We start from the raw sequence: 53,633 nt of genomic DNA on the forward strand, positions 1-53,633 counted from the left end.
CAATGTAATTCAGTATATTGCTCATGCTTCTGTGTAAAAATAACTCTTTAATCTTCTTTTATCACAGAATAATACTATTTTGGAGATGTCTTTTGAAAATTTGAATGGCAGATATACAATTTTTGACGAGTATCATGATTTTGAACATGCGAGAAGAGTTGCGGAATGGAAGAAGCAATGCGGCAATTTACTGGCTTTTATTGCTGACGGTGTAGCCCATAGAATAGGTGATGCTATCCCGGACTTAGGGGACAAGTTATGGGCTGCTTTAAAAACTTTTAGTGAAGCAGAAACTAATGAAGAATTTGCTCAAGTTACTGCCTCTTGTAGACGAATAGTAGAGCATGTTTCAGATGAATTATTTCCTCCTATAGAAGGAGAGGCTGAAGGACGTAAACTGGGAACGAAGCAATATCGAAATCGGCTCCTAGCCTTTGTTGATGAAACAAGGAAAAGTGATACTAGTATTGATCTTATTTGGGTTAGCACAAAGACTCTTAGTGAGCAGATGGAGAAGTTATCTGATCTAGCTAATAAAGGAGTTCATTCGGAGGTTTATAGAGTAGAAACCCGCAGATGTTTATTACGAACCATCATGCTATTAGATGACATTATTTCTCTAAAAGTTGGAGCGTTTGAGATTAAAACCAAGCTTAATTTTGATGATTTTTTTGAAAAAACCTTCGGGTTGTAGTGGCGTGGCAAATATAAAATAGTGCAAGAGTCGTAGCCACTGTTTTAAAAGCCAAGATATCGCTCTTGTATTTTGGCAACTCTTACAGCACTTACGGCAGCTATGAGGTACATCGTAAAAGCTGAAAGCGATGATAGGAAAGGGGCTAAGAGAAAAGTATATTGCATAATAGCCGGAAGCGCTGTATACCGTCAAAATTGAGTAATTCAAATGTACCGAACTTGATTTTCCATCTCATCTGCTGTCACTTGATTTAAAATCGCTAGTAATCGTTTTGCTAATTCTTGAGGTGGACGACGAACAGCATAAATCACTCCATAGTGCATTTGTTCGCTATCAAAATAAGCTCGTATGAGTTCTTCAAAATCGGTACGGTTGTGTGTAACTAGTGTTCTTCCTTGGGTGGCAGCATAAGCCATTTGTTCCTCATCGCTTCTATGGAGTTGTCCTGCATCTCTTACGGTTAAAGCATCAAAGCCTCTAGCTTTTAGCAAATCCGCTACCAAAACGTTGACATCCTCATCTAAGTACAAGCGAATGAACAAGTTACTCATAAATCTCGCACCAAGGGATCAATCAATTCATCAGGGATTCGGTTACGTTCAATGTAAGCATTAATTTCATCTTGATGATCGCTGTAATAACTCAATGCATCAAAGACTTGTGCCAAGGTTAAATGAGGTAAACCTTGGGGAATTTCTTCAGGAGATACACCCATACGCCAAGTTTCAACGATCGCCCTAACAGATGTACGAGTTCCCTTGATAATTGGCTCACCACCTAGAATATGCTCATCTTTGACGATATAAAGATGTTCTGTTGCTTGAACCATAGCTGTAAATATCTTAAGAATTTTCCCAGACATTAATTGTACCGATTCTGTTGAGAAGTAAAGCTGTGGATTTGTTGAAGTTTGCAGGAAAGTCGCAAGGCGATGATTGAGAAGAGTGCCTTTAATCCTTTCATCGCAATTTTTTAGCACAAAAGATGATTGCTGTGTAATTTAAAACTACGGTTAATTTACCAAATAAATGTATTTTATGCCCGAAATCAGGGTATTATAAGAATTTATAATAAATCAAATATTAATTTCTTTATCTTAAGTTGGAAAGATATTTAGTTCCAGTCAAAGAGACTTGATGAAATCAGCGTAACTATTGATTCTAGTTAAGACCGTCATGAACCCTAGCTTTTTAACTGCCCATACTCCAACCACGATCGCTATTGTTGGCGGAGGTTTTAGTGGTTCTCTAGTTGCTACCCACCTATTGAAAACTGCCAGTCAACCTCTCACCATTAAGCTGATTGAGCGCAGCGATCAAATTGGCAAGGGAATCGCCTACAGCACAGATACCAACTGTCATTTGCTGAATGTATCGGCAGGCAACATGAGTGCATTTGCCCACGATCCAGGGCATTTGTTACGTTGGCTTCAGTACAACCGCGATGAGTTAACAGTATTTTTTTCAGAAGAAGTCAATGCCAGTACCTTCATACCTCGTAAGGTCTATGGTTTATACATTCAATCGGTTTTAGCAGAAGCAGAAGCCACAGCACCCAGTGATGTGCGACTAGAACGCTTGACCGATGAAGTGGTAGGGATACAGCCTGAAGAAAAAGGCGCAATGATTTCTCTGCGTAGTGGTCGCTGTTTTGCCGCAGACAGAGTTGTGTTGGCATTGGGGAACTCACCTTCTGCACCCCCCGCCATTCAAAACCCAAATAGTAATGATGATTATCTGCGGAATGCTTGGTCAGCCGATGCTCTAGCAGACCTTGATGCTGATGCGCCTGTGTTGCTAATTGGTACGGGACTGACGATGGTGGATATGGTTTTATCTCTGAGCGATCGCCAGCATCGGGGTAAAATTTATGCTGTGTCCCGACGAGGATTATTTCCTCTCAAACATCAAGCGGCTCAACCTTATCCCTGCTTTTTGACGCTAGAAAATTCACCAAAAAGTGTGCGCGACTGGTTACGTCGGCTGCGTGCTGAGGTGGAAATTGCGGCTACCCAAGGTTACGACTGGCGAGCAGTAATTGATTCTCTGCGTCCCATGATTCAGAAAATCTGGCAAAAACTACCGACGGAGGAACAGCAACGTTTTTTGCGTCATCTGACACCCTATTGGGATGTGCATCGTCACCGCATTGCCCCAAAAGTGGCGGATGTTGTCACTGAAATGCTGGATTCTGGTCAACTCACCATTGCTGCCGGGCGGATTCGGGAATATCAAGCTTTGCCGGACGGTGTAGCTGTTACCGTCTGCCAGCGCAAAACCCAAACTAATAATATCTTGCACGTTCGCCGGGTGGTGAATTGTACAGGAGTGGCAGCAGATTATCGCCGATCGCCTCATCCTTTGATTACTGATTTGCGATCGCAGAAATTAATTCGCCCCAATGCCATCGGTTTAGGATTAGACACAGATACCCACGGTGCTTTATATGCAGCAGACGGTAACGTTTCGACGCTGTTTTATACCTTGGGAACTCCCCGCAAGGGTGACTTGTGGGAAACTATCGCTGTACCAGAATTACGGGGACAGGCGCAGGAATTATCAAAGGCGTTGTTGCAGTCACTACCAGTGCGTGTGCGAAGTATTCCGACGATGCCTTTGTTAAGCGAGCGCAGTGCAGAGATACCGCAGTCAACTTTCCTATTCCGGCAATTTTTTGACCCTGCAACTAGTAGTTATACTTACTTAATTGGCGATCGGCAGACAGGAGATGCTGTTTTAGTCGATCCTGTATTAGAGCAAGTTGACCGCGATTTGGAATCATTGGATGAACTGGGATTAAAGCTACGCTACTGTCTAGAAACTCACCTTCATGCCGATCACATTACAGGGGCAGGCAAACTCAGGCAAAAAACAGGTTGTGAGGTAATTGTTCCCCAGAATACGGCTGTGACAAAAGCCGATCGCTCCCTTGTCGGTGGCGAAATTCTAGAGGTGGGATCGGTAATCATCGAAACAATTTTCACGCCAGGACATAGCGCTAGTCACATAGCATATTTGGCGAACAAAACCCATCTGTTAACTGGTGATGCCTTATTTATTCGTGGTTGTGGACGCACAGATTTTCAGGGAGGCGATCCTGGAACTTTATACGATGTGGTGACACAACGCTTATTCACTTTGCCAGATGATACTTTGGTATATCCTGCCCATGACTATAAAGGGCGTACTGTTTCCACTATTGGCGAAGAAAAGCGGCTTAATCCCAGATTTAGCGTTCGCGGAGCGACTCGGAACGAGTATCGCAGCCGCAGTCAATTCATTACCATCATGAATAATCTCAATTTAAGTTATCCCCAAAAGATGAATGCATCTGTACCTGCGAATGAATACTGTGGTGATTTTATTCCTCAAGAAAGCTTAGACCCGGCTACGAGTTCGGCAACAGATGAAGAACAGAAACAAATAGAACTTACAGTCATGACTAATACAGAAATTTACAATGATTACTTTGCTATGTATATCTAGAGGAGGATGAAAATCAAAATTTTTCTACCCAAGGACGCAATTCAACTTCCCATGTCCAAGGATTGCGAGGTTAGCGAAGAATGTTCAGGTAAGTTTGAGCGATGTCTACGACGGGCTACGCCTACGCATCTGGATCGAGTAAACTATCTGGCCGAGCGTCTGGTTCTATCCGGGTAGCAGAACGAATTCCTCCATCAATCACAAAATGCGCCACATGGATATTCTGAGGAGCCAATTCACGGGCAATGCTTTGAGCCAATTCTACCTGTTTTATCTCTACACCTATTCCTTGGTCTAATTCTATGAACTTTGGCCCAGCGATCAGAACTACGATCATCATTAAAATACTTGTCACCATGATGATGCTCACGACGCTGGGATCTTCAAAATTACTTGTAGCTACTAATAATGCTGCGGCAAAATTACGTTGAGCTGTTCCGACTCCTAGCACTCGTTGGGTATCGATACCAGGGCCGCCCAAAAGATAACCGATGCTAAAGGAGAAGACTATGAAAACGGCACAAACTAAAATTGCACCTGTTTGTAATAAGCCAATGATATCGCCAGTGTGAACTATCAGCCTGACAATCAGACCTAAAAGCAATCCAGCATTAGATAATTTGAACAAAATCGGCTGGATAATGGGAGCGATCGCACTCAATTTTGCTTTGATGAATAACCCAACGATCAATGGGCTAACCATCATTAACAATAAGGGTTTGGCAATGTCCCAAGAGTTAATTTGCACACCTTCCACCACTAAGGGCAATACAATCGGCATATAAAAAATTGTGCCCAGCATTAGCAACATCATTAATCCCACCGAGAAAGCTATATTACCTTTGACTATGTGGGCAAGTTTAGGTAATGCTGGAGGCCCTGATGCTACTGCCATGATCAGTAAGCCATCTCTTAGTGGTTCACTTAAATGTACTACTTGTAGTAACAAATATACAAAAAGTGGCACTAGCACAAAATTTGTCAGCAGCGATGAGATGACTAAGCGGAGGTTGCGGAGTGGTTCCCAAATCTGTTGTACGGTGAGACTTAACCCTGCACCCAGCATGGTGAACACGATAAATGTGAAAAGTGCGAGTTTGTCGATTAGTGACAAGATTTCGTTCATGATTTTTTTTCACGCAGAGTTGCGGAGGGGCAGCACTTCGGCTACGCTCAGTGACCAAGGAGCAGGGGAGCAGCACTTCTCTACGAGAGGCTGCGCCAACGGCTACGCTCAGTGACCAAGGGACAGAGGAGCAGAGGAGCAGGGGGGAATGAGGAATAAATTCCCCTTTAACCCTTCCCCTTTCCCCAATCCTCAGTCCCTATTACTTCAATTCCAGGGTGACTTGCTGTAAGTTGCCAGTGAATGCAAAGGGTGTTTGATAAGTATCTACGGCAGGTGTCCCAGTATCTTGACCAACATCAAAGGTTTCATCTAAACCAAATCGGTAGCCTATGGTTTTATCAATGCGGCCTTCGGCAACCTGTCGATCGTCGATTGAGAGCTTACCAGTACCGCCTGCTCCCGGAGCGCCACCATCATAAGTAAAGTCAAATTTAATTTGGGATTTACCGATCGCAATTGGTTGAGAAGATTGAATGATTGTGCGATCGCTATTTAACAAGTTGTAAGCAAAGGTAGGTTTACCTTCTTGCAAAAAGAAACTCCAACCCGCAAAACGTCCGCCTTGAGTTACTAAAACGCCTTCAGTACCAGATGAAGCAGCATCTATATCGGCAGTGATGCTAAAGGAGCGATTCTTAATATTGGGAGCGCTACCTTCGGGAATCCCTGCAACAGATGTGTAATAAGTAAAGCTATTGCGTCCTGTGATTAGGTTGGAACGGATTTTGACATCAAATCGTTGAAGTAAGCGATCGTCCAAAGGTAGAACTTTATATTTCTTTGCTTCCTTGAGAAATAGATTTTGTAGTTGCGCTAACTTGTCAGGGTTCTGCTTGGCTAAATCGTTGGCTTCACTAAAGTCTTTGGTAATATCGTATAGTTCCCAATTATCTTCATCGAAGGAGGTTTTGGAGACACGCTCCCAAGGTAAGCGTCCATGACGGGCGGCTGCTACCCAACCTTGATCGTAAATGCCACGATTGCCAAGCATCTCAAAATACTGGGTTTTGTGATGGGATGGTACAGCAGGATTATCAAAGCTATAAACAAGGCTAGTACCTTCGATGGGTTGCTGTTTTACACCGTTGACTACCTCTGGTTCTTCAATTCCCACAGCTTCCAGAATTGTCGGCGCAATATCAATTACATGATGGAATTGGCTTCGCAGTCCACCACGATTTTTGATGCGATCGCCCCAAGCCACAACTAAACCATTGCGGGTTCCGCCGAAATGAGAAGCAATTTGTTTTGTCCATTGGAAGGGGCTATCTACTGCCCAAGCCCAAGCTGCATGAAAATGATTGAAGGTTTTTGGCCCACCTAAATCATCAAAAGCCGCGAGAACTTCTTGAGGACTTTCTGCTACGCCATTAAAGACTTTTAATTCATTAACACTACCTGTTAAGCCGCCTTCAGCACTCGCACCATTATCACCGGCGATGAAAAAGACTAAGGTGTTATCCAATTCACCCAGTTGGTCTATGGCATCAATAACTCTACCAATTTGTGCATCGGTATGGCTGAGGAAACCTGCAAATACTTCTGCTTGACGCGCATAAACTTTCTGCTCGGTGGGAGTGAGAGAATCCCAAGCCGGGAGTTCCGCCGGGCGAGGAGTCAGCTTAGTATCGGCGGGAATTACACCCAAGGCTAGCTGACGAGCAAAGATGTCTTCGCGTAATTTATCCCAACCTCGATCGAATTTACCCTTGTACTTGTCGATCCATTCCTTGGGCGCATGGTGTGGGGCATGGGTTGCGCCAGTGGCAAAGTAAGTAAAGAAGGGTTTATCAGGAGCGATCGCTTGTTGGGTACGAATCCACTTAATTGCATGATCTGCTAGATCGGGGGTGAGGTGATAATCAGGGCGATTTGGTTTCTGAATATGTTGGGTATTCTCTACCAATGCCGGACTCCATTGATTGGTATCACCGCCCAGAAATCCATAGAAGTACTCAAAACCTAAACCTGTCGGCCAGCGATCGAATGGGCCTGCTGCACTGGTTTCATAGTCTGGGGTATTGTGCCATTTGCCAAAGGCCGCAGTGTTATATCCATAGTTTCGCAATACTTCAGCGATCGTTGCCGCACTTCTAGGTAAAATCGCTGTATAACCTGGATAGCCTGTAGCTAACTCCTCAACTACACCTGTATTCACAGAATGGTGATTGCGTCCCGTGAGCAATGCGGCTCTGGTAGGAGAGCAGAGTGCTGTAGTGTGGAATTGGTTATAACGCAATCCCCTTGCTGCTAGACGGTCTAAATTAGGCGTATCGATTAGACCGCCAAAAGTGCTGGTTTGTCCAAAACCGACATCATCAAGCAACACCAGCAAAATGTTTGGTGCATTTTCTGGAGCCTTAATTGGTTTGGGGAAGTCTGGTTCGGATTCTTTGTAAGTCAGGCCAATTTTGCCTTGAAAAGATGGTTGGGGTAATGGCAATTTTTCGCCGTAGTCCGCCCAAGCAGGTAGAGGTAAGAGACTAGAAAATATTAGCGTTAGGGCTGTCAAAAAGGCGATCGCTTGAGAACTTAACTTCAGAGATGCATACAAAGAATCGCTCTTGTGAGGATCAGTCATACAATTTTGGATTTATAGGTAGTGTGCTGGAAGCCAAATTTTTAACTAGCCGAAACCCGATATGAGTAGTTCCCGTATCGGGTGATTCTGACTCTCGCGCTGCCGGACGGAAGCGGCTACAGTAATTGGGAGCGCAGAGATACGATCCCCCTTTGATTACGTGTAAGTTTGATTCATCTGGCTTTTTGGGATCAAAGCTTTGATTTAAAGCAATAGGATTAATTCGATCGGATTTGCGTAAGCGTAGCCCGCCGTAGGCATCGCGTCCAACTTGAAAGAAATCACTAGTCCATTCCCACACATTGCCGGTCATGTCATAGAGTCCATAACCATTGGGTGTAAAAGAACCGACAGGAGCAATGCCCAAGTAACCATCGGCTTTGGTGTTGAAAAAGGGAAAAATTCCTTGCCAAGTGTTGGCTCTATGTTCAGAATATTCATTGCCCCAAGTGTATGTTGCACCATCTAAGCCACCACGGGCGGCATATTCCCATTGGGCTTCGGTGGGTAGGGATTTTCCTGACCATTTGGCGTAGGCTAGAGCATCTTCGTAAGCTATGTGAACAACTGGATAGTTGGATTTGCTAGCGATAGCACTGTCTGGGCCAAAGGGATGTTGCCAATTCGCGCCAGTAGTCCAATGCCACCAACTCAGCAAGGAAACTTGCTTGACACCTGGTTTTGCCATCTCAAACACTAAAGAACCCGGTAATCGCTGCTCATCGGGTAAATCGGGAAACTGTTCTTGAGATAAGGGACGCTCTGCAACTGTTACATATCCTGTGGCTTTGACAAATTCATCAAATTGTGCATTTGTTACCTCATATTTATCAATACAGAAGTTAGTCACCGTTACATCTCCAGGCGATCGCTCTTCCACAAAACTGGAATTATCAGACCCCATTTTGAACGTTCCTCCTGAAATCATCGCCATCCCTTGGGGACAGGGATTGACTGTGGCTGCCAATGCAGTTGTATTGATGAATAAGAGTGCGATCGCTATTCCCGAAATGAATATTAGTGTGAGAAAGTAATGTTTTTTTCCATCCCTAATATTCTCAATTTTGCTACTTCTAATTGAATGCCTGTAGTTCATCAATAAGATTCAACTTTGCTTCAAACTTATATCATTTTGGTTTTAGATGAAAAATTCCCTTTTCGTCGTATTTATCGGTAATCTATTTTTTGTATTACATTATTTATTGTGGAAAAATCCATATTTTAATCAATAAATTTTAAGAAGTTTTCTATGTTTTATACTATGCAGAAACTGTTAACTCTAAACTTAGGCTAATTTACAATAAAGATATTCATTTTTATTAAAGTACTAAAAACCGATTAAGTTACCGATGTTTTATCTAATATTGATAAATTACATCTTGTGAAAACATAAGTCAAGCACTATATATATTTAGCTACGAAAAAGCTTAACAACACCTCAGTGAGATATTGGTGTAGTCACAAAACTAGTTTTGATACCCTTCTTCACCCAGTTTTTTCGTAAAACTGGATTACTTCCTTGGTTTGATATCATGTCCGGTTAATTAGTTATGATTCCCACAGTCATTGCACCCCACCCTTTGCCAAAGGAAGGGGAGACGAAGCGTAGCTTCGGTGGGGTGGGGTTCTTGGGGTTTAGTAAGTAATCAAGCGGACATGATATGACTTCCACTTAGGAGCATTACCTTGTAACAATTATGACTCCATGCAGATTGTACGCATCATGTATCAAGCGCTTTCCTGTACCTTGACAAAGATAATTGAGATTGATATCATGTGCGCCTAATTAGTTATAATTCCAGCATCTGTGCAAAAACCAGGAAACCCTCTTTTCCCCTGCTCCCCTGCCGTCTTAATGATAAGTTTTTAACCGGACACGATAGACTCCTTACCGATACAGCCAAACCCGGAGTAGTGAAAGCAGTTGCTCGGTATCTACAGGTTTGGTGATATAGTCAGAGGCTCCAGCTTCGATGCACTTTTCTTTGTCACCTGGCATGGCTTTGGCAGTTAAAGCAATGATTGGTAGTGAGCGAAACTGTTGTTGTTGGCGGATGGCGCGGGTGGTTTCGTAACCATCCATTTCCGGCATCATGATATCCATCAAGACTATATTAATCTCAGGATTAGCTTGCAGTCTTTCTATGCCATCTCTGCCATTTTCGGCAAACAACACTTGCATTTGATAGCTTTCTAAAAAGCTGGTTAGGGCAAAAATATTTCTAAGGTCATCATCTACAATCAAAATTTTTCGATTAGCCAGCACTGGGTCAGTTTGATGTAGTTGCTCTAACATTTGTCGCTTCGGTGTGGGCAAATTTGCTTGCACTCGATGCAAAAATAGGGCAGTTTCGTCTAACAACCGCTCTGGCGATCGCACATTTTTAATAATAATTGTTTCTGCTAGTCCCCGCAGCTGGGTTTCTTCTTGTCGGCTGAGTTCTTTACCGGTGTAAACAATTATCGGCAGTTTCAAAAGCTTGGGTTCAAGTTTTATCTGCTCAATTAGGGCAAACCCGCTCATATCGGGCAAACCAAGATCGAGTACCATACAATCAAAGTGATGCGATCGCAAAATTGAGAGAGCTTCTGCTCCTGTACCTACTGCTGTACTCTGGACATCGCCGTTACCAATCAGTTCGATGATACTTTGGGCTTGTACGGGGTCATCTTCTACAATTAGGAGATTTTTTACCTGACGCTCAATAAAGCCTTTAATCTCAGTCAATACCTGAGTTAGCGCTTCTGGAGACACGGGTTTTTGTAAATAAGTAATTGCTCCTAGCTGTAATCCCCGTTGTTGTCTTTCATCAACAGAAAGTATGTGTACTGGTATATGTCTAGTATCTGGTTTATGCTTCAGACGATCCAGCACCGTCCAACCATCCATCTCTGGCATGTGGATATCTAGCATAATCGCATTGGGTTTAAACTGTTCCGCCAGTGCTAGACCTTGTTTGCTTTGTAAAGCAACAATAGTTTTAAAACCCTGCTGACGTGCCATATCTAGTAAGATGCGGGCGAATTTATCGTCATCTTCGATAATTAGCAAAATGCGATCGCCTGGTTGAATTATTTCCCGGTCATCTGGAATATCGTGGGGTAAGCTGGGAACCACTTTCACTGATGGAGAGATGTCCACAGTTTTGGGTCTGTGTTCCACCATTGGCAGTTCTTTTTTGGTCGATGCTGGGCGAATCGGGGTGGTTGGCTCAAGGGTTGGTGTGGTGTTTTGACCATGCTTTTCCTGTTGTCTGGGCAAGTAAAGGGTGAAGGTGCTTCCCTGTCCTGGCTGGCTGAGTAGTTCAATTCTCCCTCCCAACAGTTGAGCTAATTCACGGCTAATGGACAAGCCCAAGCCAGTCCCGCCATACTTGCGGCTAGTTGTGCCATCTGCTTGCTGAAATGCCTCGAAAATAATCTTCTGCTTTTCGGCTGGAATGCCTATGCCCGTGTCGCTGACGGCAAAAGCGATCGTGAAATTATCAACTTGGGATATTTGCAACTTCACGCCTCCCTGTTCTGTAAATTTAAAGGCGTTAGCGAGGAGATTTTTCAGCACTTGTTGCAAACGTTTGGAGTCGTTATAAATTGTTGGGGGTAACTTCTCGTCCCGTTCAATAGTAAAACTGATTTCTTTATTGTGGGCAACTTGCCGGAAAGTCTGCTCTAGAGATGTCTCCAAATCTGCAAGAGCAATTTGCTCAATATCGAGCGACATAGTACCCGACTCAATTTTTGCCAAATCGAGAATGTCATTGATCAATTCCAGTAAGTCGGTTCCTGCCGAGTAAATAGTCCGGCTGTACTCTACTTGTTTATCGGTCAAGTTGTTAAGAGAGTTATCTGCTAACAGCCTTGCTAAAATTAATAGGCTATTTAACGGTGTCCGCAACTCGTGGGACATATTCGCCAGAAATTCTGACTTATATTTGGAAGACAAAGCCAGTTGTTCAGCTTTTTCTTCCAAAGACTTCCGCGCTCGCTCGACTTCCTGGTTCTTGCGAGCCACTTCCCGATTTTGAACTTCTAACAATTCTGCTTTTTCTTCTAGCTCCTTATTTAGTTGTTGCAATTCTTCGTTAGATTGCTTGACAAGAAATTGTGATTCTTCTAACTCGTGCGCTTGTTCTTCTAGGCGTTGATTGCTTTGCTGTAGTTCTTCTTGCTGGGTTTGCAGTTCTTCTGTTAAAGCAACAGACTCTTCAAGTAGTTGCTGTGTTTGCAATTGTGAGGCGATGTTATTTAAAAATACACCCAGATTTTCACTCAACTGCTCTAAAAATGTTAGGTGTAACTGGTTAAAAGACCCAAAAGAGGCAAGTTCAATTACAGCATTTACCTGCCCTTCAAATAGTATGGGCAAGACAATAATATTTAGTGGTGGTGCTTCTCCCAAGCCGGAAGCGATGCGGATATAGTCACTAGGAACTTCTGTGAGGAGGATTCTTTGTTTTTCTAGGGCGCATTGTCCCACTAATCCCTCACCCAAACGAAACTGATTTGCTAGGTTTTTTCGCTCTTTATAAGCATAACCACTCAGCAACTTCAGCACAGGCTGGTCGTCTATGGAGTCCATCACATAAAAAACGCCCTGTGATGCCCCAACTAGTGGTGCTAAATTCGACAATATCAGATTAGACACGCTTTCCAGATTTCGCTGCCCTTGGAGCATCTGAGTAAATTCAGCTAAGTTAGATTTGAGCCAGTTTTGCTCCTCATTTTTTTGAGTTGTGTTTCGCAGATTAACGATCATCTGGTTAAAGGTGCGCGTCAACACGCCAATTTCATCTTGGCGATCGCTATCTGGTAAACTTACCGATAAATCCCCATCCGCCATTTTTTCTGCTAAATCAGAAACTTGCTTCAGGGGTACTGAAATATGTCTGGTCAGGGTGAATCCAATCAAAGCTAAGAGCAAAGAAAAGAAGGGAATACTATAGACAATGCTGGCGAGCGTTTGCCGACCAGCTGCTTGTGCTTTCTCTGAGCGCTGTTTTAGCAGTGTATTCTCTTCATTTTTCATCGCCTGGATAATTTTCTGGATATTATCCATCAGCCGCTTACCCTGGTCTGTCAGAACTGCTTTCTGAGAAGCTTCTAAACCCTGGCTTTGCCGTAGCTCTATGACTTCTTTCATTACAGCCATTCTCTCGGTTAGTAATGGCTGCAAAATATCAAGCCGATTTTGTTGGTTGGGGTTATCTGCCGTTAACCTTTGAATTTCCCTAACTTTTTGATTCAGTACTTGAATGGCAGCGTTATAAGGTTCTAAATAGCGCTGTTCTCCAGTAATAATGTAACCGCGTTGCCCTGTCTCAGCATTTGTCAGTTGCAAGTTGAGGTCTTCAAGCTGACTTAACACTTGGTAAGTATGGCTTTCTTTGCGCGAAGTTTCAATTAGCTCATTAGTGCTTTGGTAGGAGATTAAACCAATGGTGGTCAGAGTTGCCAAACTCAAGGCAAAACTTACTCCAATCTTAGGCCCAATCTTCAAACGGTTTAACATTACTCCACGCAGGTATTCAAATTATTTTTCTTTTTAAGACTATTTTAATTATGTTTTAGCTATGCAAAATCAATGGGGCATATTTAGTTTATCTAGGATATACCTAATTTTTTGCACGCCAACTATTATCATTTGTATCCTAACTTTTTACAAATGTAACGATATTTAAATTAAGTATATATCTAAATACTAATATTTTTATCTAAGATTTAGACAAAAAGTCATTCAATCGCAGAACTTCTTTCAAAATAAGCAACTACTTGATTATATTTTTAATTTAATATTGACCGTGGATAGGGAAAACTTTTGCTTAGATTCTAAAGTTAACATTAGCTAAAAAAAAATGGTATTTTAACGTTATATTGTGATGTTCAATAACTTTGATATTAACAAAAAGACTGGATTTTAAAATTAAACAGCCGAACCGGGAAATTCAATTAATTAAAACATAATTTATCTAGACACTAAATAATAGTGTATTTCGCAATGTGATATAACGTCTATACCATTGTACATCAATCTACACAATCGTAACCTTAGCGATCGCCAGCAGCATTCATTCCACAGGAAAGTCAAGGTTTCAAAAGACAACCTCTACCCATAGAAGTAGATAATTTATAGTACAAAAGTATTGTTTGGACTATATATTGTTAGGAATATGCACAATCATGGCGTGTCAAAAAAATGTGTTGATATTAACTTGACATTTAACTAGAAGTTGTTAATCACCTGGCGATCGCTTCTAGCTGCATCAAGCTCGGATTGACTATAAATACTAAAATGTTGAACCTTGTTACTCTCTAAAATAGCTCTTGCACCTGCTACATAGATATCAGTGCCTTTTAGTACTAATAAGTAATGGCCAAGAGTCAGATGATGCTCATAATATCTAGCTAGCTCATCAGAAATTCCTAAAGTAGTATATTTATCTTTGGAACTGCTGATATTCACTCCAGAAATATCACCCAGATTGCTTGTATTTTTAACAACTATTGATATTTGACTCATTGGAAAGTCAGCGGTTCTAAGTTCAGTAACAGCTGCTTGTGCGTCTTGATATCGATAAAAAATACCGAGTGCATATTTGTAGCGATTATTTGGAGTCGAGTATGGCTCAAAGACTCCCCACTGTTGAATATCGCGGCGATTAAAAATCCTCTTGGCAAGACGAATTTCTATGTCTATACCGGTTACTATCACCAAATAGTAACCTTTACAGACAAGATCGCTATAATCTTGTGCTTGCTTTTCAGAAACTCCTAAACTTAGAAACAAACTAGATAAACCACCTGCTAAAGTGGTAGCGATCGCTGTTACTTCCGCTCCGGCTAAGATGACTGGGCCTATCCCAGGAATTACCAACAGGGCTAGATCGGCTGATGATAAACCAACAATATTTCCTAAAGAATTACTAGCAACGGCTCCAGCAGGATCTTCTAAGGATGTATTGCCGGTGTTTTCAATGATTTGAACACCAGCAATATCACTTTGTTCTTCTGTATTCCGTGCAATAACAGAAACTTTGTCCATTGGAAAATTAGCAGCTTTTAGTTCCTGAAGTACTAATTGTGCATCGGAATACCCAGCGAAAACTCCTATAGTTCTTCGCTCTTTCTCTAATGTCATTTTCTCGGTTTATTGCAGTTACAAGTGATTCCCAAGATTGTTACCTCAATTTGAGATAATTACACAGCGCGACGAGTCAGTAAACCCCAAAGGAAAATTAGTATCATTGCACCAATAACAGCAAATAAAATACTTCCCAGAGATAAAGCTCCTACAGATGCAGCTGCTGCCGAACTACTTCCTAGTAATACTTGACCCAGATAACCACCGAATACGGCTCCAAGGATTCCTAATATAATGGTAGAGATAATACCGCCACCTTGGGTTCCAGGATAAAATAACTTAGCTAACGCACCTGCGATTAAACCCAAAACCAACCAAGCAATAATGTTAGTCATCGAATTTCTCCTTCACTAAAAATCTGCTTTATTTGCATTTGACTATTTCATATTAAAGTTTGCCTCTAAAATTTTCGATCTATCTAAAGAACTAATATCAGGAATCTTTAGATACCATTTGAATATTCGCCAAGTCATCTTTGAGGATGAATATACAAATTAGTCACATTCTGTACATTCAAGTATTTGTATAAAAGTCCTATTTGACATCATACAAGATGTAGATAAGGAAGCTAACCGCATTCTATATGAGACACGACGTGTAGCTTGCTTCCCTGTATGGGTAAGCGTAGGACTTCTTGGCATTATGGGGAAAAGGGGAAGGGTTAAAGGGTAACGGTATGGAATTTTCCCTTCCCTTTTAAGATGCACCGCAACATAATGGGGAAAAGGGGAAGGGTTAAAGGTTAACGGTATGGAATTTTCCCTTCCCTTTTAAGATGCACCCTCACATATTGCAAAAGTAACTCTTGCAAGATATTTGTAGTATTTTGTAGATAAAGACAGAAAAGGAAGAAAAAATAAAGAAATCTAGACATTTCACATCTAGATTTTTCATTTTCAAAAAAGTGATATCAGCCGTTCAAGGCTCAGGACTGGAGACTATAGAAAGAGCTAGTTGATATAGTTGGCGACGGGGAAGGGAAGTAAATTTTGCTAACTGACGGCTAGCTTGCGATCGCGATATTCCTTGACTAATTAACTGTTTCAATTCGGCTTTCAACTCTTCTTCTGTCAGTTGGGGCTGACTGGCTGGAATTCCCGCTACTACTAATGTATATTCGCCTTGGGGTTCTCGTTGAGTGTAGTAAGCGATCGCTTCGGCAATTGTCCCCCGCCAAAATTCCTCATACAATTTAGTTAACTCCCGTCCTAGCACAATTTGGCGATCGTTTCCCCAAACAAGAGCTAAGTCTTGCAAAGTATCTCGCAAACGGTGCGGCGATTCATAGAAAATCAAGGTGCGAGATTCTGTTTGCAGAGATTCTAAATGTTCTTGTCTCTGTTGAGTTTTCGCTGGGAGAAAGCCTTCAAAGACAAATCGATCTGTTGGTAGTCCGGCTGCACTCAAAGCGGTAATTGCTGCACTAGCGCCAGGAATGGGAACTACAGGAATTCCCGCCTCAATGCAGGCTTTCACCAGTTCATATCCAGGATCGGAAATACCTGGCATACCTGCATCACTCACCAGAGCGATCGCTTTATTATTAACTAAATGCTCTAATAATTCTGGAATACGGCTGGTACGATTGTGTTCGTGGTAACTCATCTGGGGTGTTTTAACTTGAAAATGTTGTAGCAGTTTCCCGGTATGACGCGTGTCTTCCGCAGCAATGATATCCACAGTTTGCAAAATTCGCACCGCCCGAAAGGTGATATCTTCCAGGTTGCCAATTGGTGTGCCGACAACGTAAAGTGTTCCTGGTTTTGGATCGGTTTGCATGAGCAAGAGTTAGGAGTTAAGAGTTAGGAGTTATATCATGTCCGCTTGATTACTTACTAAACCCCAAGAACCCCACCTCGCCAAAGCTACGCTTCGTCTCCCCTCCCCGCCTGTGGGGAGGGGCTGGGGGTGGGGTGCAATGATTGTGGAAATCATAACTAATTACCCGGACTTGATATTAGGAGTTAAAAGTTAAGAAGTAAAAATAATAATTTACGTCTAATACGAATTGAGTATTGGCAACACTTTATACGTCAAATTTTGTTTTTTTTCACCCGACGAAAGTTTCTAATTCATCAATTTCAGTGATTTCAGGTATTTCTGGTCTTTTAAGACGCGATAAATCGCGTCTCTACATCTGGGTTTTGTTGCTCATCTAGCGTCCTATCTTATTTCAATAATCTTAGTCCACTGAGGGTTACTAATACTGTGGAACCTTCATGGCCAATGACGCCGATGGGTAGGTTAATATTTCCTAGAAAGTTGCCGACTAAAAGCAACATAATGAAACTCAACGCTACAACTATATTTTGTTTTACTATGGCTTGCGATCGCCTGCCCAAATGCATCGCCACAGCAATTTTTTCTAACCTGTCTGCCATCAGTATAATATCTGCGGTTTCCAATGCCACATCGCTACCAGATACTCCCATTGCTATACCTACAGATGCTTGCGCTAAAGCTGGTGCATCATTAATGCCATCGCCTACCATTGCCACAGTTTGATATTGTTGCTGTAAACGGCGAATAACATTCAGCTTATCTTCTGGTAGAAGTTGGGCATATACCCGATCGATTCCGACTGCTTTGGCGACACTGCGAGCAGTTTCTTCATTATCCCCGGTTAACATGACAATTTGTTCAACTCCCAGTTTCTTTAATCGGCTGATGGTTGCGGCTGCTTCGACTCTTACCTCATCTGCGATCGCAATTACACCCATCACCTCTGTTCCCCGTGCTACCCAAACCACAGTTTTACCTTCTTGCTCCAAAGATTGAGCCATTTTTCCCAGTTCTTCAGGTAAATTTGTGACATATTGCTGCACAAAAACGGCATTACCTACAATCACTTGTTGTTCTTGAGTAATTCCGACAATTCCTTGTCCCGGTATAGCTTGTACTTGGATTGCAGCAACCCAATCTAAATCACCAGCCGCTTGTACAATTGCCTTACCGATGGAATGTTCGGAATAGGATTCCACACTTGCAGCAGTTTTTAATACATCATATTGTGTGTATTCACTAGCTGAAACTACTTGGAATACCTGCAACTGTCCTGTTGTTAGAGTACCAGTTTTATCAAATGCGATCGCTCGGACTTTGCCAATCTTCTCCAACTGCGCCCCATTTTTAAACAAAATCCCCTGTCTTGCACCATTGGCGATTCCTGAAAGCAGGGTGGGCATAATTGCAGCCATTAGCGCACAAGGGGAAGCCACCACAAGGAAAGTAAGAGCGCGATAAATTGTTGTTTCCCAATCCCAACCCCAAAGAAATGGGGGTAAAGTTGCCAGTAATATCCCAGCTACTACAATGACTTTGGCATATCCTTTCTCAAAGCGATCGATAAACTCTTGGGAAGGTGGTGCTTCTGTCTGCGCTTGTTCTACCAAACGAATTACACGCTGAATCAAACTACTTTGGGCTGGTTTGTGTACCTTAATTTGCAATGCACCATAGCCGTTGAGCGTACCAGCAAATACCTCTTCGCCCACTGTTTTTTCTACAGGTAAAGACTCACCTGTAATTGCAGCTTGATTGAGGGTGCTGTAACCAGATAAAATTATCCCATCAGTAGGAATTAACTCTCCAGGTTTGACGACAATCTCATCACCCACTTTTAGCTGACTGATAGGAATTTCCTCTTCTCTTCCCTGAAGCAAAACTCTTGCTGTATCTGGTGTCAAACTCATCAAACTGCGGATACTCCGCTCAGTTCGCTGCATTGCGTAGCCTTCTAATGCGCCACTGATGGCAAAGATCAGAATTAAAATTGCCCCATCAATAATTAGATGATATTCTCTTCGCCATAAGCCGAGGCTAGCAGCACCAATCGCTGCCACAATCATCAGCAAATCTACATCGAGTTCTTTTTCTTTGAAAAGGGTAGTTAATCCTTCTCGCGCACTTTCGTAACCACCAATCACGTAAGCAGCAGGTAGTAGCAGGAACGCCAATCCCAAAGCGCCAAGATGTAACGCGAACCATCCGAGAAATAATAGTAACCCACACAAAAGGGCGGCTACGGTATCTGCGTGTTCTCTGGTAAATTGACCCAAACGTTGGGGATAGAGCATGAGAGGTGAATTAACAGGGACTCTCTCACGCTAAACCTTGACATTGATGTTAATGTCAAGGCTTATAATGATTTTGAAACGCAGAGGGGCGCTGAGGGAAGCGCGGAGGTACGCAAAGTTAAATCTTTATCTGTATTCTTTTTGGAGTAAATCATGAATGCTGGTTGCTTAACTATTAAAGAACTTACTGATGCAGTTGGTGGAGGTTTAACTCCGCGGATGGTGCGACATTACCATCAATTGGGACTGTTACCGCAACCAGTGCGATCGCGCAGCAATTACCGTCTCTACACCAAAAAAGATGTCCTTCGGTTGCAACGGATTGTCGCACTCAAACAGCAAGGGTTTCAGCTAAATCACATCCGCAATATTTTGGAGGTAGAACCAGAAGCCGACACAACTGTTAACCTCATGGGACAACTCCAGCAGCAATATCGCGCGGTAATGCAACAAATCTCTCAACTGCGGCAAACTGCATCAGCATTAGAAGGATTATTGGGGCGCGATCGCCATTGTCAAATTATCCAGGCGGAAGTTTTGGCGCAACTGAAGTTACTTGATGTTGAAACCCAAGCCGGATTGGGAGGATTGGAAAATCTCTGGAGTGGCTTGGATGCCGAAATTCATACCCACTCGGAAGCTTTTACTGAATCGCTACAACGCTTACTACCCGATTTGTCTCACCGTTCGGAAATTGAACAGCATTTAATTTCTCAGTTAGTTTTGGCTTGTGGCGATGTCAGTTTGGTGTCCTTTGTGAAATTGAGTCGAGATGCGATCGCAGCTAGTCGAGAAGCTTTATCTTCAAGTTGTCAAATTGTTGTCGATACTCAAACGGTTGCTGCTGCTTTGGATCAAACCCGATTACTTCACTTGGGATGCCGTACCGAAACTTTGATTGATAACCCCCATATTACCACCGCCACTGAAGCAGAACTCGCCTTTTGGCAACATCAAGAATGGCGAGAAAAATTACAGCAAGTAAGTAATAGTTGTGTACTGGTAGTTGGTTATGCTCCCTCAGTACTTCTGGAAGCTTGTGAAGCCATTGCTAACCAAAAAATTCAGCCTGCATTAGTTATTGGAATGCCCATTGGCTTTAGTCATGCTCCCGCAGCCAAGCGACAACTGATGCAACAAGGGATACCTTTTATTACAGTTGAAGGAACTTTGGGAGGTGGCGCTTTAGCTGCGACTGCCTTAAATGCTTTGGTTGAGTCACTGATTGATAAGCCAGATTGTCATTGTTATCTCAAATAATTGCCAAACAATAAGTATTCACTTAAGACAGTTTCATGGGATTTTGACTCAGCACTCAGCACGGGCTAAACCTTAGCTATCCGCTAACAGCACTCAGCACTCAGCATTACTGAAAATAATATTGTTAAATAATATTGAATTTGCTACACTTTACCAGTTTTAGTAATTCAATAATTCATAATCGCAGTCATAAACTACCAACTTGGTATAAGTTGCAATATAACTTAGAAGAATTTATAGTAAACAGACTTTGGCAATTAGAGTATAAATTATCATGCTATCCAAGCTAGAGCGAAGTATAAATCAGCATAAGTGCTTTGAAGTAATTAGAACTAAAGATAACTCAGATGTATAATTAGCCCGTCTCCTCCATTATCTTTATAAAGATCGCGATTTAGGACTGGCAGGCTTTCTATTTTTTACTTTAATTAAGGGGCTTATGTGGCAACAAGAAAAAAAAGATACTTCGATAGTCAGACTGGTATTATGGGTTGCCTTAGCTACAACCCCGATGGCAGCATCTCTGGTGGTATCAGCACCGATGCTGGCACAATCTACACCTGAAGCTACCTCTTCACCACTGCCACAAACAGTGCAGAATGAACCGATAGTGCGGATTGACGGTTCCAGTAGCTTGAGTGCAATCAACCAAAGCCTGAAAGAAAGTTTTGAAAAACAGTTTATCGGTAAAAAGGTTGAAGTTGCTGCTAACGGCACTGAGAAAGCGCTGAAAGATTTGCTAGATGGCAAAATCGATATAGTCGCAATGGGACGAGGGTTGACGCCAGCAGAAAAAGCTCAAGGACTAGAGCAAGTTCGTTTGCAGCGTGAGAAGATTGCGATCGTGGTTGGTGCAGACAATCCCTTCAAAGGAAGCTTGACTAGTAGGCAATTTGCCCGAATTTTCCGGGGGCAAATTACAAATTGGTCACAACTGGGAGGGCCTTCAGCCAAGATTCGATTCATCGATCGCCCGAATACGAGTGAAACTCGCAATACTTTTCGTACTTATCCAGCCTTCAAAACTGCTGAGTTTGCTACAGGGGCCAATGCTACCCAAGTAAGTGACGATAATACCGCAGAAATCATCAAACAACTGGGCAAAGACGGCATCAGCTATGTGTTAGCTAATCAGGTGTCGAAGTTGAAAGGTGTGCGAGTTCTGCAATTACATCAAGCCTTGCCAGCTGATGCGAGATATCCCTTCTCGCAACCTTTAGTTTACGTTTACAAAAAAGATCAGAGTTTAACCACAGTAGATTTTCTTGGTTTTACCCTAGCACCCTCAGGACAGCAAGCTATAGAAAAAGGTAGAGCTGCTGAAGCTGAGGCGATCGCAGCTAGCGTCTTACAACCTGCTGTTGCAGCTTCTCCAGGTGTCCAAGCGACACCAGCGCCTACACCTTCCCCTAATGCCACTAGTTCTGCATTTGCCGAACAACCCTTTGTGGCTGCACCTACACAAAGCGCTCCAATTGTAAATAAAGAAACACCATTGTGGTTGCTGCTACCTGTGTTTTTTATAACTGTGGGTGGCTCTGTACTATGGTGGATTCTGAAAAAACCCCCATTGCCTACCGAAGAAACAGACAATTTACCAGAATCAAATCCTCATCCACCCAATGGAGGAACGGCGGCGCTCGATGCCAGCACAGTTTCCTCCCTGAATGGAACGACGCTGGAGGAGCAGGCAGTACCGCATTTCCAAGAGCAAGAACCCGATCGCACTCCTTTCAACATCTACGCTCAAACACAATCCGATCTGAACCAAAATGCTACTCAGGGGACAGGAAATTTAGTACAAGAGACAAGTAATGGTACTTCTAACCTCTATGAAGGCGCGACATCAGGCGTAGCGAATGGCTCAGAAAATAACAATTTGGGAGCCGCAGCTTTAGGTGGTGCGGCTATAGCAACAGGCATTGGGGCGGCTACTTGGTCTACCTTTAACAACAAAGAAACAGAACCAAAGGCAATTGATGAGACAGCCGATCTAAATAATTATACGGAGACATACACTCCTGATGCTGATGAAGTTGCATGGGATATAGAAGCTCCGGCGGCTGTAGTCAATACTTCATATCCTTACCCAGGTAATATTCCAGAAGAAGTGTCTGATGTGGAACTGCCTTCATCTGAAGTGACAGCCCCACTCCCAGAATTACCAGATGTGCCACAAGCATCATCTGATTTTGGATATTGGGATACAGCAATTAGTGAAGATGAGGCAGACGAGGAACTTCAGGCAGAATTGAATTGGCTAGAGAGTATCACCTCAACTGAAGATACAGCCTCAGTCGATGAATTACCCTTAGCGGAGTCTAACGAAACGACAGCCGATGAAGAAGCATCAGAGACAGATACATCCTCACTGCTCGATTTACCGGAATTTCCAGAAGATGTATTGAGTAAAGATGCATTGAATGTGGTAGCGGACGCAGCCGAACCTACTTTAACTTTGCCAGAGTCAGAACTTCCCGCCGAGCCGACTGTTGGGGAAGCTAACTCTACAGATTTGGCCGCCGCCGCCGCTTTAGCAGCGGGTGCAGGAGTTGGCGCTTGGGCTAGCACTTTCGGATCGGATGCTCAAAATGATCCGCTCGCAGTCGAAACAGCTAGTGGTTTGGTTGATGCAGATGAAGAAAGCAGTATTGTGCTCACACCACATACTTATACATCGGCTCATGTCTCTTGGGAAATTCCCCCAGCCAAGAAAGCACAACTTTGGCAACAAGGCGGTACTCAATTAGTAGTGCGGCTGTATGATGTGACTGGCATTGATTTGAGTTATCAAAGTCCGCAGCTGGTACAGCAGTATGAATGTGCAGAGACAGCACACGATCGCTTTGTAGAAATTCCCCTTAACGATCGCGATTACATAGCTGAAATTGGCTATCTCGCTTATGGCGAACACTGGTTATTCATCGCTCGTTCTGCAATCGTTCGTATCTTCAGCCCTGTGAATCCAGATCCGATAGTTGATGATGTGGCAATCGCAGGCGAAACAGCTAATGGTTTGGTAGATGCAGATGAAGAAAGCAGTATTGTGCTCACACCCGATACTGATGGATCGGCTCATGTCTCTTGGGAGATTTCCGAAGCCAAGAAAGCAGCACTGCGGCAACAAGGCGGCTCTCAATTGATCGTGCGGCTGTATGATGTGACTGGCATTGACTTGAGTTATCAACCTCCGCAGCTTGTCAAGCTGTATGAATCTGAGGAAACGGAAAACGATGGATTAGTGGACATTCCCCAAGGCGATCGCGACTACATGGCTGAAATTGGCTATCTCGCTGATGGCGATCGCTGGTTATTCATCGCTCGTTCTGCGATCGTTCATGTGTTCAGTCCTGTGAATCCAGCTCCCGTAGTTGATGATGTCGCAATCGCGGATAAAACAGATGTTGATTTGGTAGATGTCCAACAAGAGAGCAGTATTGTCCTCACACCCCGCACTTTCCAATGGGCTGAAGTCTCTTGGGAGGTTTCCGAAGCTCAGAAAGCAGCACTACGACAACAGGGCGGCTCTCAATTGGTAGTGCGGCTGTATGATGTGACTGGAATAGATTTGAGTTATCAAAATCCTCAGTTTGTCCAGCAGTATGAATGTGAAGAGACAGCACACGATCGCTTTGTAGAAATTCCCATCAGCGATCGCGACTACATAGCTGAAATTGGCTATGTCGCTGATGGCGATCGCTGGTTATTCATAGCCCGTTCTGCGATCGTTCGTGTCTTTAGTCCAGTGCCTACAGAACCGACAACAAAAGATCCCGTCGTTGAAAATGTACCATTAGTCAGCGAAACAGCTGTTGGCTGGGCAAATGTAGAAGCAGAAACTACCCCAGAAGAGAGCAGTATTGTCCTCACACCCCGAACTCCCAAGTGGGCTTATGTCTCTTGGCACATTTCCAAAGCTCAGGCGGAAGCACTGCGACAACAGGGCGGTTCTCAATTAGTAGTGCGGCTCTATGATGTCACCGGCATTGACTTGAGTTATCAAAGTCCCCAGCTTGTCCAGCAGTATGAATCTGAAGAAGTAGCACGCGATCGCTTTGTGGCGATTCCCGTGAGCGATCGCGATTACATGGTTGAAATTGGCTATATTGCTGATGGCGATCTTTGGTTACTCATCGCTGGTTCTGCTAACGTCCGGGTATTCAGTCGTCCCCACGGAGATTTCTGGTTTGTGGCTGATGCTGAGTTAATTATTCATGGAGCAACCCAACCAAATACCAACGTAAACATTGGCGGTCATGCCATCAAAGTTAAACCCGATGGTACTTTCCACCTACGTCTTCCCTTTTCAGATGGTTTAATGGACTATCTGATCACGGTAGCTGCTGATGGGGAATCCACAAAAACTATTCATAAGAAGTTCTCTCAGGAAACTTCCGAAAGCTAACATTAGACTTCTTGGCATTGTGGGGAAAAGGGTAAGGGTTAAAGGGCAAAGGTATGGAACTTCCCTTGCCCTTTAACCTTTCCCCAGACTAAAAGAGAGATTGTTGGGTTTATCCCAAAAGTATTGTGAGTTATCCCCTCTAAACCAATTCTCCCTTTTAGGAAGTGTAGGAAGGGGGGATTTTATTATGCCAACTTTCGTTTTCGTCCCTGTTAGGGGAAGTGATTACAATACGATTCAATTAAAATTTTTTGATGAAAATTATAGATAGCAAAAAATGCGATCGATCATCACAAAAACACGATTCATCGCGTATTGTAGAGACGGCGATTCATCGCGTCTGTATTATAAAGACGGTGATTCATCGCGTTTCTTGTTCTAGAAAAATTTCTTGAGCTAGACATTTCTTAAATGCTAACGTCTACAAGGTGACACAGGATTTGGAGCGGTTTTTTTAACTATGAAGCATAGACACAAAGTAGCTTTTAGCTTAACATCGCTGATCGGTCTTAATTTAATCTCTAGCTTAGTCGCATTCGATCGGGCGCTCGCTGCGCCACCGAGAACCCCAGACAAAACTGTAAATTGCGAGATTTTAGTTGTGGGTGGTGGACTTTCTGGCGTAGCCACAGCTTACGAGGGGTTGCTAGCAGGGCGAACAGTTTGTCTCACAGAAATTACCGACTGGTTGGGAGGACAAATTTCTGCTCAAGGGACATCTGCGTTAGATGAACGCCCAACTCAGCGAGCTCTCAAATTCTATTCTCGCGGCTATCTGGAATTGCGAAACCGCATTGGGCGTAAATACGGTAAGCTTAACCCCGGCAACTGCTGGGTAAGTGAATCGTGTTTTCTTCCCCACGATGCTCACACAATTTTGACCCAGATGCTTAAAGATGCCGAAAAGCAGGGCAAAGGGAAGTTGCAATGGTTTCCCAACACAGTAATTAAGGATTTGGAAATCGCTGCTGATGGCAAAATAATTAATAGTGCGATCGCAATTCAACATCAACCACCAAAAGGCGCACCACCTCTCAATACTTTTACATTATCTCAAAGTATTGAAGATGCCTATCGCTACGAAAACTCGTCTCGGTTTACCAAAACTATTGTCCGTTTCATCCCCAAAGCAACGGAAGAGAATGCTCCTAAATGGTATGTTGTAGACGCTAGCGAAACTGGAGAAATTATCGCCCTTGCTGATGTCCCTTACCGATTAGGGATTGATGCCCGTTCTTACCTAGAACCTTCTGCTTCTAGCACCAACAATGACCCCTATTGCCCTCAAGGCTTTACCTACACCTTTGCAATGGAGGCCACTAAGGAACCGCAACCGCAGACAATGCCTGCATTTTATCCACAATATGCACCATATTTCAGCTATGAATTAACGCGACTGGCTAACTTTGATTTAGTTTTTAGCTATCGTCGCATTTGGAGTCCAAACAAAGGAAAACCAGCAAAATTTGGCGGTGTAAGTTTTACTGCGGCTGCACCAGGGGATATCTCCATGCAAAACTGGACTTGGGGTAACGACTACCGCCCCGGAACAGCGCAGGATAACCTAATTTATACCCGCCAACAGTTACAAGCGACTGGACAGTTAGAGCCAGGGGGTTGGATGGGAGGACTGCGGACAGAAACCCTCCGCAAGGCTGAGGAAAATGCCTTATCTTTCTATTACTGGTTAGTAGCTGGAACTACGGATTCTCAACTAGGGGATGGTGTCAAGCAGCCGCAAACTAATAACCGCTTTGTTTCCGGTTTAAATTCCCCAATGGGGACAATACATGGTTTATCGAAATACCCTTATATGCGAGAAGGACGGCGCATCATTGGCCGCCCCAGTTGGGGACAATCTGAAGGTTTTAGTATTGGGGAAATTGATATTTCCCGCCGAGATTATAATGACGAATATTACTCCAAGACTTTGCCAGCAGATATGTATCGTCGGCTACGAGCAGCAGTTGCAGGTTTAGAAGCAATATCAGTAATTGACGGTAGAGTTCCACCAGACAAAGCAATGCGACGGACTCGTTCTACCATTTTTCCCGATGCTGTGGGTATTGGTCACTACGCCATAGATTTCCATCCTTGCATGGTGAATAGTCCCCCAGAAGCACCTGGTAACACAGAACGTCCAGGCGAAAGACGCGGTGCGGGTCAAGCTTATCCCTTTCAAATTGCTTTGAGAGCAATGATTCCCCAGAAGATTGATAACTTGCTTGTAGGTGGCAAAAGTATTGCGACTAGTCATATTGCTGCTGCTGCCTATCGGGTACACTCATTTGAATGGTCGGCTGGCGCAGCTGCGGGAACTGTAGCTAGTTTTGCACTCAAAAATGCGATCGCACCTTACCAACTTGTTGATGATTTACCTAAACAAGAGCCACAACTAGAAGCACTCAAGCGGCTTTTGCAACAAAATGGCAACCCTACCGCCTTCCCAGATACATCTATTTTTAACGAAAACTGGGATAATTGGAAATAATTTGTCATTTGTCATTTGTCATTTGTCATTGGTCATTGGTCATATCAAGTCCGGTTAATCACTTATGATTACCGAATCTGTGCAAAAATCCCAAAAGCCTCTTCCCCCAGTAATAACTGCGGTATAAATGATGAGTCTTTAGCCGGACACAATATTATTGGTCATTGGTTAAGGACAACGGACAAATGACAACGGACAAATAACAACAGACTACTAAACAATGAACTAAACTAATTATTTGTAGTGTAGTTTTGTAAAATTATCTTGACCAATTGTTTTATGGTTATGACACTTTCAGCAGATGTTTACGGGATGTCCACAGCACCAACTATAGCTCCTGAACGGTCTAATCAAGTTATCCGTAAGACTTATCCGAATTACAAAGTGATTGTATTAAACGATGATTTTAATACATTCCAACACGTGTGTGAATGTTTGATGAAATATATTCCGGGAATGAGTGGCGATCGCGCGTGGGATCTGACTAATCAGGTACACTATGAAGGTCAAGCGATCGTCTGGGTCGGGCCCCAAGAACCTGCGGAACTCTATCACCAGCAGCTGCGCCGAGCAGGTTTGACAATGGCACCTCTAGAAGCAGCTTAACCTTAAATTATTATGGGCAAACCCTCCGTAGATCCCCTCCGCACGGCTTCTCTACGAGACGCTACGCGAACACAAAAAGCTGCCAGACTGGTTTGGAATCACTCAACACACCTTTCTGGTCTTATCCCGATTTTAGAACGTCTTTGTCAGCAAGATGGCATCCAAACTGTGACGCCGGGAGTGATTGGGCGATCGAAAGGTCACTGTCCAAAAATGCAACTACGTGTCTCAGTACCCATTCGCGGCGGCTATAAAGTCATTGCACGGCAGGGAAAAACGGTACAAGAGGTCTTTATTTTAACGACTTTACCCCAAGATCGACTAGAAGCTGCATTAGCGATCGCTATGAGATGTTAATCGTACCCGATAGCAGTGCTGTTAGCGGATAGCTAAGGTTTAGCCCGTGCTGAGTTGGGAATCTCACTTTTTTACCCAATGCTCAATGCCCACTTGCCCTGAGCGTGTCGCTAAAGCGAAAGCTCCGCTAACGCGTAGCGTCTTGTAGAGAAGCCGCCGTACCCTCCGGGGAAGCAAGCTACGCGTAGGTCTCGCAGAGAAGGTATGCCCAATAATTATTCCTCAACCCGATGTACTGCAAATTTGTGTAGCGGTAGACTAACAATACAAGAAAAAGTTAAGAAATATGACAGAGCCGTAGTTATTTTCAAAGTCATGACTACAGATTCCCAGCCAGGTAAAACTATTTTTTCGATGCCAAAAGCTACACAGTAAACTAGCCAGTAACTAAAGCTCATTCTAAACAGAATACGTTCTGTTTCTTCCATCTCATTTGTTTGCTGCTTACTATCCCACAGTAACAACAGTCCAATAATGCAAGCGACAAAGGAAACAGCAACTACAGATTCGTGACAAAATATATTTAACGAATGCATTTGTGTTTATTCCCACATTTTTTCAGTTGAAACTCAGTCTAAAGGAATATTCCTTGCAGAGATACAAATTATTTACAAACCTCAATAGATTAAAGAGTGCTGAGTGAAAAATCTCACTTGCAACTCAGCACTCATAACTCCATTAACCTGCAAGACTAGTTGCCAAAATTGAAGCGTTTGCAACAATCATTCCTTCATCTATAAGAAAGGTTTAAGTATTTCCAAAAAATGTATAAGCAATTGCTGGAAAAGCTTAATACTTTGCAACAATTGTTCCTTCATGTATAAGAAAGGTTTAAGTATTTCCAAAAAATGTATAAGCAATTGCTGGAAAGACTTAATACTTTGCAACAATCGTTCCTTCATGTATAAGAAACATTTAAATGATTGCAGCAATTGTTGCAATTAACTTATGAATTAATATTACTTAAAAAATAAATCAAAATGTTTTAAGTAATATTAACTGCCCTCATCCCACAACCCTTCTCTTATTTCCCCACTTAACTATTAGACTTCTTGCATAAGTGGGGAAAAGGTTCTGTATTGTCCCCTTCCCCTTTGCCCCTTACCCAGACCACACTCGATTATGAAAAATGCTTATCCGAACGTATTGAGAGACATACGGTTCCCCAATCTACTGGAGTTGATGGTGGGATTTCGTCATTTGTTTAATCGGAATTTCAATCCAAAATTCTGTACCTAACCCCGGTTGAGAATCACATTTAAAAACACCACCGTGTTTATCTACGACAATTTGGTAACTAATTGACAATCCCAAACCAGTGCCTTTTCCCACTGGCTTAGTTGTGAAAAAGGGATCGCAGATTCTTGCTCTGAGAGCTTCGGGTATTCCTGGCCCGTTGTCTGCAATCCGAACTACTACACTCTTGATATTGCCTTCAAGTTCTCCAAGAGCAGTACGGATAGTAATTTGACTGCTATGAGGTTTTGATTGAGATTCTGTGTAATCTTCTAAAGCATCGATCGCATTGCTTAAAACATTCATAAATACCTGATTTAGCGGCCCGGCATAGCACTCCACTAAAGGAAGGTTAGTATATTCTTTGACTAATTGAATCGCCGGACTTTCTGGTTTTGCTTTCAAGCGATGTTGCAAAATTAGCAAGGTGCTATCAATACCTTCATGAATATCAACTGGTTTTTTTTCTGCTTCGTCAAGGCGAGAAAAATTCCGTAAACCCAAGACAATCTGCCGAATGCGATCGACCCCAATTTTCATGGAAGCTAGAGTTTTGGGCAAATCCTCTATGATAAATTCTAAGTCGATCTCTAAGGCGCGATCGCTAATTTCAGGACTAGGGTTGGGAGTATTTTGCAAATAGAGGTCTAGGATACTAAGTAAATCTTGGGTGTAATCATTGACATGATTGATGTTGCCATAAATGAAGTTCACGGGGTTATTAATTTCGTGAGCCACACCAGCTACCAATTGACCTAATGAGGACATTTTCTCAGTTTGGATCAGTTGGGTTTGAGTTTGCTGTAAATCATGCAAAGCTTGAGCTAGCTTTTGCGTCTGCTCTTTGGTTTGATTATGTAATTGCGCTTGTTGGAGTGCAACCCCAAGTTGATTGGCAATTTGAGTAATAAATTTAATTTCCGAGGCTTCCCAATGGCGGGGTGCAGAATTTTGGTAAGCTGCTAGCAAGCCCCATAGCTGTTGCCCGATAAATATAGGTGCGATTGCATAAGCTCTTGCTTGAATTTGCTCTAGAACTGCAACGTGGCATTGAGAGTGACCGACTTCATAGATATCATCAACTGCAAAAGTTTCATTGTGACGATATCGCCCACCTTGGGTTTCTTGTAAATAGCTATCTTGCCAAACTGTCTTCGTATCTGAACTTACTAACTTTAACCAGTTATCGCCCACAAACTCGGCGATATATTCACCACTCCAATCAGCCTCGAAACGGTAGACTGCAACTCGATCTGCTTGTAGTGATTTACAAATTTCTTGGGTAGTTGTCTGAAAAATCGCATTTAGATCGAGAGATTCTCTAACTTTCGCCACAACTTCAAACAATACCCGTTGTTGTTCTGCTGCTTGTTGTAAATCTAATGTCTGTTGTCGTGTCTGAGTGAGTAAATCAGCTTGCTGAAGTGCTACGCCCATTTGGGCAGCAATCTGACTGAGGAAGTTAACTTCAGAAGTTTTCCATAGCCGAGGGCCAGTGTGTTGATAAGTTGCCAACAAACCCCAAAGTTGTTGTCCAACAAAAATCGGCGCAAGCACAAAAGCGTAAATTTGAAACTGCTCTAGATTGTCGATATGACACTGAGTAAACCCCATCTTGTAGATGTCATCGACTGCAAATGTTTCATTATGGCGGTAACGTCCTCCTTCTGTATCTTGTAAGTAGGTGTCATTCCAAATTGTATTAATACCTAGTTCCGACTCATTCGACCAGTATGGACTAGCAGCCTCGAAATCGCCGACAAATTCACCACCCCAATTAGCATCGAAGCGATAAACAGAAACGCGATCGGCTTTGATTAATTGACAAACTTCTTTAGTTGTGGTTTGAAAAATCGTATTTGTGTCCAAAGATTCTCGAATCTCGGCAATAACTTTAAACACAGCCTGTTCTTGTTCAGCTGTCCGTTGTAACTCAACAGTGCGTCTTCTAACCTGTTTTTCTAAATTTTCATTAAAAACTTGTACTTGTTGGTGTAGTTCATACTGCTGAACTGCGGAAGCAAAGTGTTTACCGAGGTTTCTAGCCAGTTCAATCTCTTCAATTGTCCATTTTTGAGCTTGTGCTGTTTTAGATTCGCGCCAAACCTCAAAGGATCGCCGGGGGTACTGTTGCCTTTGATCGCACTCATGCTGCCCCGCCCATAAAGTTTCTGTATCTACTTCGTTGCGGAAAATACTTAGGTAGCCCAGCAACTGCTGACGATACTGGAGTGGGATCATCAATATGCTGCGAATTTTAGTTGGTTGAAAAGCAACTTGCAAACTTCGCAAGCCAGGAGTGTTATATATATCTGAAATCGCCCAAACGTCGTAGTTAGTGAACTTGTAGTGTTCCTGCCAGATACTATATTGCTCGATTAGTGGATATATAGTTTGTTCTGGCATTACAGGTTGCTCTCCACAGATATAAAGCTTGATACAGCTATTTCCTGGTATTAAGCATTCTGTTAAGCTGGTGACGTTGCCATTGTGGAAATCAAGAGCTTCATTTCTAATACAAAGTCTGCCACCAACACCATCAAAGGCAGCAACAGCCGCTTCTAAGGCTGGCTGTAAGATAATCGTCGGCAGTGAATGTAATAGGGTAGCAATGCGATTAACGATCGCTTCTCGTTCGGCTGTTTTGCGAACTTGAGTGTGAAGGGTGCTTTGAGCGATCGCCATTGACAGCTGCTCGACTACCATTTGTATTGCTTCTAGCTCATATTCTGAAATCGAACGCGCTTGGGAATTATGAGACACCAACAGTCCCCAAAGTCGATCTTGATAGAGAATAGGCGCTACTACAGAGGATTTTACCCCCATTGCCGTTAAATATTCAATATGGCAGGGGTCTACAGGGCGGTAACGGATCTCCTCTGAGATATCTCCATTATCCAAGTCACGCAGGTGAATTTGACCAATCTCTTTAGTCTCAACATTCACAACAGAACGCACGCGTGATTTGATAAATAGTTCGCGGGCATAAGATGGGATGTCATCGGAGGGAAAATTTAGCCCTAGTAGCGACGGCAAACAATTTTTATTAATTGATTCAGCAATCACTTGACCACTACCATCGGGATGAAATTTGTAAATCATCACTCGATCGGTTTTTAATAGCGATCGCACTTCTGCCGTTGTCACTGTGATAATTTCTTCTAACTCTAAGCTTCGTCGAATACGGTTTGTAATGCGGCGTAGTAAACTTTCTTCATCGCGACATAAGGGCAAATCTTGTTCGGGATTGGAGGTCATTGTTATAGCAAAATAAATTAATAATTTGAAAACTGGCATAATTAAATCTAAAGACATTGTGAAATTTATTCGATCATTTTGTCTTCAGTAAAACTACGGTCAAATCATTAATAAAAATATTTTTTTGGCTTTGATTAAAATTCACCAAAAAATCATAAAAACAGACGCTAAAAAGATTGCGTCTGTACTAGCTACAAGAGAAATTTCTTGCATTTTAGTTTTAACTTTTTGTTGGCAGAGTAACGTTCAACAAAATTAAACTTTTGTGTTGTCAGCAAAGCGGATTTTTAGATAGTCGTTTTCCATCTTTGCTCCGCCTGGTTGTAGTGCTGCTAAGGCTTGTGGCAAAACTAAGTTACGACGATGGTTGCCAATAGTGATGTTTAATTCGTCTCCAGTTTTACTGAGTTGAACTTGGTCTTTAGGAATACCAGGTAAGTAAAGTTCTAAGCTGTATTGGTTTTCCTCTTGCACTACTCTAAGAGTTGTTTCTTTGTAATAAACCTGAGTTGGATCTTCATCTTTATAAAGAGTTTCTTTCAGTCGTTCTAATGAAGCCAATCCACACATTTCCTCAGAAAATAGGGGAACTTCTTTCACAGGCAGAGGGTGAAAATCATCATGAATTTCTCGGCGATATTGCTCCTGACTTTCCTTCCAACGTTGAAAAAATGGGTCTTGGACTTCGCTTGGGATAATGCGATTAGCCACGACTAAATCTGTTGCAACGTTATATAAACTCAGATAAGCATGGGCACGGAGAGACTCTTTAATCACCATTTTTTCGGGATTGGTGACAAGACGCACTGAGGTTTGAGTATTATCTGTTAATACTTTTTCCAGAGCTTCAATTTGTTCATAAAACTCATAAGGTGCATCCATTACTTCTTTATCAGGTAGCGAAAAACCAGCGATTGGTCTAAACAAAGGTTCAACCAGAGGTCGAAGTGCCACCGAGATGTTTTGAAATGGTTTGTAAAAACGGCGCATATACCAACCACCGACTTCAGGTAAACTCAGCAAGCGCAGGGCTGTGCCGGTGGGGGCTGAGTCGATAATTAAGACATCAAACTCGCCTTCATCGTAATGGCGTTTCATCCTTACCAAGCCAAAAATCTCATCCATCCCTGGTAAAATTGCCAATTCCTCCGCCTGTACGCCATCTAAACCCCTTGCCTGTAAAACTTGGGTAATATAACGTTTCACAGCACCCCAGTTACCTTCCAGTTCTTGCAACGCATCCAGTTCAGCACCCCAGAGATTTGGGCGAATTTTTTGGGGTGCGTGTCCCAGTTCCATATCAAAACTGTCTGCGAGAGAGTGGGCGGGATCTGTACTTAAAACCAACGTCTGATAGCCTAGTTCCGCACAACGAAGTCCAGTTGCAGCCGCGACAGAAGTTTTGCCCACGCCGCCTTTACCAGTCATTAAAATTACACGCATAGATGCTTTTATCCTGCCTGAGAATTTTTTACATTTATTTACATTATCGACTGTTTAAGGAAAATAAATGTTGTTTCAACACGTCTAGGCATTATTATGAGTATTTACCCTAACTCATCCGTTGGGTTTTGCTGCAATAACTGGTCAAGCTTGGTTTCCAGTGCTGAGAGTTTTTTAAGAATTGTGGGGCGATCGCCATCAATAGAAATTAGTAAATTGGTTATTTTATCTTGTATATTCGTTAATTGTGCGACTGCATTCTGAATTTGGAGCATTCCTTCTCGGAGTTCTTGGCGTTCTTGTCGTGCTTCCGCCATTTCGTCTAACATAGCTTGGACTGTTTTAGCATTACTCTCAATTAGATGTTTGAGTTCTTTATCAGTCATTGCGATCGCGCTTTGAAGTTGAGTTTATTATTAACTCTAAAGTATTGAGGGATTTTGTTTCAATCCCCAGTAGGGCAGCACAGTTGTGATACCATGCACTGTGGTTTAATTATCTAAAAATTGCGATCGGGGCTGTTTACTGGCAATTAGATTTTTTACTCTCATGGCAAATACTTATACCTCTAGACACCAGTCATTACAAGGCTTGAGGGTTATACCATTTTAGATTTTGGATTTTAGATTTTGGATTGGAAATTGCCTTGGTGCGTCTGGTTTGGTATGAATCCATCTGTCGCAATCATTTTTCAAAATGGTATTACTCTTTCTAGTGATAATTTTGGGTAATTTTTAACACTACAAAAAGTGAAGTGTTCTTGTTGCACTTGAAATAACCGACTGTTGCGGTTATCAAGCCCTCGTCCCACTCCACAAAATTGGATAATTTATTTGTTGGAAATTCCTAATTCACTGTCCCAAGCACATTTTGCTGTAGAGGAACGCCACTAAAGGCAATTTCCTCAACATTCAAGACATTCAAGGTAAATTGATCCCGCTTAATGGTGTAATTGTTGGGGCTGCCTGTACCCGTAATAATATAATCACTTTTGAAATCAGACAGAATTAGCTTATCCGATCCCGATCCACCATCGATCGTGGCATTACCGTAACCAACATCAAATATGTCATTTCCACCTCCACCCTTAATCAAGACATCAGCAATAGCACCCCCTTGGCTTAAAACAGTATTACCGTTAGCATCAATTCGACGGGCTTTGAATTTATCGTTACCGTTTCCGCCATCAATCGTGCCGCCTTGAATGCCAATGCTGGTGCCATAGCCAGTAAGGATATCAGCTCCTGCCCCTTGATAAATAATGCCATCAGTATTAAGAATACCTGTGCCTTGATTAATGCCAGTGCCAATGAGGGTATCATTACCATCGCCTAAATTGATTGTGCCACTGTTAACAATACCTATACCTACACCAGGTGCAAGCTCCACTGGCCCGTTCCCAAAAGGGTTATCAGCGTAGAACCCTGCACCGCCTGTGCCTGTGCCAGAGAGATAATCGTTTCCCTGCCCAAGAGCGATCGTGCTACCCTTGCTGTTGGAGATGCCTATACCCCTACCCGCATCGTACGATCTAAAAGGTTCTTCGCTTGCATCACTCCCCTTGCCGATACCAACAATAGAATCGTTTCCTTTCTCTCCATTAATGTTGCTACCACCACTGTTAAAGATACCTGTACCTTCTCCTCCAGTACCACTAATTCCACCAGTTCCAGTTCCCTTAATGGAATCGTTCCCTTCTCCTCCATTAATGTTGCTGCGCTCAGTGTTAGAGATTCCGATAGCATTCCCCTCAAATACTCCAATTCCAGTTCCCTTGATAGAGTCATCCCCAAATCCTCCATCAATGCGGCTCTTCTGAGTGTTTTGGATACCTATAGTGATGTCTATTCCATTTCCGTCACCTCCGGTTCCGGTTCCCTCGATCAAATCTTTTCCGTCTCCTCCATTAATGTAACCACTCTGAGTGTTAGAGATACCTGTACCAAGTTCATTGGTTCTATACCCGGAACCACCACTGCCTGTGCCAGAGATCGTATCGTCTCCACTCCCTGCATTGATGATGCCACTGTTAACAATGCCTGTGCCTGTGCCACCAACGTCATTGTCGTCGCCGCCGGTGCCACTACCCTTGATAGTATCGTTACCTGCTTGAGTATCGATGACTCCGTTTTTTAGAACCTCAATTCCAATAGCTGGGATTGCGTTATCCTCTTGTCCTACCACTAGATCGGAACCAGAAGTGCCTAAAAATGGGGGTAAAGAAACAATTAGTCTGGACATAATATAATTTTCCGCGATTGTGTGCGATCGAATTTTAAACCCTGAAAGTCTTGCTCTTTGAAAAAGAATTTTCTAAGTCAGAATTTCAGTAGCTCGAAAAGTTTTCGTATCTCATCAAAAATTCGGGGTAAGCAATTATTCATTATTCTGCTGTCTACAATTCTCCCATTGAGATTAAGAGAAGAGTTCTAGCGAATAACAATCAGCAGTAGTTTCTAAACAACGGTTAGGCAATGCCAGATCAAGTAAACGACAATTTATCTTCATCAAGCTAGTACCTGTTTACTCTACGCTGGACGCACAAGTTTTATGCAGAGCCAGCCAATTTTTTATAAAAGTTTATAAAAAAATCCTGCCTGATAATTTCACAACATCGTGCATATTGATTTATCAGTTCCGGCTCACACCATAAATAAATTACGATCCGTTACAAGATTTAGATAAAGCATAGAGTGAGTAGAGATTAGCCGCGCAGGGAAATTTATCAATTGCATATAGTGTGACCCAGCAAGGTTGTACCTCCTTCACAACAAACCAGCCGAAGCAGGTAAAATTTGCAATATCTTGGGAAAAACTTTCATATACTCATCAATAACCAGAACAATTCCCAAAAAAATCCTGTCCAAGAATTAAGTTATACTTCAAAGATTTCAGGGAAGATGAGCAATACCAAGATAGTATATGTATGTTTATTCCTCTTTATGATAATTGTCTTGTTTAATATGCTAGCAAGGCAGATTAAGACAAATTCTTTCCCCGTAGCTGAACAGCAAGCAATCAGAGTTTTATTTATTGGCAACAGCTATACATATTTCAACGATCTTCCTTGGTTGACACAACAGTTGGCTGCTTCAGCAAAAGAACCTAAAAAGTTAGAAACTGAAATGGTTGTGATTGGTGGAGCTACACTTCAAAACCACTGGAAACGTGGTAAAGCACTCAGGCTTTTGAAAGCGAAACGCTGGGATTACGTAGTACTGCAAGAGCAAAGTACTTTACCAATTACCAATCCCAAGGAAATGTACAAGTACGCTACTCTGTTTGATGCCGAGATTAAGCGAGTGAATTCCCAAACAGTGTTTTACTTAACTTGGGCAAAGCAAAATCAACCAGAAACGCAACAGATATTGACTGATGCTTACATGAACATTGCTCAAGAACTGAAAGCTAAAGTCGCACCTGTGGGAATAGCTTGGCAAAAAATTCAGGAAGCGAATCTAAAATTAAACCTTTACAGTTCCGATAAAAGCCACCCTAGTCCGATTGGATCGTATGTAGCAGCGTGTGTATTCTATACAACATTTTATGAGAATAGTCCTGTAGGCTTGAGTCGTCGTATATATAGTAGCGATTCTAGTACGCCACAAGAAAACAACAGAATTGAGTTGGAAAATTTAAGTGAAACAGACGCTCAACTGATTCAACAATTAGTTGAGTATATCGTGAAAAAGAATTCAGAAGTCAGTATTTAGGAGTCAGAATCAATTAACGAAAATTAAAAAGTAAAAATAGTGCTACACATAAATAAATTTAGAATAGTAGGTTGGGTTGAGCTACAGAAAAACCCAAAAAAGCCTTGATAAGGTTGGGTTCTGGCAAAGTTGATGCTATGTTTGATTGAGACTCTCTAAGTTACGTTGTGTTTGTACGTAATTGCACTTTGCTGAGAGAGGGCAATCATTACAAAGAGGATTTTTTGCCCTGCAAACCATCGCTCCAAAGTCTAGCAAGGTTAGATTCCATTTGCCAACTTCTTTATTGGGAGCAATTATTTCTGCTGCATTCCAGAGAATCTTACAGCGCGATTTCACTCTTTCTCCTTGCAAGGCAAAGAAGTGTTCGAGAATGCGAGCTACGTTAGTATCAAGTATGGTTAACGGTTGATTGAAAGCTTGAGAACAGATAGCACGAGCCGTATATTTACCAATTCCAGGTAATTTAAGTAACTGCTTTTCTGAATCGGGGATTTTTCCTCCATACTGCTCTAAGATTATGCAAACGCACTGGTACAGTCTTTCTGCTCGGAAGAAAAGACCTAAAGGTTTGAGCAGTTCGCTTAATTCTTCAATACTAGCTTTTACTAATTTATCGAGCGTAGGATATCTAGAAAGAAATATTTCATAGACAGGGAGAACCGTCAACGCATCTGTTTTTTGTAGCAGAAACTCAGCGACAAGAATGGCATAAGAGTCGCAAGTGTGCCGCCAAGGAAAATCGCGTAAATTTTGCGTTCCCCATATAGAGAGATGGTGGCGAAACCATTTAATTTTTACAGCATCCAAATTTGAGGCTGCGTTTTCTTGAGGTTCTTTAGTCGCACGCTTCACGATTGTTTTCTCAACTTAAATCTAGCAGACTTTTACCACCATTTTCAGAAGAAGTACGCAGCCATTGTAAAAACTCAGCAGTTAAGGTGGGAGTTTCTCGCAAGCGCTGCAAATCTTCGCTTTGTTTTGCCATTTCTCTTACTGTAAACGGATGGTTGGCAACTATTTTTACTAGTTCTTCGTGGGAAATATCTGCCGAGTATTCGTCTTCACACTGGTATAAATAATCTATATACTCAAAAAGAGTTTCATGTATTTCTTTTGCTACTGAAATAGTCTGTTGTACGCTTGGATCTAAACAAAGTTCTAAAGTATTGAGAATTGCATCCGCGGCTCTCTGTGCTTCTGGAGTTTCTATGTTTTCATGATCGGGGTAGCTTTGGTCGGAATCGGAATACAGTTGACGAAATATTGCCACCTCAACCTTTTTTCCTGCCAAAAATTCCCAGATTTCATTGAGTGCTACTCTAAATAAATCTTCTCCATCCCAATCATCTTCTCTAGCTGCTCGCAAGTAAATATCATAGTGTGGATACAATCTCTCACAACAAGCTGCCGCAAACGCCACTCGATGCATAGGCGCAAGAGCTTCTAGTTCTCGCTCCAATATATGGAATTGACGGTACTTTAGATTCATTTTTATAACTTAGTTGTATTGTCAGCAGTTTTGGACGGATTTTTGATTAGCGATCGCATCTTGAATCTCAATATTAATAACCCGATCCTACTTGCTTATGAGAGAACTTATTTCTACGACTGCGGCTTTACATAACTTTATGAAGCTAGTAGGATCTAGCGTAATTACCACGTTAGTTTTTTGGGATAGCTGGGTAGTATAAATTACCTAAAAACTAATTTGGTATATAGCAATGTTCAAGACTAAATTATCAGAATCCCATACTTCGGGGGAACTTAAGACCTCAAAGTTCATGGATCGCCATGTTGGGGCGATCGCAGCTTTAATTTTAATTAGCTTACTGAGTTCATTGAGTGGAACACCACTTAACCATACCATCACTAACTGCTGGGAAGCCTTTATCTGGGGATTGGCAGATCCAGTAATTAGCTTGAATTGTTTAGTTGGTATTGTTGCGATTGGCTTACTCTCATCTGTGTTTGTTCGTGGTGCTGCGATCGCTGGATGTTTTGTCTTTGCAACAGTTTTGGGGATTGTAATTCATATATCCCAGCTAAATTTACCAGACACAGAAATAGCGATGCCTTCGGCGGGCGCAGCCATCGCCATTTCTACCATCGTTTTTGGTACTATGCTGATGATGCCAAATCAACTAAACTTTCTGGTGCTTGCTCTAGTAGGCATCAGTGCTGGTTTATTTCAGGGTTACGCTAATGCTGAATCGATTGTTAGTGCAGGAACAATATCAGTAGTTGCCTATATACTAGGTATTGCCTTAACTCTGTTTGCCGTTGCCATGAGTGCTAGAGAAATTGGTGTTGGGATGGGTATGGGAGAAATAAACCGAATTTTACCCTGGAAAATCAGCCTTGCTGGCTTCGCTTTGTGTGCGATCGGTATCGTGTTTTTGAGCAATTCGCTTATTTAAATCAGATATTTAAATTCAGTGGAATACATTCATTCGTGGGGGCGTACACCTAGCTGTGCGCCCCCACTGTGTTTTCAGACTGGACAAGCAAGCATTCTAGTGAATAAGTTGATGCACCTCTGCGCTAATCTAGAAGCTATATATAAATAAAAAGTTATGACACCTGAAGAAATTGCGGGTACGTTAACAGAACTATTTGACACATCGGCTGTTGCTGCGACTGCTCCTGGATCGTGGCAAGTAGATACTCCTAATTTCCGGCTGTTGGTGCTGCTTTCCGAAGATAATACTTGGCTGCGAGTTTTACTGCCTATTCTGCCCATCCAAGAAGCCCAACCATTTTTAGAACAGTTTCTAGAAGCCAACTTTGATGACACTCAAGAAGTACGTTACGCTTTATATGAAAGAGTAATTTGGGGGGTATTTCAACATAACAGTGAAACTTTAGTGAGTGCAGATTTATCCAATGCAATCAACCGACTTTTATCTATCCATCAGACTAGATTAAATAATGTCTTTAATCAACTAGTTGAAAGCCGCATCCGGCAAATTATTCAGGCAGCAAAACAGCAAGGACAATCTCTGCAAGCTACGATGCAAAGCTTAGAACGTTTTTACGCCGAAGGAATGATGGGTGAAATCAATCAAACTTCACAAGGGCGAGAAGAAGTCCTAACTGCTTGGCGGCGTCAGTTAGAACGTTTATGGAATGAGGGTTAATTTCAGTTTTCATATTCAACCAATTTACAGATATATTTATCTATCATGGATCTCGTTGAAATCCTCAAAGAAGACTATCAAAGATTCCCAGTCAATCAAACTTACAGCATTTATGCCCCAGAGGTTTATTTTCAAGACCCGATGAATAAGTTTAGTGGTGTTAAACGCTACAAACAAATGATTAATTTTATCGAAACTTGGTTTTTAAATCCCAAAATGGATTTACATAATATTCAACGTTTAGGAGACACAATAAAAACTGAGTGGACACTCAGTTGGAATACTCCTCTTCCCTGGAAGCCACGGATCTCTATTCCTGGTTGGAGTGAATTAGGTCTTAACTCTGACGGTTTGATTATTTCCCATATTGATTATTGGAACTGTTCCCGATTAGATGTGGTGAAACAGCATTTTTCCTCTTGGAAAAGTAGATGATTCAAATAATATAATTACCATCAAAATTTTCATGGTTTGTAGAGAGGACTAAAGTCCTCTCTGACGATATGCTACGCGAACAAAATTAGGACTGAAGTCTTACTATTACACTAGATGTAATAACGAAAGTCATTAATTATTATGACGGCTGCCAAAAATCCTGAAATCTCTACTGAATTGACTATACATACTACAGCAGAAGAATTTGTAAAATATTTTCCCTATTTAGAAGAGGTTAATCACTACCCAATTTCTTAATAAAATCCTCATGTTCAGCAGACTGCAAACCTGCTTGTAAAACCTTCAACACACCCTGCATATTACCTGCTAATAACTCCGTCGCCGCTAACCACAACCCTGGAAATGCCCGACTTCGCAAAATGCCTTCATTGTCAGGTACCAATTCCAGATATTCACCCTGTTCCAGAGAAAACCAAGTCAATTTTTGGTCTAAAACTTGCCAAACAATATATTCTTTAACACCGTTGCGACGATAAGCCCGTTTCTTGCCATGAAGATCGATAGCCGCACTACTAGCAGCAATTTCCACAACTAACTCTGGCGCACCTTCAATATAATCATCTTCACTCAGCCGCGTTTGACCACCTGCTTCCGGTTCAATCAACAGAACAGCATCGGGTTGAGGTTCATTATCTAAGTCTAAGCGGACGGTAGGTTCAACTCCCAACGCTACACCAGAAGTTGCAGCTTCGTAAGTACCAAGCCATGTCAAAATCCAACCATGCGGTTGACCGTGACTTCGGAAACGCACAGCAGGCATAATATAGACAATCCCTTCGGTTAATTCAGCTTTTTTGAGGTTAGGGGTGGCATTATAGCGACGCTCAAATTCGTAGCGGGTGAGTTTGTCGCCATTTTCCAAAGGAGGAATTGTCCAAAGCTGGGAGGGTGTTTTCACCATAATTGCTGTGAAAATGAGCTTGTGTACATCTTAGCGAATTAGGTAAAAACGCAACCGACCAGGGAATGAGAGATTAATAAACAAATTTACCGGAACATTAAGATTTTTTTACAAAATCACCAGCAATGTTGTTGAAATTGATAGCTGTATCCCAAGCAGTAAATAGATTTCAGCCATATCGCCTCCTAGAAAACCCGCAACAAACCTTATTTTTTTTCAGCCAGCAGGTTTGAGAAGATCAGAAACGATTTAATAAATTAAGCACTTATAAGTAAATGGGCTGAATTAAAGATAATACCTCTCTCCAAACCTTTTCCCTTCTCTACCAAGGACACGCTGGGCGATGCCTACAGCGGTAAACTACGCACCGAAGGGGTTGGTGGTAAGCTCTATCTTATATTTTTTACGCCCAGTTACTTAGTTATTTTGAGTTTAAAAGGGAGACACAAACATGAAATTGGCTTACTGGATGTATGCTGGCCCAGCCCACATCGGCACTCTGCGAATCGCTAGTTCTTTTAAAAATGTTCATGCGATTATGCACGCCCCTATAGGCGATGACTACTTTAACGTCATGCGCTCCATGCTATCGCGGGAGAGGGATTTTACTCCGGTGACAACCAGTGTCGTCGATCGCAACGTTTTGGCACGCGGCTCCCAAGAGAAGGTGGTAGATAACATCGTCCGCAAGGATGCCGAGGAACACCCAGATTTGATTGTGTTAACTCCCACCTGCACCTCTAGCATTTTGCAAGAGGATCTGCACAACTTTGTCGAACGGGCGCAGTTGGAAGCGAAAGGAGATGTCATGCTGGCGGATGTGAACCACTACCGCTACAACGAACTGCAAGCCGCCGATCGCACTTTAGATCAAATCGTCCAATACTACATTGAAAAAGCTCGGAAGCGGGGCGAATTAGCAGAGAGCAGAACAGCAAAACCCTCGGTTAACATTATCGGTACTACCACCCTCGGTTTCCACAACAATCACGACTGCACCGAACTCAAACGGCTGATGGCTGACTTGGGAATTGAGGTAAATACCTTAATTCCCGAAGGTGCTTCAGTAAACGACTTGAAAAAGATGTCCCAAGCCTGGTTTAACCTGGTGCCTTACCGCGAACTTGGTTTGACCACAGCCCGTTACCTGGAAGAACAATTTGGCACACCTTATATAGACATTACTCCAATGGGTGTAGTGGAAACTGCCCGTTGTATTCGCAAGATTCAGCAGGTAATTAACGCTCAAGGTGGAGAAGTTGACTATGAAGACTTCATCAATGAGCAAACCCTCCATGTATCTCAGGCTGCTTGGTTCTCCCGTTCGATTGACTGTCAAAACTTGACTGGCAAAAAAGCTGTGGTCTTTGGTGACAACACCCACGCCGCCGCTATTACCAAGATTCTGGCGCGAGAAATGGGGATTCATGTTGTTTGGGCTGGAACCTACTGTAAATATGATGCAGATTGGTTCCGCGAACAGGTGAGCGAGTATTGCGATGAAGTGCTAATCTCCGAAGATCATGGTGCAATTGGGGATGCGATCGCTCGTGTCGAACCCTCTGCCATTTTCGGCACGCAAATGGAACGCCACGTTGGTAAGCGTTTGGATATTCCCTGCGGCGTAATTGCTGCACCAATCCACGTCCAAAACTTCCCCATTGGTTACAAACCATTTATGGGTTACGAAGGCACGAATCAAATTACAGATTTGATCTACAATTCCTTCACTTTGGGAATGGAAGATCACCTATTAGAAATCTTCGGTGGTCATGATACCAAAGAAGTAATTACTAGAGGAATTTCTGCTGATTCTGATTTGAATTGGACAAAAGATGGTCAAGCAGAATTGAATAAGATTCCGGGATTTGTTCGCGGTAAAGTGAAGCGAAATACTGAGAAATTTGCCCGCGATCGCGGTTTCAAAGAAATCAACGCTGAGGTATTATATGCTGCGAAGGAAGCTGTCGGGGCGTAGGTTAACGGGTTAGAAAATTTTAATAATAAAGGGCATATCTTAAGGAATGCCTTTTATTATTACTTATTCTGACTTCAGTAGACGAATAAAGCCAGCTTGTTCAAAGTGGTGGTCTGTAGTTAATGCCTCTTTAATGCCAAGCTGTTGCATGACTATAAAAGAAGTGCTATCCACTAAAGACCAAGCTTTATCTTCTCTAGTTTTGAGTAGCTCCCAAGCTGCTAAATCTATTGTTGGTTCAAGATAAATCAAGTTGATATAAGGAGCAGTTCTGACAGCTTCTACGTATTTAAATAACTGCGGACGGGGTACGCGTAAAGGGCTATTCAGCAAAGCTACCAGTTCAAGAACAACATAATTAGTTGTTACCATTGCTTGATTTTGCTGACGTTTATGTTGAAACCACTGCTTTGCTTGTTCATGGTAGGACTCAGTTGCAATAAATAAATTAGCCCACCCGGATGTATCTATAAAGACTTTATTCGTCAATTTTTAACTCCTGCTGCAAAGTTTGCTGGAGATATTGATCGTGGTTTTCTCCTACATCAGAATTATCAAATTTCAATGTACCTAGTAAAGGTAAAATTGGATCGAATTCGGAGATATTTTCCTGTTTAGCTGATTGAGATAACGATTGCAGAATTAAATCTTCTAAAGATAGATTCAGTTTTTGCGCCTGAGCAGTTAATTTACTTTCTAAGTCATCTGACAACTGTATTGTTAATGTTTTAGCCATTTTATTCACCAGTTACGGATGTTCAATAATCCCATTATATGCAGGTATAGCAAGTAGAAGAAAGTCTTTGTCTAGCTTGGAAATAATCGCAACTATTTGTAAAATATGAATTATAAGTTTTACGTGCTATTCAGTAATAACTTCAGTTACCAGAATATAAAACTATTACAGCACCAAGAAACTTGTCTGCGATCGCAGTTTCAAGGAAATCAACGCTCAGGTATTATACGCCGCGAAGAAGCTGTCGTGGCTTAGTTTAGAGGGTTAGCTATTTCTAATTTTGAGATTAACTTCAATCGTTTCGCTGAAACATCAGCGAAACGATTTTTTAGTAGCATTACTCAGGACAACTTTAGCTTAATTTAGTTTTTGTTTTTGGATTTTTTCCCATTCCTCTTGAATACTTTGTAATGCCTTCAAGGTGCGATTTAAACGGGCTTTCTTTAACTCAGGAGTCTCTTTTTGGAATAAACTCGGAGAATTTATTACTTTATGTAGTTCAGATTGAGTGGAATGCAACCGATCGCTCAAACAGCGTTCAAAGATTTCATCATTATCACTGCTCACATTTTCTACTAATTGGCGATATATATACTCTTTAGAACTGATTTGACCGTTGAGGGCAGTATTAACAATTTCCTCGATTAACTTGTGGTAGGAGTCAGATAAGAAATTAGATGCTGTAGCTGGCGTGGGTTCTGATGCAAGATTATTTGTTTCAGAAGTGGATGGATCGGATATTTCTTCTTTAGCTGGCGTTACTAAAGTTTCCTCAGAAATAGGGGATTCTTCTTTAGTGGGTGTTGGTAAAGTTTTCCGAGAATTTGTAGGTGAAGAATTTGCTTTAGAATTAGATAAATAATAATCTGCTAAAGAGCCGCAGAGAAACTCTTCACGAAAGCGGTTGATTTTGGCACGTGACTGGATTTTGTGGTAACGACGTTTCTGATACCATAAACCAGAAATGAGTAAGCCTGCAATGGCTCCTATGCCAACTCCTGCCATAGCAACCTTGCCATCTTCTAAAGCTTGATTTTGTTGCCCAGATTCAACAGTCGGATTAGAAGATGCACTTTGAGCAATAGCATAGTCACTCGCTGAATTTAGCTGCACGCTTGTGGCGATCGCCGCAGCCGACAGTATAAGTCTAAATATTAACTTTGATTTCCACATAATTTTACAGCTTAAAAATATGTTGTCTATTTCTGGAGACTAACCGCCTCTCCAAGGAGTGAATAGTTAAGAATCAAACTAACTAGATATCTCTTTTACCAAGGAAGTTCCACTCCACCAATATAAAAAATAAACTTTCTCAACAGTAGTTTCCAGAATATTTTCTTATTTTTTAACATTATTTGTGCGTCTAGGAATTTTGACAAAGCCATATATTAATACCATTTCTCAAAGTATATGTATGTATTAGGTACTTCTTAAAATGCTTATGATTTATAGCGATCGCATTATCAAACAGTGATTGAGTTCAGCAGGCAATAGTCGAGGATGTGCGATCGCTGCTAGGCTCTCCCTTGATATCGCATATTGCTGGGCATAAAGTCTATAATGACATTAAATTGCAAGTAATATAACAAAATTTGGCATAAATAGCACTAGTACCTCATCGGTAGTATAGTGTTAGCGATCGTCATAGCCCATTGTAGACATCGCCTCTTGGATTTGGAAGGTATGAGCCAATAAAATATAAACTTTCAGAGACTTGCACCAAGTTTCTAACTACCTTGCTCTTTAATTTCTCTGTGTGTAGTTCTATTTATAGAATAGGTGCTTCCCCGAAAGCTCAACTTATGAGTTGCTTGTGGTGTAATGATTCCAGTCGATTGAGTATTAGGCTCGGCGCCAAGAACATAAGTACATCCCCGAAAGCTTAATTTATGGGTTACTGATGGTGTGGTTTCTCCATCTAATTTGGGGTTGAGACCATGACGATAGGAAGCTCCGCGGTAGATTAAGTGATAATCTGGTTCCGATTTGGGAACTAGCTGTTGTGTATATTGTGTTTCCCTGCTAACTACTTTGCTTGTATAATACTCGTAGCTTGTACTGATAAGAATAAGAGTTAATAGTAGAAGTAAAATCTGCCAAGGAACCAACATTAAACCCAAAATCAGGCTGATAGCTGCAAATACAGTCACTAAATGTGAGATTTCATTATTTCTATTTTTGAATAAAAAATAGCCAGTGATGAAACAAACACACGGAAAAATGAAAAAGTACAAAGCCATATTTCCTACATTCGCAACTAAAAGCAAAGGATTTATAAAGCAGATTGAACTTATTTTAAAAGTTGTTGTTTATTTTACCTCCAATCAGCTTGAGAAGTTACCGTACTACTGGAGTAAAAGTTTTACGTTGAGGTATCTGTATTAGCTGCGATCGCAAAGAAAAATTAATACTAAAGGCTATCTCGAACCTTTGGAGCGGAGTTCAAGGGTTATGTATTCATTCAGAGAGGTTACAGGCGTCCTACAGAGTGGATGCTCAGTGTCAAGCCTTTACTGAAGTATATGAAGATATTACCTCATAGCGATGTCATGTAGCGATCGCATTCCTTAACGTAGAAATTTACTGATAAATGAAAATTAAAAGCGAACAAATATCACAATACAAAATTATTACTTCGGGGATCTAATAGGCAGAATAACCCACTACAGTTCTAACCGATGTGTCTCCGGCAACGAAGTAAAAAAATCATCATAAAAGCCTCGCAATCTCGCGTATTAAAAAAAAGCAGATGCATGTTACTGTTTTAATCTCATTGTCTTCCCTTCGCGCCTTTCCCTATGCATCTGCACTATTTACACCCCCAACACCTTGAAGAATTAGTCAAGAGTAGTGGTATAGACTTACACTTAGTGCATCTCAATTTTAGGTCGCTCCAAGGTGTAACAGCTTATGAGTACCTGTTGATTTCTGAGCTACTTCCCCGCACCAATACCGGAATGGTGAAAAGTAGTTGGTTGCAGCGTTTCGCTCACATCACAGAGGGTGGTTGGTGGTGTTCGGGACTAGACCCTCTGAATAATTGGCAAATGATGGAATGGGGATGCTTTAAGCCAAACCAACCCCGACAAAATCACAATGGCAAGTTCATCAAGTACGAGCATCCTCCCAGCACGCCAACGCGAGTGTTTTGTTTGCGGGTAACGTTGCAAGTGTGGCAGCAAGTCGCTGGGCGTTACAATCTGGTCATGCCTGAAAATATCACCATTACTCCTGATGGCGAAGCTGGAGGCTTTTGGCAATGGGTGATGCAACACAACATTCCCCTCATTATCTGCGAGGGTGTAAAAAAAGCAGCCACGTTGTTGACGCAAGGATATGTAGCTATTGCCGTTCCCGGAATTACCAGTGGTTATCGGGTTGTGAAAGATGAATTTGGTAAAGTTACCCGTCGTCAACTAATTCCTGATTTGGCCGCGTTTGCGATTACAAAGCGCAGTTTTTACATTTGCTTTGATTTTGAAACTCAACCCAAGACAATTGCTGCTGTAAATAATGCTATTTCCCAACTTGGTTGTTTATTCCAGCAAAAAAATTGCCCTGTAAAAGTCATCGAACTTCCAGGAATAGAAAAAGGAGTCGATGAGTTTATTGTTGCCAAGGGTGCAAGTAGTTTTGAGAAAGTTTATCGCCAAAGTGTTGATTTAGAAATCTATCTTGCTCAAACCAAACCCCACACCGAGTTAAGTATTCCTGCTGCACTTACCTTCAACCGTCCTTATATAGGTGAAATATCTTTCCCCACCTCTGGATTAGTAGGAGTCAAATCAGCGAAAGGAACGGGGAAAACTACAGCATTGCAAGGCGTTGTTCAACAAGCAAAAAGTCGAAATCAACCCGTTTTGTTAATTACTCACAGAATCTTACTTGGACGATTCTTGTGTGAAAAAATTGGTATTCAATGGGGAACGCATAAAGAAGATGGGGAGAAAAAGATTAATAAAACACTGACACCCGCTCCTCCTATTCTGCGCTCTCTCTTTCCTCAGCCTTCCCTCGGCTTGTGCGTTGATTCGATTTGGAAACTTAACCCGGAAAATTGGCGCGGAGCAATAGTAATTTTAGATGAAGTAGAGCAATCTCTGTGGCATCTGTTAAATAGTAATACTTGTAAGCATAAGCGGGTAAAAATATTAAAGTTATTCCAGCAACTCATTGCGACAGTTTTAACCAGTGGGGGATTGGTAATTGCCCAAGATGCTGATTTATCAGATGTTTCGCTTGAATATTTGCAGGGATTGGCAGGAATTAAATTAACACCTTGGGTAGTTCTCAACCAGTGGAAACCTCAGCAAGGTTGGGATATAACTTTTTATGATTCACCGAATCCAACACCGCTAATTCACCAACTGGAATTGGATTTACTTGCTGGACGTAAATGTTATGTTACTACCGATAGTCGGGCTGGTCGTTATAGTTGTGAAACAATTGAACGTTATCTGAAAGAAAGGCTACAAAAATTACGGCGACAATTTCCTAAAACTCTGGTCGTTAGTAGTCACACTACAAATACACCTGGTCACGCAGCAGTTGATTTTATCGCAGCAATTAATCAAAAAATATCGGAATATGACGGCGTTTTTGTTACCCCTAGCCTTGGGACGGGAATTAGTATTGATGTCCAACATTTCGACCGTGTTTATGGCATTTTTCAAGGGGTAATTCCTGACTCGGAAGCAAGACAAGCTTTAGCAAGAGTTAGGGATGATGTGCCGCGTGTTGTCTGGTGTGCTAAACGAGGTATTGGTTTAATTGGTAGTGGTAGTACAAATTATCGCTTGTTATCTGATTGGTATCAAGAAAATCAAAAAGAAAACTTAGCTTTGCTGAGTCCCTTACATAAAATAGATGTGGATTTACCCTTGGTTTATGACCCGATTCATTTGCGAACTTGGGCAAAGTTATCTGCAAGGGTAAATGCTTCTATTCGTCTCTATCGGCAATCGATGCAAGATGGTTTGATTGCTGATGGGCATCAAATTCAGGTGCGGAGTAATGCAGTTCACAATAATATTATTCGAGATTTACGTCTGGCATTTTTGGCAACCGATGCTGATGATTTAGCTACTCGCAAAAGGTTAATTCTAAAAATTGTTAAAGTTCAAAAAGATTGGGCACAAAGTCGTCAAAAAGCTAAAGAAATTAAACGCAAAATTAAAGATATTAAGCAGCAAAATCAACTATCTTTAGCATCTGCTGTTGCCAATGCTAAAGATATCGATTATGTAGAATATGAGCAGATGTTAGTTAAGCATTCTCTAACGGATGGAGAACGGAACCAAATTAACAAATATATTCTCAGGCAAAGGTATGGTATAGAAATTACTCCTTGGCTGAAATTGCAAGATGAACAAGGATATTATCGTCAACTGTTAATTCACTATTATTTAACTCACGAGAGCGAATATTTTCACGTTAGAGACGAGCAAGAATGGCATCAACAATTGTCTTGGGGTGAAGGAAAAGTTTTTCTCCCAGATTTAAAAACTTACACGCTTAAAGTTGAGGCGATGAGAGCTTTAGGAATGCTTCAGTTTCTTGAAGAAAAACGAAAGTTTGTTGAAAACGATCCTGATTTGATATTGCTGAAAAATGTTGCGTTTCAACATAGTAAGCATATTAAAAGGGCGCTTGGCATTAATTTGGTCGGGGAGAAAGAGCAGGTTTCGGCAATAAAAATACTCAGCCGACTATTAAATTTGTTGGGTTTGAAGCTGAAGCGAGTAAATGAGGTTTACCAAATTGATTTAGAAACGCTATATGATGGCAGGGAGAAAATATTTGCTGTTTGGCATCAACGAGATGAGTTGATGTTGGCTCATGTTAAGAGTGGTGGTTATGAATTGCCTGATTATTTTTCAGATTGGAAGTTTGAAATTATACAAACGAAGTCTGAAAAGGTAGAGCAGATGGTTTCTATGCCTACTCTTCCGTCATCAACTATATAGCAATCCTAAATTTTTGTGAGAACTGCAAAGCTTTTAGAGATTGTCTTATTCCCAGTCTCCGATTCAATACGATTCAGTTAAGGGTTATTGGTCTTTCAAGACGCGATAAATCGCGTCTCTACATGAGGGTTTTGGGCTGTATTGGTCTCTTGGGAATGCCTAATAGTGGATTACAGAAGATAATTAATAAAATGGTAACTTCTTATTTGAAACTCACAGCACTTTCAAATGAATGAAACCACTTGGCGGGATTGAAACAAAAAACCTTAGCAATAGTCACAATAGTAGTTAGAATGATTTTTAAAACATATTGTTAATAATCGCAATGCTTTAGAGGATGTTTGAAAAGTGTTTGACTGTGATTTTAATTGCGTTACCCCCCTTAGTCCCCCCTTGTAAAGGGGGGAAACAAGAAAAATCCGGTTCTCTCGCCTTTTGAAGGGGAGGGTTAGAGAAGGGTAAAAAATATTTGATACAATCACGACTTTTAAAACATCCTCTTAGGCTTGAGAATGTCAAAAACCAAAAAATTATATGAATGCTGAAGATTTTTTTAACCAAGGATTAAATCAAAATTTGCAAGGAGACTATCAAGCAGCGATCGCAGCTTACACCCAAGCAATCAAACTAAATCCTGACTATCCCGAAGCTTATCATAATCGCGGGCTGATTTTAAGTGGTCAACTCAAAGATTATCGCAGTGCGATCGCTAACTTTAATCGTGCCATCGAAATTAATCCCAATTTTGCCACAGCCTATTACAACCAGGCTAATGCTCGTTACTTTTTAGCCGATTATGAAGGCGCGATCGCAGATCATAATCAAGCGTTACAATTAGATCCCAATCTGGCGCAATCTTACCACAGCCGGGGAAATGCCTACTTTGCTTTGGAAAACTACGATAAAGCGATCGCAGATTATATTCAAACAATCGAAATGAGTACCCAATTGGCTGATAATATCAATATTGATATTGCCAATGCTTATCATAATCGGGGCGTAACTCGTTTTGAACGTGGAGATCGTCAAGGGGCGATCGGAGATTTTCAGCAAGCTTTACAATGGCATCCCCATTTTGCCGCAGCTTACAGCAATCGCGGCAATATTCACCATATTTTAGGCAATTATCAAGAAGCGATCGCTGACCATAACCAAGCATTACAATTAGATCCTAACTTGGCGGAAGCTTATCATAACCGAGGTAATGCCTACTACGCTTTAGCAGATTATCAAAGTGCGATCGCAGATTACAACCAGGCTCTAAAAATCAATCCCAACTTTGCCGGAGCTTACTATAATCGGGGTTTGGTGCTTGCTCACCTCAAAAACTATCAAGAAGCAATTGAAGACTTTAACCAAGCATTAAAGCTGAATCCTGATGATGTGCAAGCTTATTGTGAGCGTGGTCTAGTTCGTAGTACTCTTGAAGACTATCAGGGTGCGATCGCAGATTATGACCGAGCATTACAAGAAAATCCGACTCTCGCTTTAGTATATGGCTTTCGGGCAAATGCTCGTCGGCGATTGGGAGATTATCAAGGTGCAATTGAAGATAGCAATCGCCTATTACAACTCAATCCTAATTTAGCAGAAGGATATTGCGATCGCGCGGCGGCTCGTCGTTCTATAGGAGATCATAAAGGCGCAATTAAAGATTACGATCGAGCATTGCAAATTAATGATAAATTAGCCGCAGCTTATTATGGTCGGAGTATTGCTCGTGAAGCCCTGCAAGATTTACAGGGTGCAATTGATGATAACACTCAAGCCATAAAGCTTGTTCCTGACTTTTCTCAAGCATATTGCAATCGAGGAAATGCTCGTCGTCTTTTAGGAGATGAACAAGGAGCGCTCGCAGATTATAATCAAGCATTAAAAATTAATCCTGATTTAATTGAAGCATATTACAACCGAGGTTCTACCCACTATGCTTTAGAAGCTTATGAAAGTGCGATCGCAGATTACACCCAAGCTTTGCAAATCAATCCCCAATCTGCTGCATTTTACAGCGATCGCGCTAATGCTCGCTATGCCCTAGAAGATTATCAAGGGGCAATAGAAGATTACAGTCGAGCGATCGCGCTTGACCCCAGCTTTGCCGAAGACTGGTACAATCGGGGTCGTAGCCGTTCTCTGTTGGGAGACTTACAAGGAGCGCTTGCAGACTTAAACCAAGCCTTACAGCGTCAGCCTAATTGGGCTTCAGCTTACATCCTGCGGGCAGATGTCTACCGGAATTTGGGAGACTCTCAGAGAGCAATTGCCGATTTTCAGAAATCCGCAGACTTATATTACCAAGAAGGAAATATCCAGTATTACCAGCAAATTATTGAGCTAATTGAACAGCTTTGAAGAACCCCACCCCGCCAAAGCTCTGCTTTGTCTCCCCTCCCCGCTTAGGTTGTACACACAAGTTAAATTACCCCCCTTAATCCCCCCTTATAAAGGGGGGAAACAAGAAATCCAGTTCCCTCCCCTTTATAAGGCAATACGGTTCAGTTAAGGCTGAAAATCTTGTAAAGTAAGCATTGTCCCAAGAATGAAAATCAGCGTGTGGAGCATCTCAAAGATTTTTCATTAA

38 protein-coding genes are annotated in these 53,633 nt (G+C 41.9%); 16 read left to right on the forward strand and 22 right to left on the reverse strand.

The window, feature by feature from the left end:
• Positions 1-85: 85 nt before the first annotated feature.
• Entirely contained in the window at positions 86-694 is a 609-nt protein-coding gene (locus V7K45_RS02615; protein ID WP_335000092.1) for a hypothetical protein, read from the forward strand.
• Positions 695-900: 206 nt separating this feature from the next.
• Here V7K45_RS02615 and V7K45_RS02620 read toward each other — a convergent pair whose 3' ends face one another.
• Positions 901-1,248, reverse strand: a complete 348-nt coding sequence (locus V7K45_RS02620; protein ID WP_335000094.1) for a DUF5615 family PIN-like protein — start codon at positions 1,246-1,248, stop codon at positions 901-903.
• A complete protein-coding gene (locus V7K45_RS02625) occupies positions 1,245-1,676 on the reverse strand; it encodes a DUF433 domain-containing protein (RefSeq protein WP_335000096.1) in 432 nt (143 codons plus the stop codon). The genes V7K45_RS02620 and V7K45_RS02625 overlap by 4 nt, the downstream gene beginning before the upstream one ends.
• 196 nt (positions 1,677-1,872) lie before the next feature.
• Here V7K45_RS02625 and V7K45_RS02630 point away from each other — a divergent pair, with 196 nt between their 5' ends.
• Complete coding sequence (locus tag V7K45_RS02630) at positions 1,873-4,182, forward strand: FAD/NAD(P)-binding protein (RefSeq protein WP_335000098.1); 2,310 nt, start codon at positions 1,873-1,875, stop codon at positions 4,180-4,182.
• Between the two features lie 121 nt (positions 4,183-4,303).
• Here V7K45_RS02630 and V7K45_RS02635 read toward each other — a convergent pair whose 3' ends face one another.
• The 3 genes from V7K45_RS02635 to V7K45_RS02645 form a co-directional block, all read right to left on the reverse strand.
• Positions 4,304-5,308 carry a bile acid:sodium symporter family protein gene (locus V7K45_RS02635; RefSeq protein ID WP_335000100.1) on the reverse strand — a complete coding sequence of 335 codons (1,005 nt, stop codon included), beginning with the start codon at positions 5,306-5,308 and terminating at the stop codon, positions 4,304-4,306.
• A gap of 202 nt (positions 5,309-5,510) precedes the next feature.
• Positions 5,511-7,892, reverse strand: coding sequence for an arylsulfatase (locus V7K45_RS02640; protein WP_335000102.1), 2,382 nt, complete (start codon positions 7,890-7,892; stop codon positions 5,511-5,513).
• Entirely contained in the window at positions 7,885-8,796 is a 912-nt protein-coding gene (locus V7K45_RS02645) for a formylglycine-generating enzyme family protein (protein WP_335000104.1), read from the reverse strand. Before V7K45_RS02645 ends, V7K45_RS02640 begins: the two co-directional genes overlap by 8 nt.
• A 1-nt stretch (position 8,797) precedes the next feature.
• Here V7K45_RS02645 and V7K45_RS02650 point away from each other — a divergent pair, with 1 nt between their 5' ends.
• On the forward strand, positions 8,798-8,926 hold the full coding sequence (locus tag V7K45_RS02650; RefSeq protein WP_335000106.1) for a hypothetical protein: 129 nt from the start codon (positions 8,798-8,800) through the stop codon (positions 8,924-8,926).
• An 854-nt stretch (positions 8,927-9,780) separates the two neighbouring features.
• Here V7K45_RS02650 and V7K45_RS02655 read toward each other — a convergent pair.
• The 5 genes from V7K45_RS02655 to V7K45_RS02675 form a co-directional block, all read right to left on the reverse strand.
• Positions 9,781-13,401, reverse strand: a complete 3,621-nt coding sequence (locus V7K45_RS02655) for a response regulator (RefSeq protein WP_335000108.1) — start codon at positions 13,399-13,401, stop codon at positions 9,781-9,783.
• Between the two features lie 711 nt (positions 13,402-14,112).
• Positions 14,113-15,027 (reverse strand): hypothetical protein, encoded by a 915-nt coding sequence (locus V7K45_RS02660; RefSeq protein WP_335000110.1) that lies wholly within the window; start codon positions 15,025-15,027, stop codon positions 14,113-14,115.
• Between the two features lie 59 nt (positions 15,028-15,086).
• Positions 15,087-15,365: a GlsB/YeaQ/YmgE family stress response membrane protein gene (locus tag V7K45_RS02665; protein WP_289796500.1), complete on the reverse strand. Its 279-nt coding sequence runs from the start codon at positions 15,363-15,365 to the stop codon at positions 15,087-15,089.
• Positions 15,366-15,948: 583 nt separating this feature from the next.
• A complete protein-coding gene (rsmI, locus tag V7K45_RS02670) occupies positions 15,949-16,809 on the reverse strand; it encodes a 16S rRNA (cytidine(1402)-2'-O)-methyltransferase (protein WP_335000112.1) in 861 nt (286 codons plus the stop codon).
• 389 nt (positions 16,810-17,198) lie between these two features.
• The gene (locus tag V7K45_RS02675) at positions 17,199-19,106 is read right to left on the reverse strand and encodes a heavy metal translocating P-type ATPase (RefSeq protein WP_335000114.1); all 1,908 of its coding nucleotides are present in this window, start codon (positions 19,104-19,106) and stop codon (positions 17,199-17,201) included.
• Positions 19,107-19,259: 153 nt separating this feature from the next.
• Here V7K45_RS02675 and V7K45_RS02680 point away from each other — a divergent pair, with 153 nt between their 5' ends.
• The 5 genes from V7K45_RS02680 (at position 19,260) to V7K45_RS02700 (ending at position 28,225) form a co-directional block, all read left to right on the forward strand.
• A complete protein-coding gene (locus V7K45_RS02680) occupies positions 19,260-20,366 on the forward strand; it encodes a precorrin-8X methylmutase (RefSeq protein WP_335000116.1) in 1,107 nt (368 codons plus the stop codon).
• A gap of 439 nt (positions 20,367-20,805) precedes the next feature.
• On the forward strand, positions 20,806-24,771 hold the full coding sequence (locus V7K45_RS02685) for a DUF4912 domain-containing protein (protein WP_335000118.1): 3,966 nt from the start codon (positions 20,806-20,808) through the stop codon (positions 24,769-24,771).
• A gap of 460 nt (positions 24,772-25,231) precedes the next feature.
• On the forward strand, positions 25,232-27,262 hold the full coding sequence (locus tag V7K45_RS02690) for an FAD-dependent oxidoreductase (RefSeq protein ID WP_335000120.1): 2,031 nt from the start codon (positions 25,232-25,234) through the stop codon (positions 27,260-27,262).
• 279 nt (positions 27,263-27,541) lie between these two features.
• A complete protein-coding gene (gene clpS / locus V7K45_RS02695; protein ID WP_292738203.1) occupies positions 27,542-27,868 on the forward strand; it encodes an ATP-dependent Clp protease adapter ClpS in 327 nt (108 codons plus the stop codon).
• A gap of 12 nt (positions 27,869-27,880) precedes the next feature.
• Complete coding sequence (locus V7K45_RS02700; protein WP_334837502.1) at positions 27,881-28,225, forward strand: DUF2103 domain-containing protein; 345 nt, start codon at positions 27,881-27,883, stop codon at positions 28,223-28,225.
• A 215-nt stretch (positions 28,226-28,440) separates the two neighbouring features.
• On the opposite strand, the gene V7K45_RS02705 is transcribed toward V7K45_RS02700, so the two are convergent.
• The 5 genes from V7K45_RS02705 to V7K45_RS02725 form a co-directional block, all read right to left on the reverse strand.
• Positions 28,441-28,761 (reverse strand): hypothetical protein, encoded by a 321-nt coding sequence (locus V7K45_RS02705; RefSeq protein ID WP_335000123.1) that lies wholly within the window; start codon positions 28,759-28,761, stop codon positions 28,441-28,443.
• 634 nt (positions 28,762-29,395) lie between these two features.
• On the reverse strand, positions 29,396-32,719 hold the full coding sequence (locus tag V7K45_RS02710; protein WP_335000160.1) for a GAF domain-containing protein: 3,324 nt from the start codon (positions 32,717-32,719) through the stop codon (positions 29,396-29,398).
• Between the two features lie 255 nt (positions 32,720-32,974).
• On the reverse strand, positions 32,975-34,162 hold the full coding sequence (locus V7K45_RS02715; RefSeq protein ID WP_335000124.1) for a TRC40/GET3/ArsA family transport-energizing ATPase: 1,188 nt from the start codon (positions 34,160-34,162) through the stop codon (positions 32,975-32,977).
• Between the two features lie 104 nt (positions 34,163-34,266).
• Entirely contained in the window at positions 34,267-34,548 is a 282-nt protein-coding gene (locus V7K45_RS02720) for a hypothetical protein (protein ID WP_335000126.1), read from the reverse strand.
• Between the two features lie 460 nt (positions 34,549-35,008).
• Entirely contained in the window at positions 35,009-36,403 is a 1,395-nt protein-coding gene (locus V7K45_RS02725) for a hypothetical protein (RefSeq protein ID WP_335000128.1), read from the reverse strand.
• A gap of 701 nt (positions 36,404-37,104) precedes the next feature.
• Between V7K45_RS02725 and V7K45_RS02730 the strand changes: the two genes are divergently transcribed.
• Entirely contained in the window at positions 37,105-37,875 is a 771-nt protein-coding gene (locus V7K45_RS02730) for an SGNH/GDSL hydrolase family protein (RefSeq protein ID WP_335000130.1), read from the forward strand.
• A gap of 135 nt (positions 37,876-38,010) precedes the next feature.
• Here V7K45_RS02730 and V7K45_RS02735 read toward each other — a convergent pair whose 3' ends face one another.
• Together V7K45_RS02735 and V7K45_RS02740 are read right to left on the reverse strand one after the other, a co-directional pair.
• Positions 38,011-38,730 carry a helix-hairpin-helix domain-containing protein gene (locus V7K45_RS02735; RefSeq protein WP_335000132.1) on the reverse strand — a complete coding sequence of 240 codons (720 nt, stop codon included), beginning with the start codon at positions 38,728-38,730 and terminating at the stop codon, positions 38,011-38,013.
• 10 nt (positions 38,731-38,740) lie between these two features.
• Positions 38,741-39,367, reverse strand: a complete 627-nt coding sequence (locus V7K45_RS02740; RefSeq protein ID WP_335000134.1) for a DUF416 family protein — start codon at positions 39,365-39,367, stop codon at positions 38,741-38,743.
• Between the two features lie 232 nt (positions 39,368-39,599).
• On the opposite strand from V7K45_RS02740, the gene V7K45_RS02745 reads away from it, so the two are divergent.
• The 3 genes from V7K45_RS02745 to V7K45_RS02755 all read left to right on the forward strand — a co-directional run bounded on the left by V7K45_RS02745 (position 39,600) and on the right by V7K45_RS02755 (position 41,450).
• Positions 39,600-40,295: a HupE/UreJ family protein gene (locus V7K45_RS02745; protein WP_335000136.1), complete on the forward strand. Its 696-nt coding sequence runs from the start codon at positions 39,600-39,602 to the stop codon at positions 40,293-40,295.
• 156 nt (positions 40,296-40,451) lie between these two features.
• Complete coding sequence (locus tag V7K45_RS02750) at positions 40,452-41,015, forward strand: hypothetical protein (RefSeq protein WP_335000138.1); 564 nt, start codon at positions 40,452-40,454, stop codon at positions 41,013-41,015.
• A 45-nt stretch (positions 41,016-41,060) separates the two neighbouring features.
• Entirely contained in the window at positions 41,061-41,450 is a 390-nt protein-coding gene (locus V7K45_RS02755; protein ID WP_335000140.1) for a DUF2358 domain-containing protein, read from the forward strand.
• 235 nt (positions 41,451-41,685) lie between these two features.
• Here the strand turns inward: V7K45_RS02755 and V7K45_RS02760 are convergent, their stop codons facing one another.
• Positions 41,686-42,372, reverse strand: coding sequence for a Uma2 family endonuclease (locus V7K45_RS02760; protein ID WP_335000142.1), 687 nt, complete (start codon positions 42,370-42,372; stop codon positions 41,686-41,688).
• A 451-nt stretch (positions 42,373-42,823) separates the two neighbouring features.
• Here V7K45_RS02760 and bchB point away from each other — a divergent pair, with 451 nt between their 5' ends.
• Positions 42,824-44,350: a ferredoxin:protochlorophyllide reductase (ATP-dependent) subunit B gene (bchB, locus tag V7K45_RS02765; protein WP_335000144.1), complete on the forward strand. Its 1,527-nt coding sequence runs from the start codon at positions 42,824-42,826 to the stop codon at positions 44,348-44,350.
• 63 nt (positions 44,351-44,413) lie between these two features.
• Here bchB and V7K45_RS02770 read toward each other — a convergent pair whose 3' ends face one another.
• The gene (locus tag V7K45_RS02770; RefSeq protein ID WP_335000146.1) at positions 44,414-44,839 is read right to left on the reverse strand and encodes a type II toxin-antitoxin system VapC family toxin; all 426 of its coding nucleotides are present in this window, start codon (positions 44,837-44,839) and stop codon (positions 44,414-44,416) included.
• The gene (locus tag V7K45_RS02775) at positions 44,829-45,086 is read right to left on the reverse strand and encodes a hypothetical protein (RefSeq protein ID WP_335000148.1); all 258 of its coding nucleotides are present in this window, start codon (positions 45,084-45,086) and stop codon (positions 44,829-44,831) included. The genes V7K45_RS02770 and V7K45_RS02775 overlap by 11 nt, the downstream gene beginning before the upstream one ends.
• A gap of 105 nt (positions 45,087-45,191) precedes the next feature.
• On the opposite strand from V7K45_RS02775, the gene V7K45_RS02780 reads away from it, so the two are divergent.
• Positions 45,192-45,341, forward strand: coding sequence for a hypothetical protein (locus V7K45_RS02780; protein ID WP_335000150.1), 150 nt, complete (start codon positions 45,192-45,194; stop codon positions 45,339-45,341).
• 102 nt (positions 45,342-45,443) lie between these two features.
• Here V7K45_RS02780 and V7K45_RS02785 read toward each other — a convergent pair whose 3' ends face one another.
• Positions 45,444-46,259 carry a hypothetical protein gene (locus tag V7K45_RS02785; RefSeq protein WP_335000152.1) on the reverse strand — a complete coding sequence of 272 codons (816 nt, stop codon included), beginning with the start codon at positions 46,257-46,259 and terminating at the stop codon, positions 45,444-45,446.
• A 554-nt stretch (positions 46,260-46,813) separates the two neighbouring features.
• Positions 46,814-47,236 carry a hypothetical protein gene (locus tag V7K45_RS02790; protein ID WP_335000154.1) on the reverse strand — a complete coding sequence of 141 codons (423 nt, stop codon included), beginning with the start codon at positions 47,234-47,236 and terminating at the stop codon, positions 46,814-46,816.
• A gap of 648 nt (positions 47,237-47,884) precedes the next feature.
• On the opposite strand from V7K45_RS02790, the gene V7K45_RS02795 reads away from it, so the two are divergent.
• Positions 47,885-51,052 (forward strand): plasmid replication protein, CyRepA1 family, encoded by a 3,168-nt coding sequence (locus V7K45_RS02795; protein WP_335000156.1) that lies wholly within the window; start codon positions 47,885-47,887, stop codon positions 51,050-51,052.
• A 534-nt stretch (positions 51,053-51,586) separates the two neighbouring features.
• Positions 51,587-53,404 carry a tetratricopeptide repeat protein gene (locus V7K45_RS02800; protein WP_335000158.1) on the forward strand — a complete coding sequence of 606 codons (1,818 nt, stop codon included), beginning with the start codon at positions 51,587-51,589 and terminating at the stop codon, positions 53,402-53,404.
• Positions 53,405-53,633 lie beyond the last annotated feature (229 nt).

The sequence above is a fragment of the Nostoc sp. genome, assembly GCF_036917375.1.
Taxonomy (GTDB): domain Bacteria; phylum Cyanobacteriota; class Cyanobacteriia; order Cyanobacteriales; family Nostocaceae; genus Nostoc.

What these genes read in the sequence shown, in the direction of transcription:
- rsmI (WP_335000112.1), bottom strand. Translation starts at nt 16,809, where the DNA reads ATGCAAACCGATCCAAAACCAGGAACACTTTACGTTGTCGGCACACCA.
- V7K45_RS02665 (WP_289796500.1), bottom strand. Translation starts at nt 15,365, where the DNA reads ATGACTAACATTATTGCTTGGTTGGTTTTGGGTTTAATCGCAGGTGCG.
- bchB (WP_335000144.1), top strand. Translation starts at nt 42,824, where the DNA reads ATGAAATTGGCTTACTGGATGTATGCTGGCCCAGCCCACATCGGCACT.
- V7K45_RS02795 (WP_335000156.1), top strand. Translation starts at nt 47,885, where the DNA reads ATGCATCTGCACTATTTACACCCCCAACACCTTGAAGAATTAGTCAAG.
- V7K45_RS02675 (WP_335000114.1), bottom strand. Translation starts at nt 19,106, where the DNA reads ATGCTCTATCCCCAACGTTTGGGTCAATTTACCAGAGAACACGCAGAT.
- V7K45_RS02720 (WP_335000126.1), bottom strand. Translation starts at nt 34,548, where the DNA reads ATGACTGATAAAGAACTCAAACATCTAATTGAGAGTAATGCTAAAACA.
- V7K45_RS02645 (WP_335000104.1), bottom strand. Translation starts at nt 8,796, where the DNA reads ATGGGGTCTGATAATTCCAGTTTTGTGGAAGAGCGATCGCCTGGAGAT.
- V7K45_RS02700 (WP_334837502.1), top strand. Translation starts at nt 27,881, where the DNA reads ATGGGCAAACCCTCCGTAGATCCCCTCCGCACGGCTTCTCTACGAGAC.
- V7K45_RS02655 (WP_335000108.1), bottom strand. Translation starts at nt 13,401, where the DNA reads ATGTTAAACCGTTTGAAGATTGGGCCTAAGATTGGAGTAAGTTTTGCC.
- V7K45_RS02660 (WP_335000110.1), bottom strand. Translation starts at nt 15,027, where the DNA reads ATGACATTAGAGAAAGAGCGAAGAACTATAGGAGTTTTCGCTGGGTAT.
- V7K45_RS02775 (WP_335000148.1), bottom strand. Translation starts at nt 45,086, where the DNA reads ATGGCTAAAACATTAACAATACAGTTGTCAGATGACTTAGAAAGTAAA.
- V7K45_RS02715 (WP_335000124.1), bottom strand. Translation starts at nt 34,162, where the DNA reads ATGCGTGTAATTTTAATGACTGGTAAAGGCGGCGTGGGCAAAACTTCT.
- V7K45_RS02745 (WP_335000136.1), top strand. Translation starts at nt 39,600, where the DNA reads ATGTTCAAGACTAAATTATCAGAATCCCATACTTCGGGGGAACTTAAG.
- V7K45_RS02685 (WP_335000118.1), top strand. Translation starts at nt 20,806, where the DNA reads ATGTGGCAACAAGAAAAAAAAGATACTTCGATAGTCAGACTGGTATTA.
- V7K45_RS02620 (WP_335000094.1), bottom strand. Translation starts at nt 1,248, where the DNA reads ATGAGTAACTTGTTCATTCGCTTGTACTTAGATGAGGATGTCAACGTT.
- clpS (WP_292738203.1), top strand. Translation starts at nt 27,542, where the DNA reads ATGGTTATGACACTTTCAGCAGATGTTTACGGGATGTCCACAGCACCA.
- V7K45_RS02730 (WP_335000130.1), top strand. Translation starts at nt 37,105, where the DNA reads ATGATAATTGTCTTGTTTAATATGCTAGCAAGGCAGATTAAGACAAAT.
- V7K45_RS02680 (WP_335000116.1), top strand. Translation starts at nt 19,260, where the DNA reads ATGAATGCTGGTTGCTTAACTATTAAAGAACTTACTGATGCAGTTGGT.
- V7K45_RS02640 (WP_335000102.1), bottom strand. Translation starts at nt 7,892, where the DNA reads ATGACTGATCCTCACAAGAGCGATTCTTTGTATGCATCTCTGAAGTTA.
- V7K45_RS02725 (WP_335000128.1), bottom strand. Translation starts at nt 36,403, where the DNA reads ATGTCCAGACTAATTGTTTCTTTACCCCCATTTTTAGGCACTTCTGGT.
- V7K45_RS02705 (WP_335000123.1), bottom strand. Translation starts at nt 28,761, where the DNA reads ATGCATTCGTTAAATATATTTTGTCACGAATCTGTAGTTGCTGTTTCC.
- V7K45_RS02760 (WP_335000142.1), bottom strand. Translation starts at nt 42,372, where the DNA reads ATGGTGAAAACACCCTCCCAGCTTTGGACAATTCCTCCTTTGGAAAAT.
- V7K45_RS02780 (WP_335000150.1), top strand. Translation starts at nt 45,192, where the DNA reads ATGAATTATAAGTTTTACGTGCTATTCAGTAATAACTTCAGTTACCAG.
- V7K45_RS02710 (WP_335000160.1), bottom strand. Translation starts at nt 32,719, where the DNA reads ATGACCTCCAATCCCGAACAAGATTTGCCCTTATGTCGCGATGAAGAA.
- V7K45_RS02750 (WP_335000138.1), top strand. Translation starts at nt 40,452, where the DNA reads ATGACACCTGAAGAAATTGCGGGTACGTTAACAGAACTATTTGACACA.
- V7K45_RS02755 (WP_335000140.1), top strand. Translation starts at nt 41,061, where the DNA reads ATGGATCTCGTTGAAATCCTCAAAGAAGACTATCAAAGATTCCCAGTC.
- V7K45_RS02690 (WP_335000120.1), top strand. Translation starts at nt 25,232, where the DNA reads ATGAAGCATAGACACAAAGTAGCTTTTAGCTTAACATCGCTGATCGGT.
- V7K45_RS02615 (WP_335000092.1), top strand. Translation starts at nt 86, where the DNA reads ATGTCTTTTGAAAATTTGAATGGCAGATATACAATTTTTGACGAGTAT.
- V7K45_RS02740 (WP_335000134.1), bottom strand. Translation starts at nt 39,367, where the DNA reads ATGAATCTAAAGTACCGTCAATTCCATATATTGGAGCGAGAACTAGAA.
- V7K45_RS02635 (WP_335000100.1), bottom strand. Translation starts at nt 5,308, where the DNA reads ATGAACGAAATCTTGTCACTAATCGACAAACTCGCACTTTTCACATTT.
- V7K45_RS02630 (WP_335000098.1), top strand. Translation starts at nt 1,873, where the DNA reads ATGAACCCTAGCTTTTTAACTGCCCATACTCCAACCACGATCGCTATT.
- V7K45_RS02800 (WP_335000158.1), top strand. Translation starts at nt 51,587, where the DNA reads ATGAATGCTGAAGATTTTTTTAACCAAGGATTAAATCAAAATTTGCAA.
- V7K45_RS02785 (WP_335000152.1), bottom strand. Translation starts at nt 46,259, where the DNA reads ATGTGGAAATCAAAGTTAATATTTAGACTTATACTGTCGGCTGCGGCG.